Genomic DNA, 55,320 nt, shown 5'->3' with positions numbered 1-55,320 from the left:
TCGCGCTTCAGTGGGCGATGTGGCGCGACCAGGTCGACGACTCGGCCTTCCCGGCTCCGGGGTCCTCGGCGGCGCCGGGCGACGGCGGCGTGGCGGCCGACGGTCCGGGCGGAGGCGGGGAGAACGGGCAGCAGGGCCACAGCGGCATCCGGCGGGTCCTCGCGGAGGCCCGCACCTACATCGACTCGCCGCCGCCGCTGGGCCGGGTCCGGTCGTCGTTCGCGCCGGGTGACGCGCGGACGCTGCGGGCCGACGGTCCTGGCTGGTCGCTCGTGGCCAGGACCGACGACATCGCCTTCGTGCTGCTGGACGAGGAACCCGGCGTGGTCCTGCCGGTGGGCCGGGGGCCGGAGCTGCCGGGTCTCCTCGAGGCCCTCGACAAGATGGCCGTACGGCCGAACTGAGCCGGTGCGGCCTTCGGCCGCGCCGGCCGTCAGCGCGTCAACGGCCCAGTTCCTTGCGGGTGGCGCGGCGCAGCCTGCGCCGCTGCGAGGGGTCCAGCATGAGATACGCGGCGGCCGGGACTCCCAGGATGATCAGGAGCGATGCCCACCAGGGCAGCCAGATCAACAGGATGAGCCCGACTGCCACGCCGCCTGCGGCGATCTTGGCGTTCTTGGACATGATGTCGCCTCCTTCGCGGCCACTGCCGCTCTCTGTCTCGAAAACGGGCCCGCGCTTGCGGCGGTTCCGGACCGCGACCCTGAGACATCCCTGAGGCGCGCCCCCTACGCACCCCTGAGACCTCTATGGTGACCCAGCTCACAGCCAAGTCATACCCAGAGGCGGCAGGAAGTGCTGTACCCTCGGCGACTCCGACTCGCTAGTCAAATTTGAGGAACCAGCCATAGCCGAGCATCCGACTCCCCCGGCACCCTCCTCCGACCTCTTTGAACTGGCCCACTGCTGCGCCGTGTTCCTGCCCGGCGACCCGGCCCGTACGGGCAGCGTCGCCTTCTGGCGGCCGGACGGCGAGACCCCTCCGGCCACGGCGTCGGCGTCCGTCACGGACCTGACCGTCGTCGTGCCCGGCGTCGACGGGGTCGAGCCGCACAGCGTGCCCGCCGTCCTGGTGCCGGTGCGCACCGCCCTGCCGGTCCTCCTGCGCGCGCGTACCGGCGCGCAGGGGCACCGGGCCACCGTGTTCTGGGGCGCGGCGGCCGCGCACGCCCTGCACCTGGTGGCGCGCGGACTGCTGCTGCCGGGGCTGTCCCCGGGCGACCACGACGCCTGGCGCACGGGCCCGCTGCGCGCCCGGGACGTCGAGGCAGTGCGCCACCTGGCCGCCGCCATGCCGCCCGAGGCGCACGCCGTGCCGCTGGCGGGCGCCGGGCCGATGCGGCTGCCCGACCAGGAGCAGCTCCTGCGCGCCTTCCTCGACGCGGTCGCCGACACCCTGCCCCGCTCCCCCGCCGCGCCGCTGGTCACCGGCGGACCCGCCTACGCGTCGCCCGAGCCGGTACGGCTGCCCGAACAGCGCGCGTGGGCCGCCGACGTCGCCGCGGGCCACGACGCGGGGGTGCGGCTGTCGCTGCGGATCGAGGCGGACGGCCTGACGGACGCAGCGGCCGACGACGCGGATGTGACGTTCCGGGCCGTGCTCCAGGTGCACAGCGTGAGCGATCCCGCGCTCGTCGCGGACGCCGCGGACGTCTGGGCCGGTGCCGGGGGCGATGCCTTCGGCCCGCGCGCGCGGATGGACGCCCTGCTCGCCCTGCGTCGCGCGGCCCGGGCCTGGGCCCCGCTCACGCCCCTGCTGTCGGCGACCGTGCCGGACGCGGTCGAGCTCGCCGACGAGGAGGTCACGGAGCTGCTCGGCGCGGGCGCCCGGGCGCTGGCGGCGGCCGGAGTCGACGTGCACTGGCCGAAGGGACTGACCCGCGAGCTCACCACGCGCGCGGAGGTGGGCCCTTCCGACGACGAGCCGGAGTCCGGCAAGGCCTTCGCCGCCATGCCGTCGTTCCTGTCAGCCGACGCGCTGCTCTCCTTCGACTGGTCGTTCACGCTGGGCGACCGGCAGCTGAGCCGCGAAGAACTGGACCGCCTCGCCGAGGCCAAGCGCCCTGTGGTGCGGCTGCGCGACCAGTGGGTCCTGATCGACCCTCAGGAGGTACGCCTGGCCCGCTCCCGGCAGGACCACAAGGTGACGCCGGTGGACGCGCTGGGCACGGCCCTGACGGGCTGGGCGGAGGTGGACGGCCGCCGGATCGAGGTGCGGCCCACCGGGTGGCTGGCGGCCCTGCGGGAGCGGCTCGCGAACCCCGAGGCGCAGCAGCCGGTGGAGCAGCCGGCCGCCCTCGCGGCCACCCTGCGGGACTACCAGCGGCGGGGCCTGAACTGGCTCGCCGGCATGACCTCGCTGGGTCTCGGCTGCTGCCTCGCCGACGACATGGGGCTCGGCAAGACGATCACGCTGATCGCCCTGCACCTGCATCGGCAGACCGACGCCCGGTCCGCCGGACCCACCCTGGTGGTCTGCCCGACGTCCCTGATGGGCAACTGGCAGCGGGAGATCGAGCGGTTCGCACCCGGCACGCCCGTGCGGCGCTTCCACGGCGCGCGGCGCGGCCTCGACGGCCTGGCCGACGGGGAGTTCGTGCTCACCACGTACGGCACGATGCGCCTGGACGCGCCGCGGCTCGCCGAGGTGCCGTGGGGCATGCTCGTGACGGACGAGGCCCAGCACGTGAAGAACCCGCACTCCTCGACCGCGCGGGAACTGCGTTCCATCGGCGCACGCGCGCGCGTGGCGCTCACCGGCACCCCGGTGGAGAACAACCTGTCGGAGCTGTGGGCGATCCTCGACTGGACCACTCCGGGGCTGCTGGGCCGGCTCGGCACCTTCCGCCGACGGTACGCGGAGGCCGTCGAGGGCGGTCAGGATCCGGCCGCCGCGGACCGGCTGGCCCGGCTCTTACGGCCGTTCCTGCTCCGCCGCCGCAAGTCGGATCCGGGGATCGCGCCCGAGCTGCCGCCGAAGACGGAGACCGATCACGCGGTATCGCTCACCCAGGAGCAGGCAGGCCTGTACGAGGCCGTGGTGCGCGAGGCGCTCGCGGAGATCTCCGGCGCCGACAGCATGGCGCGGCGCGGACTGATCGTGAAGCTGCTGACCGGCCTCAAGCAGGTCTGCAACCACCCGGCGCAGTACCTCAAGGAGGAGCGGCCGGTGATCGCCGGGCGCTCGGGGAAGCTGGAGCTGCTGGACGAACTGCTCGACACGATTCTCGCCGAGGAGGCGGGCGTGCTGGTCTTCACGCAGTACGTGCAGATGGCCCGCCTCCTCGAACGGCACCTGGCCGCCCGCGGCACACCCTCGCAGTTCCTGCACGGCGGAACGCCCGTCGCCCAGCGCGAGGCCATGGTGCGGCGCTTCCAGGACGGCGAAGTGCCCGTGTTCCTGCTGTCGTTGAAGGCGGCGGGCACCGGCCTGAACCTCACCCGTGCCGAGCACGTCGTGCACTACGACCGCTGGTGGAACTCGGCCGTCGAGGCCCAGGCGACCGACCGCGCCTACCGCATCGGCCAGACCCGGCCCGTGCAGGTGCACCGGATCGTCGCCGAGGGCACCATCGAGGACCGCATCGCCGAGCTGCTGGCCCGCAAGCGGGAGCTGGCGGACGCGGTCCTGGGATCCGGCGAGGCCGCCCTCACGGAGCTGACGGACGCGGAACTGGCGGATCTGGTCGAGCTGCGAGGAGGCCTGCGATGACTCGGTACGACGGTGACACGGAGCGCACGTTCGCCGCGCTGCCGCCCGCGCGCGGGCGGGGCTTCGCACAGACCTGGTGGGGTCAGGCGTGGCTGAAGGCGCTGGAGGACACGGCACTGGACTCCACGCAGCTCAAGACGGGCCGCCGGCTCGCGCGCACGGGAGCGGTCGGCGCCGTGTCGGTGCGCCCGGGGCGCCTCACGGCTGTCGTGCAGGACCGCGACCGCACGGCGCACCGGGCCGACGTCCTGCTGGAGGAGCTCTCGCCCGGCCAGTGGGACCGCTTCCTGGACATGACCGTGGAGCGGGCCGGTCACGTTGCGGCGCTGCTGGACCGGGAGATGCCGCCGCACCTGGTCGAGGACGCGGCGGCCGCCGGCGTCGAACTGCTGCCGGGCCTGGGCGATCTGGAGCCGCAGTGCGGCTGCGGAGCCTGGGACCACTGCGGGCACACGGCGGCGCTCTGCTACCAGGTGGCGCGACTGCTGGACCAGGACCCGTTCGTCCTGCTCCTGATGCGGGGACGCGACGAAGCCACCCTGCTGAACGACCTCCAGTCGCGCGGCGCCGCGTCCGCCGCGGAGCGTTCCGACCAGGAGGGCGTGGACGCGGCCGAGGCGTACTCGGTCGGTGACATCCTGCCCCCGCTGCCGCCCCTGCCCGAACTGCCCGACGAGCCGGGGGTGCCGCCGTCCCTGGACACCGAGACACCGCCCGCTGCGGGCATCGACCCGGCCGCGCTGGAGTTCCTGGCCGCGCGGACCGCCGTACACGCCCACCGCCTGCTCGCGGAGTCGCTCCGGGAAGTGGACGGACGGCACGCTCCCGGCGCTGATCCGACGGTCTCGGAAGACGCCGTACGGCTGGCCGCGGGCGAGCCCGGGCGGGAGGTGGCAGACCGTCTCGCCGACGGGTCGGGGCGCGGCCGGGAGGGGCTGGCAGCGGCGGTCCGCGCCTGGCGCCACGGCGGTACGGCCGCGCTGAACGTGCTCGACGAGGAGTGGAAGGTGGAGGGCGAGACGCTCGCACGCGCGCGTGCCGCCCTGGAGTCGGCCTGGGACGCGGACGAGCGGCCGGAGCTGCGGGCGCGGGGCAATCGCTGGACGGTCGTCGGCGCACGGGTCCAGCTGCGCCTCGGCCGGGACGGCCGGTGGTGGCCGTACCACAAGGAACGCGGCCGCTGGCTGCCCGCGGGAGGCGCCGCGCAGGATCCGGCGACGGCACTGACGTCGGCGCAGCTCGCCGCCGGAGACGGAGCCGCTCTGGGTTCAGGGCAGTAGCTCGCCGGTGTCCAGGGACGGGAGGAGCGATTCCAGGTCGCTCGGCAGATCGCTCGGCAACTGGCTCGGAAAGCCCGAGGGCAGCCGGGTCGGGAGCTTGCTGGGCAACTCGGTGGGCAGCTCGGTGGGGATGCCGAATGACGGGGCGGGAGTGCGGCTCGTGCTTTCGGCGGGCGGCTCCCGGTCCGGCGAGTCGTCGCTTCCCCTGGCCATCAGCACCACGAGGGACACGGCTGCGACGGCCACGAGCACGGCGAGCAGGATGAGCAGTGGATTCCGGCGGCGGGGAGACCCGGGCGGGTGAGGCGGTACGGGCGGCATGGCCATACCGACCAGAATCGCCGCGCCCCGCTCAACGCGGGAGGGGCGCACTCACGTTGATACGGGCTCATGGCGTGGATCGCATGATTCCGGAGCATTGCGGACCGTGATTCCGGAGCATGACCGACCCTGATTCCGGAGCATTGCGGACCCGTTGGCCGGTCACACACCCCGTGACCGGCCGACGGACCCGCACGCGCGCGTGCGCTCAGCCACGTGCCCCCAGCAGGTGGTCCATCGCCAGCTGGTCCAGACGCTCGAAGGCCATGCCGCGGGCGGCGGCCGCCTCGACGTCGAAGGCCTCGAAGGCCGACCGGTCGGCGAGCAGGGACTGGAGACCGTCCGCGGCGGTGGGCTGGGCCAGCTCGTCCAGGCGGGACGCGCTCAGGGCCTCCTGGACCTCCGGGTCGGCGCGGAAGGCGGCGGCGCGCTCCTTGAGGATGAGGTAGTTGCGCATGCAGCCGGCCGCCGAGGCCCACACCCCGTCGAGATCCTCGGTCCGCGGCGGCTTGAAGTCGAAGTGCCGCGGACCGGTGTAGCCGGCCGACTCCAGCAGGTCGACCAGCCAGAACGCGGCGCGCAGGTCGCCCGCTCCGAAGCGCAGGTCCTGGTCGTACTTGATGCCCGACTGGCCGTTGAGGTCGATGTGGAACAGCTTGCCCGCCCACAGCGCCTGCGCGATGCCGTGCGGGAAGTTCAGCCCGGCCATCTGCTCGTGCCCGACCTCGGGGTTGACGCCGTACAGCTCCGGGCGCTCCAGGCGCTCGATGAACGCCAGGGCGTGGCCGACGGTGGGCAGCAGGATGTCGCCGCGCGGCTCGTTCGGCTTGGGCTCGATCGCGAAGCGCAGGTCGTAGCCCTGGGAGGTGACGTACTCGCCGAGCAGGTCGAAGGCCTCCTTCATCCGGTCCAGGGCCGCGTGGACGTCCTTGGCGCCGCCGGACTCGGCACCCTCACGGCCGCCCCAGGCCACGTACACCTGGGCGCCGAGCTCGACGGCGAGGTCGATGTTGCGGATGGTCTTGCGCAGCGCGTAGCGGCGCACGTCACGGTCGTTGGCGGTGAACGCGCCGTCCTTGAAGACCGGGTGCGTGAAGAGGTTGGTGGTGGCCATCGGGACCTTCATGCCCGTGGCGTCCAGCGCCTGCCGGAAGCGCTTGATGTGGGCCTCGCGCTCGGTGTCGCTCGAGCCGAACGGGATCAGGTCGTCGTCGTGGAAGGTGACGCCGTGGGCGCCGAGCTCGGCCAGTCGCTGCACCGTCTCGACCGGGTCGAGGGCACGCCGCGTGGCGTCGCCGAAGGGATCCCGTCCCTGCCAGCCGACGGTCCACAGTCCGAAGGTGAACCTGTCCTCGGGGGTGGGCTGGTAGCTCATGCCGCGGCTCCTTGCTCGCTGAGGCTATTTCGTCATGCCGATTTACAAATTAGTATGCGAGCACCTTCCTGGGAAGAGACAAGGTGTCTCGGGACGAGAGCAGAGGGAGAAACCCGATGTCAGCAGCCGAGGGTCCGCTCGTCGTCGGCGTGGACTCGTCCACCCAGTCCACCAAGGCGCTGGTCGTCGACGTGTCGACCGGCCGGGTCGTCGCGAGCGGCCAGGCGCCGCACACCGTCTCCTCGGGGGCCGGGCGCGAGAGCGATCCGCGCCAGTGGTGGGACGCGTTGTGCGAGGCCCTGCGCCAGTGCGGCGAGGCGGCGCACGAGGCCGCCGCGGTGTCGGTCGGCGGACAGCAGCACGGCCTGGTCACGCTGGACGACCGGGGCGAGCCGGTGCGGCCCGCCCTGCTGTGGAACGACGTGCGTTCGGCGCCGCAGGCGCGCCGGCTCACCGAGGAACTGGGCGGCGCGAAGTTCTGGGCCGAGCGCACCGGGCTCGTCCCCGCCGCTTCCTTCACGGTCACCAAATGGGCCTGGCTCGCCGAGCACGAGCCGGAGGCGGCGCGCGCCACGAAGGCCGTGCGTCTCCCCCACGACTACCTCACCGAGCGGCTCACCGGGCAGGGCACGACCGACCGCGGCGACGCCTCCGGGACGGGCTGGTGGGCGTCCGGGACGGAGTCGTACGACGACGAGATCCTGGCGCACGTGGGACTGGACCCGGCCCTGCTGCCCCGTGTGGTCCGGCCCGGCGAGGTGGCGGGCACGGTGCGCGACAGCCATGATCTGCCGTTCTCCAAGGGCACCCTGGTCGCCCCCGGCACCGGTGACAACGCCGCCGCGGCGCTGGGCCTCGGGCTGCGTCCCGGCATGCCGGTGATGAGTCTCGGCACCTCGGGCACGGTGTACGCGGTGTCGCAGCGGCGGCCCGCCGACCCGAGCGGCACGGTGGCCGGTTTCGCCGACGCCCGCGGTGACTGGCTGCCACTGGCCTGCACCCTGAACTGCACCCTCGCCGTGGACCGCGTCGCGACGCTGCTGGGCCTGGACCGCGAGGCCGTCGAGCCCGGCACGGCCGTGACGCTGCTGCCCTACCTGGACGGCGAACGCACCCCGAACCTGCCGAACGCCTCCGGTCTGCTGCACGGCCTGCGCCACGACACGACCGCCGGCCAGCTGCTCCAGGCCGCCTACGACGGTGCCGTCCACTCCCTGCTCGGCGCGCTCGACCTGGTCCTGGACCAGGACGCGGACCCGTCGGCGCCCCTGCTGCTGATCGGCGGCGGTGCCCGGGGCGCGGCCTGGCAGCAGACCGTACTACGGCTGTCAGGGCGTCCCGTGCAGGTGCCGGAGGCCAAGGAGCTGGTGGCGCTCGGCGCCGCCGCGCAGGCGGCCGGGGTGCTGACCGGGGAGGACCCGGCGGCGGTCGCCCGGCGCTGGAACACGGCGGCCGGGCCGGTGCTCGACGCCGTCGAGCGGGACGAGGCGACGCTGGCCAGGATCGCCGGGGTACTCTCCGACGCGGCTGCGCTGCTGGAGCGGCCCACGGACACCCACTGAGGACTGGCGTCAGGCATGACCGCACCGCTGCACGAGGCCCGTCCGGCCGGACCGGGGCGCGCCCTGCCGGACACCCAGCAGGGCATGCGCCGCCGCAACCTCGCCCGTGTCCTGCACGCCGTCCGTGCCGAGGGACCGCTGTCCCGGGCCGCCGTCGCCTCGCGGATCGGCCTGACCCGGGCGGCGGTGTCGACGCTCGTAGACGAACTCATCCGCTCGGGGCTACTGGAGGAGCTGGGGCCCGAACGGCCTGGCCGGGTGGGCCGCCCCGGCTCCGCGCTCGCGCTGAGCGGACGCGGCCCGGCGGGGATAGGCGCGGAGGTCGGCGTCGACCATCTCGCGGTCTGTGCCGTGGACCTGCGCGGCACGACCCGGTCGCGGGCGATACGCCAGGGCGCGAACCGCGGCCGCTCCCCCCGGCCCGTGCTCGCCGAGCTGACCGAACTCATCCGCCGGGTCGTCGCCGAGGCGGAGGGCGAGGGCCTGTGGCCGGCCGGTCTCGCCGTGGCCGTGCCCGGTCTGGTGGCGCGCGACGCCCGGACCGTCGTACGCGCCCCGAACCTCGACTGGCACGACACGGACCTCGGTGACCTGCTGCCGGCGGACCTCCCGCTGACCGTGGACAACGAGGCCAACTTCGGCGCCCTCGCAGAACTCTGGCTCGGCGAGGGCACGCCGCGCGACTTCCTGCACGTGTCGGCGGAGATCGGTATCGGCGCGGCGGTCGTGGTGGACGGCGGACTGCTGCGCGGAAGGCGCGGTTTCGCGGGCGAGTTGGGGCACGTGCCGGTCCGGCCGGACGGGCCTAAGTGCGCGTGCGGCGGGCGCGGGTGCCTGGAGCAGTACGCCGGCGAGGAGGCGGTGCTGCGCGCGGCCGGCCTGGAGCCGGATCAGGACCGGGTCGGGCTGCTGGCGGGGCGCGCGGCCGAGGGCGACGAGGACGTACGCCGTGCCCTGCGCGACGCGGGCACCGCGCTCGGAGTCGCCCTGACCGGGGCGGTCAACCTGCTCGACCCGGAGAGCGTGGTGCTGGGCGGGGAACTGTCCGGGCTGGCGCCGTGGCTGCTGCCGTCGTTGCGGGAGGAGTTGGCGCGCCGCACGGCGGGGCCGGCCTGTCCCGTGTCCGTGTCCCGGCTGGGTCCGCAGGGGCCGCTGCTGGGGGCCGCGCATTCGGTCGTGCGGGCGGTGCTGGACGATCCGGCCATCGTTGCCGAGCGGGCCTGAGACGGGCCCTGCCTACAGGCAAAGCCGGCCCACGAAGCCCCTCAATCACCCGACCGGGTGAGCGAGTTATCCACATTTCCGCGCCCTTCCCCCAAAAAGCATCGCGTCCTTCGGACCGACCGGCAGGCGCCGTAACTTGATCCACGCGGGCCGCGACCACAACAGCCGCGGCTCCGAGCAGTTGAGCAAGAGACACCGCCGTCGAGCCCGGAAGGCACACACTCATGGCACGGACAACTCCTTTCCCCAGCAGGCGAGGCCTCCTCATGGGCGCCGCCCTCACCGCCGTCCCGTTCGCTCTGTTCCCCGACGCACGGGCCACCGCCCGGCCCCAGGCCGTCGATCACCCCGGAGCCGCGTGGCATCCGGCGAGCCGCAGCAATTACACGCCGTCGAACCGCCCCCGCGCCCATCCGCTGCACTACGTGGTCATCCACGTCGCGCAGACGACCTACTCCGGCACCCTGTCCGTCTTCCGGAACCCCAGGACGAAGGTGTCCGCGCACTACGTGGTGCGCTCGTCCGACGGGCACGTGGCGCAGTGCGTGCGCGAGTCCGACATCGCGTGGCACGCGGGGAACTGGGACTACAACACCCGCAGCATCGGCATCGAGCACGAGGGATGGGTGGACCAGCCGTCGTTCTTCTCAGACGCGATGTACGAGCGGTCGGCCCGGCTCACCGCGGCGATCTGTGCGAGGTACGGCATCCCCAGGAACCGGGCGCACATCATCGGCCACCACGAGGTACCGGGCAGCGACCACACCGATCCGGGCCGCCACTGGGACTGGAAGCGCTACATGAGACTGGTCGACAACTCCGCCTGAGAACAGCGCATTTCGCCGCCCCTGCCCACGGCACCCGACCTCACGTCCCGGTTACAAAACGCTCAACCTCTGGTTGCGGCACGGTAATCACGCAACGATGGGACCATGAGTCTGGCCCAGCGCGCCCTGGAGCGTCTGCAGGCCTGGCCCGACCTGATGGCGGGCCCGGCGAGTTGCGGTACCGGACGGGCGCTCCGTTCCGTCCGTGACGAGATCGTCCACTTCCACTCGGCACGGGACGTGGACCTCCACCTCACTCGCCGGGCCATCCAGCGCTTCCACTACGACCTCGCCGGTTCGAGCGCGATCCACCTGGTTCCCGGATCGTGCTGGGTGACGGTCCACCTCGACTGCGACGCGGACGTCGACCTGCTGCTGAGCCTGGTGAGCATCGCCCTCAAGGCCCACCAGACCTGGCCGGCCGGCGAGGAGCCGGGGCTCGCCGGGTGCAACTTCCACCGAGTCACGGTCCTTCCGCGCGACGCCGCGGCGGGAGGCTGAGCGTTGGTGACGCGACCTGAGACCGTCAACGCCGAGGCCTGGCGCACGTACGGCGAACACCACCTGCGGCGTGGCACGGTGCTGCCCGAGGTGGCGCGGATCGACTGGGGATTCGAGGGCGCCGGACCGGGGATCGAGGTGCTCGGGGAGCTGGCTGGCAGGCGAGTGCTGGACCTCGGGTGCGGTCCGGCCCGGCACGCCGCCCATCTGGTCCGTGCTCACGGCGCGCTGGTGGACGCCGTCGACTCCTCGGCCGGACAGTACGAACGGGCGCGCGCCCGCTACGGCTCCCTGCCCGGGCTGCGCCTGGTCCTGGCCGACGCGGTGGAGCATCTGCGCTCGGCGGAGCCGTACGACGTCATCTACTCGGTCAACGCCGTGCCGTACATCGACCCGCACCGGCTGCTGCCCGCCCTGGCCGCGGCGATCAAGCCGGGCGGCAGGCTCTGCTTCACCGTGCTGCACACCAACTCGCACGGTGACGGACCGTCGGACGAGGTCATCGCCCGGCCGGAGATCCTGCGGCTGGCCGGCGGCGGGGAGGTCACCGTCCGGATGTGGGTCCTCGAACCGGAGCTCTGGACGGCCCTGCTCGCCGAGCACGGGCTGCGCGTGGAGCAGGTCGACGTCCTCGACACGCCGCAGGACGGCAACCACGCGTCGTACCGGCTCTTCCGGGCGATTCGGCCCGTCCGTGTCTCCTCCCGGCCGCGCACCGCCAAGCCGCCGGTGGCCCACGCCGCGCTCGGGGTCGGCGCCGTCCTGCACGGCCCCCGAGGACTGCTCCTGGGCCGGCACCGGCACGGGACGTGGGAGCTGCCCGGCGGGACGGTGGAGCCCGGGGAGTCGTTGCAGGAGGCGGTCGTGCGCGAACTCGGCGAGGAGACGGGGCTCGACGCCCGGCCGGAGGACGTCCGGCTGCTCGGGACGCTCCTCGACGACGCCGGCGGTGTCGTACGGGTGACGGTGGCCGCCCGGGTCACCGCCTGGCGGGGAGAGCCGTCGGACCAGCCCGGGGAGAGCGTGGGCCGCTGGCGCTGGTTCGCCCTGGACCGGCTTCCGGAGGAGCTGTTCGTGTGCAGCGCGCAGGCCCTCACCGTCTGGCGGCCGGGTCTGGCGATCGACCACGCGCCCGCTCACTTCACGCCGTACGACACCGGAACGGGCGACGGCTGAAGCACCCAGCGGGGTGCGTTTTTCAGCCGTTCCCGCGTAGTCGGCGCTCAGCCACCCTGCCGGCCCTCGTGGTCTGGTGCACTGCCCCTGAGGATCCGGGCAGTTGACGAGGCATCAGGGGGCGCGGTGACAGGTCGTCGCAGGCGACGGGGAGCAGGCAGAGCGGTACTGGCGTTTCTCACGGCGTTCGGCGCGCTGACCGGTGCGGCCCTGGCGGGGGCGGCACCGGCCGGCGCCGTCCAGAAGGGCGGACGGGTCGCGCCGGGAGTCACGTACGAGGAGTTCGACATCAAGGCGGCCAAAGGAGTGACCCATGCGCACGTGCTGAGGGTCGACCTGGGCCATCCGCGGGTACGGGTCGATCTGCTGTATCCCGGGGCGGTGGCCTCGCGCGCGCAGGTCTCGCGGATGGCCGACGCCCAGGGGGCCGTCGCCGGTGTCAACGGCGACTTCTTCAACATCACCGAGACGCAGCACCCGGGCGTCGAGGCGACCGGCGCGAGCGTGGGTCCGGCGATCGCGGCCGGGCGGACGCTCAAGGCGGCCGTGCCGAACGGCCAGCGCTTCGGGCCCGCGCTGCCGCCCGGCACGACCACCGAGGACGTGTTCGGCGTCGGCACCGACGGAGTGGCGCGGCTGGACCGGCTGGCCCTGGACGGCTCGGTCCGAACGGAGGAGGCGCAGGTGCCGCTGGGCGGGCTCAATCAGTACGCGCTGCCGGTGGGTTCGATCGGTGCGTTCACCCCCGAATGGGGCAGCGTCTCCCGCGTGCGCGCGACGTGCGGCACGGACACGGACCGGGCCGCGCCCTGCAGTACGGACACGTACGAGGTGACGGTCCGCGACGGCAAGGTCGTGTCGGCCGCTGACACACCCGGCAGCGGTCCCATCGCCGCGGGCACCACCGTGCTGGTCGGCCGGGAGGCCGGGGCCCAGCGGTTGCGGAAGCTGTCCACCGGCGAAGCGGTCGAGGTCGAGCACCGTCTCGTGGCGGCCACGGACGGCGCCGCCTACCGGCTCGCCCTCGGCGGCTACCCGGTCCTCACGGGCGGGCGGCCGCTGCCGGGTCTGGACGACACGACGTCGGCCGTCCGTACGGCCGTGGGGATCGCCGACGACGGACGGTGCATGCTGCTGCTCGCACTGGACGGCGCCGCCGCCTACCGCAGCGGCCTGACGATCGCCGAAGTGGCCGACACCATGCGGAAGCTGGGCTCGGACGACGCCTTCAGCCTGGACGGCGGCGGGTCGTCGACGCTGGTCGCCCGGAAGGCGGGCGCGAGCACCGTCTCGGTACGCAACCACCCCAGCGGCGGCGCCGAACGCGCCGTTCCGAACGGCATCGGCGTGTTCTCGGGAACGTGACGTCAGGGCCGCAGACCGCTGACGATGTCCGCCGTCGCCGTGAGACCGCTGTGGATGGTGGGAGCGATGCTGGTGCTGGCCAGGTAGAAGCCGAGCAGCAGGCAGACCAGCGCATGCGAGACCTTCAGCCCGCCGTTGCGCAGGAAGATCACCGCCAGGATCGCGAGCAGCAGCACCACAGAGATGGAAATGGCCATCGTCGACTCCTCCGCCACGCCGCCATGTCTGGTTCACGGCGTTCGGCCGTAAGTGTGGCGTAGCGGAGGGTTCGTCCGGGCGGCTGACCTGTCCGCCGAACGTGTGATGTTCTACGTGTCCAACGTGTCGTGCGCGTCCTACGCCGCCCGCCGGGCGTCCAGGAACGCCTCCAGTCCGGCGAGGTCGTCGGTGTTGAGGTAGTCGACGTCCGCGGCGAGCAGTTCGGCCCACAGCGCGTCCCGGGCGGGCCCGGCCAGGTCCGGGGTCGCCCAGAACCGCACCTTCTGCCCCCGCTTGTGGGCGGCCCGGACGATGCCCCGCAGCTTCTCCCGCTCGGCGTCCGGGAACGCGCCCACGCCCCGCCAGGTGAAGTTGAGCGTCCAGTTGTCGCTGATCAGCGGTATGAAGGAGGCTGGCGCCTGGCTGCCGAGGTCGGCGAGCCGGCCGTCGTAGAAGGCACGCCGGAGGGTCTGGGCCTCCATGGGGGCGCGGGCCGCGCGGTCGCCGGAGATGACGGCGGTGACCGGGCCGGGCAGGACGCGGCCGTGGGCGTACGTCGTGAACAGGTGCCGGTAGCGCCTGAGGTGGCGGTCGAGTTCGAGGTACGTCGACGAGCCCTCGGTCTTGATGTCGACGAGCAGTTGCAGCGACCCGCGGTACCCCCGGTACACGCGGCCGCCGTTGGCCCGCACGCGCGCGGCGAGCGGGTCGAGGTAGAGGGACTCCAGTGTGCGGGCCGGGTCGAGGTCCTCCGGGTCGTGGGCGACGAGGAGCTGGTCGCCGACGAGGTGGATGTCGGCTTCGACGCTGCCGAACCGGTGGTCCAGGGCGTCGAACAGGGGGCGCGGGTGCTCGTAGTCGTTGTGGGCGTGGGCGCGCCACAACGGGCGGGGCCCGTGCCGCCGTTCGCCGGCGAGGGCTTGGGTGGCGGGGAGGGCGACCGAGCCCGCGAGGGCGGCGCCGAGGGTGGTGAGGGCTCTGCGACGGGTGGTGAGGTCCATGCTCTGCCTCCCTGGAGGTGCCGTACGGGAACCCTGCGAGTATGGGTCAGGGCAGGGCCAAGGAGCAGGGCCTTGCGGGGAGTTGGCCTCGGTGCCGTCGTGCGTTCACTTCGCCGGAGCAGGGCGCACGGAAAAGCCCGCCCCTGGTGGGACGGGCTTTTCTCCGGCGTCGACGAGGCGTTGAGAGGCGTCAGCCAGGTGTCTGTCAGGGGGCCTGGAGGTCGACCAGTCCGGCAAGTGCCTCCCGGTGGGCGCCGGCCGTGCCGTAGGCGATCGAGTCGGCCTTCGCACGCTTCAGGTACAGGTGCACCGGGTGCTCCCACGTCATGCCGATGCCGCCGTGCAGTTGCAGTGCCTCCTCGGCGGCGTGGACGGCCACGGGCGCCGCGCAGGCCTGGGCGACGGTGACCGCCACGTCGGCGTCCCGGCCGGTCGACAGGGCGTCGGCGGCGTTGCGGGCGGCCGCGCGGAGGCCCGCGACCTCCAGCCACAACTGGGCCAGCCGGTGCTTGAGCGCCTGGAAGCCGCCGACGGGCCGGTTGAACTGCTTGCGGTCCTTGAGGTAGCGGACGGTCTCCGTCAGCGTCCAATCGGCCAGGCCGAGCTGTTCGGAGGCGAGCAGCCCGGCTCCGGCGCGCAGGGCCCGGCGTACGGCGGGTTCGGCGTCGCCCAGCAGCCGCCCCGGCACCCCGTCGAGTGTGACGGTCGCCAGCGGCCGGGTCAGGTCCAGGGAGACCTGGGGTGTGATGGTCGCCGCGGTGGCGTCGACCGCGTACAGGCCGCCGTCGTCGGCGGGCACGAGCAGCACGTCGGCGACGGCCGCGTCCGCGATGCCGGCCAGTTCGCCGTGCAGCAGGCCGTTGTCGTAGGGGACGACCTTGTAGGCGGCGCCCGGTGCGATGTTGAGGGCGACCGCGAGGGCTCCGATCGACGTCCCGGAGGCGAGCTCGGTGAGCAGGTCGTCGGTCCCGCAGGCCAGCAGCGCCTCGGTGGCGACGACCGCACTCGTGAGGTACGGGACGGGCGCGACCGCACGCCCCAGTTCCTCCAGCACCACGGCGGCTTCCCGGTGCGTGGCGCCCTGGCCGTCCAGCTCCTCCGGCACCAGCAGGCCCGCGAGGCCCATGCCGTCGGTGAGGGCCTTCCACAGCGCCAGGTTGTGCGGGGCGTCCGACTCGATGCGGGCGATGACGCCGGGCGCGTCGCAGTGGTCGGCGAGCAGGTCGCGGACGGCGGCGCGCAGCGCCTCTTCCTCCTCCGAGTACAACAGGTCGGGCTGTGTGCTCATCGGGCGAGGTCCTTCCAGGCGACGTCCTTGTCGGTGCGCGGTTCGGCGGGCAGGCCGAGGACGCGCTCGGCGACGATGTTCAGCAGGACCTCGCTGGTCCCGCCCTCGATGCTGTTGCCCTTGGAGCGCAGGTAGCGGTAGCCGGCCTCGCGGCCGGTGAAGTCGACCAGCTCCGGTCGGCGCATGGTCCAGTCGTCGTACAACAGGCCCTCCGCACCGAGGAGTTCCATCTCCAGGCCGCTGATCTCCTGGTTGAGGCGGGCGAAGGCGAGCTTCATGCCGGCGCCTTCGGGGCCGGGCTGGCCGGCCACGAGCTGCTGGCGCAGCCGCTCGCCGGTGAGCCGGGCGACCTCGGCCTCGACCCAGAGCTTCAGCAGGCGCTGGTGCAGGTCGTGGGTGCGCAGCTCCGATCGCTCGCGCCAGGTCCTGGAGACCGGGCCGATCATGCCGCCCTCGCGGGGCAGCCGCATGCCGCCGATGGCGACGCGCTCGTTGTTCAGGGTGGTCTGCGCGACCCGCCAGCCGTCACCGACCTCGCCGAGGCGGCGGGAGTCCGGGATGCGGACGTCGGTGAGGAACACCTCGTTGAACTCGGCCTCACCGGTGATCTGCCGCAGCGGGCGCACCTCGACACCCGGGTCGGTCATGTCGCAGACGAAGTACGTGATGCCCCGGTGCTTGGGCACGTCCGGGTCGGTGCGGGCGATGAGGATCGCCCAGCGGGCCACGTGGGCGCTGGACGTCCAGACCTTCTGCCCGTTGACGACCCAGTCTCCCCCACTCTCGGCTTCGCTCGAGCGGGAGGTGCCCCCATCCTCCCGGACGGCCCGGGTGCCCAGTGCGGCGAGGTCGGATCCGGCACCCGGCTCGCTGAACAGCTGACACCAGACCTCCTCCCCCGTCCACAGGGGCCTGAGGTACCGCCGCTTCTGCTCCTCGGTGCCGTAGCCCAGGATGGTCGGCGCGGCCATCCCGAGGCCGATGCCGATGCGCCGCGGGTCGTTGTCGGGCGCCCCGGCCGCCTCCAACTCGGCGTCCACGACGGCCTGGAGGGAACGGGGAGCGCCGAGTCCGCCGAGGCCCTCCGGGTAGTGCACCCAGGCCAGTCCGGCGTCGAAGCGGGCCCGGAGGAAGTCCAGGCGGTCGGTCGAGGCCGGCGGGTGAGCGGCCAGCAAGTCCTGTGTGCGACGGCGCAGTTCCTCGGCGCTGGTCATGCTGCCTCCTCCATGACGACGGCGACCCGGCCGGTGGTGAGGCCGTCCGCGACCTTCTGCACGGCGGTGGCGGCCCCGCCGAGCGGCACGCGTTCGCTCACCAGCGGCTTGATCGCGCCCCGGGCGGCCAGCTCGGTGAGCTGCTCGTGGCAGTGCCGGACGAGCTTCGGGTTCTTGGTGTTGTACAGGCCCCAGTGCAGGCCGAGGATCGAGTAGTTCTTCACCAGGGCGTGGTTCAGTCCCGGGCTGGGGATCGTGCCGCTGGCGAAGCCGACGACCACGATGCGCCCCTCGAAGGCGACGGCCTTGGCGGACTGGGCGTAGGCCTCGCCGCCGACCGGGTCGTAGATCACGTCGGCGCCCCGGCCGCCGGTGGCCTCCTTGACGGCGGCGACGACGTCCTCGCAGCGCCGGTCGATCACGACGTCGCAGCCCAGCTCGCGGGCGACGGCCGCCTTCCCGGAGCCGCCGACGACACCGATGACGGTGGCGCCGGCGGCCTTCCCGAGCTGCACGGCCGCGCTGCCGACCCCTCCTGCGGCAGCGTGGACGAGCAGGGTCTCGCCGACCTCCAGACCGGCCCGGCGGTGCAGACCGAACCAGCCGGTCTGGTAGCCGATGTGCAGGGCCGCGGCCTCCGCGTCGTCCAGGGCGTCCGGCGCGGGCAGGAGGGCGGCCAGGTCCGCGACGGCGTACTCGGCGAAGCCGCCGTACGGCAGCGCCGGGTTGGCGATCACCCGGCGGCCGTCCTCGGTCTCGCCGCAGATCTCCACGCCCGGGGTGAACGGCAGCGGCGGCCTGACCTGGTACTGGCCGCGGCACAGCAGGGCGTCGGGGAAGTTGATGTTCGCGGCGCGCACCTTCAGCAGGACCTGACCGTCGCCGGGCGCGGGCGCTTCCACGTCCTCCAGCCGCATCACCTCACCCGGCTCGCCGTTCTCGTGCACTTGCCATGCCTGCATGCGGGGCCTCCACGGGCTGCGTCGACTGCGTCGTCCGACCGGGGTCGAGTCGCATACTAAGCGGTCGCTTGCAGATCAGGGAACCGTCTCCGGGTGACGAGTGCCGCCGGGAGGTATCTCGTACGTCACGACCGCCTGGGCCGCGCCCGCACATGCATCCGCTCCCCCTGCGGCCCGAACAGGCTGAGGAACTCCACGGGCCCCTCCCCCGTCGACCCGAACCAGTGCGGCACGCGGGTGTCGAACTCCGCCGCCTCCCCCGCCGTGAGCACCACGTCGTGCTCGCCCAGCACCAGGCGCAGCTTCCCGGACAGCACGTACAGCCACTCGTAGCCCTCGTGCGTGCGCGGGTCCGGCTCCTGTCTGCGCTGGGGTTCCAGCACCTTGTAGGCCTGGAGGCCGCCGGGCTGGCGGGTGAGCGGCCAGTGGGTGCGGCCGAACATCTCGATCGGCTTGGACCGCACCCGCGGGTCTCCGGCCGACGGGGCTCCGACCAGCTCGTCCAGGGCCACCTGGTGGGCCCGGGCGATCGGCAGCAGCAGCTCCAGGCTGGGTTTGCGCAGGCCGGACTCCAGTCGCGACAGGGTGCTGACGGAGATGCCGGTGGTCTCGGAGAGGGCCGCCAGGGTCACCTCCCGCTCCTTGCGCATCTGCCGCAGCCGGGGGCCGACGCCCGCGAGTACCTCGTCCGTAGTCATGGTGGTATTGCAGGTTCGGCAAACACGTTTGTCAATCCCGTGACACCGGGGCGACTCTCGGCGGTGGAGGTGGTCACCATGACCGAGAAGTACGCAGTGGTCGTCATCGGCGGGGGCGCGGCGGGTCTGTCCGCGGCGCTGGTGCTGGGCCGGGCCCGGCACCAGACGCTGGTCGTCGACGCGGGCGAGCCGCGCAACGCGCCCGCCGCGCACATGCAGGGCTATCTGTCGCGCGACGGGATGCCGCCCGCCGAGTTCCTCTCCGTCGGCCGGGAGGAGATCGCGCGGTACGGCGTGGAGCTCGTGCGGGACCGGGTGGTGGAGGTGGAGAAGGGCGAGGACTTCGCCGTGGTGCTGGCCGGCGGGCGACATGTACACGCCCGGCGGCTGGTGATCGCGACCGGGTTGAAGGACGAGCTGCCGACGGTTCCCGGCATCGCCGAGCGGTTCGGCCGGGACGTGCTGCACTGCCCGTTCTGCCACGGCTGGGAGGTGCGCGACCAGCCGTTCGGGGTGCTGGCGTCGAGCCCGGCGAGCGTGCACCAGGCGCTGATCGTGTCCCAGTGGTCGAAGGACGTGCGGTTCTTCCTGCACACGGTCGCCGAGGAGGAACTGTCCGACCAGGATCTGCGCCGGCTGGCCGCGGCCGGGGTGGACGTGGTGCCCGGCGAGGTCGCGGGGCTGGTGGTCGAGGACGACCGGCTCACCGGTGTCCGGCTCACCGACGGCACGACGCACGCCCGCTCCGTACTCTTCGTCGGCCCGCGCCCCGCCCCGCAGACCGGCCTGCTGGAGCGGCTCGGCGCCGAGCTGCGCGAGACGCCCTTCGGCGCGTACCCGGTGGTCGACCCGACCGGGCTGACGACCGTCCCGGGCGTGTGGGCCGCGGGCAACGCGATCGGCTTCGCCGAGCAGGTCGTGCACGCGGCGAGCGGCGGATACCGGGCGGCGTCGGCGATCGTCGGGGATCTGCTGATGACCGACCTCGACGCGGCCGCCCGGGAGTAGAAGTGCCACCTGCGCGAGGCGTCGGCGACCTGACGGCGGACCGCGACCCCGCCATCCGGGTGTAGAGGCGGCTCCTGAGGTGCACCATGGCTGCATGCTGTTGCACCGGCTGGCCCGAGTGTCCCAGGAGGTCGCCGCCACCTCGGCGCGGTCCCGGAAGACGGCCCTGCTCGCGGAGCTCTTCCGGGACGCGGAGGCGGACGACGTGCCGATCGTCATCCCGTACCTGGCGGGCCGGCTGCCGCAGGGCCGGATCGGCGTCGGCTGGAAGGTGCTGAGCCGCCCGGTCGCCCCCGCCGCCGAACCGGGCCTGAGCGTGCGGGACGTGGACGCCCGGCTGTCGGAGCTGGCCCAGGTGTCCGGCTCCGGCTCCCAGGCGGAACGGGCCCGGCTGGTCGGGGAGTTGATGGGCGCGGCCACCGAGGACGAACAGCGGTTCCTGATCGGGCTGCTCACCGGGGAGGTACGGCAGGGCGCGCTGGACGCCGTCGCGGTCGAGGGACTGGCCCAGGCGACCGGGGCGCCCCCGGCGGACGTACGACGGGCCGTGATGCTCGCCGGCTCCCTCCAGACGGTCGCCGAGGCGCTGCTCACGGACGGCCCCGCCGCCCTGGACCGCTTCCGCCTCACCGTCGGCCGCCCGGTCTGGCCGATGCTGGCGCACAGTGCCTCCTCCGTCGCCGAGGCGGTGGACAAGCTCGACGCCTGCGCGGTCGAGGAGAAGCTGGACGGCATCCGCGTCCAGGTGCACCGGGACGGCGACACGGTACGGCTCTACACCCGCACCCTCGACGACATCACCGACCGCCTGCCCGAAGTGACGGCCGCCGCGCTTGAGTTGCGGGGCGAGCGGTTCATCCTGGACGGCGAGGTGATCTCCTTCGACGAGGGCGGCCGCCCCCGCTCGTTCCAGGAGACAGCCGGACGCGTCGGCTCGCGCACGGACGTGGCGACGGCGGCACGCGCGGTGCCGGTCTCCCCCGTCTTCTTCGACGCGCTGTCCGTCGACGGCCACGACCTGCTCGACCTGCCGTTCGCCGAGCGGCACGCCGAGCTGGCCCGGTTGGTCCCCGAGCCGATGCGCGTGCGCCGCACGACCGTGTCCGGCCCGGACGACCTGCACACGGCGGAGGAGTTTCTCGCCGAGACGCTGAAGCGCGGCCACGAGGGCGTCGTCGCCAAGGCGCTGGACGCCCCCTACAGCGCGGGCCGGCGCGGCGCGTCCTGGCTGAAGGTCAAGCCCGTCCACACCCTCGACCTGGTCGTCCTGGCCGCCGAGTGGGGCCACGGCCGCCGCACCGGCAAGCTCTCCAACCTCCACCTCGGCGCCCGCACCGCCGACGGCGGCCTCGCCATGCTCGGCAAGACCTTCAAGGGCATGACCGACGCGATGCTGACCTGGCAGACCGAACGGCTCCGGCAGCTCGCCGCCGACGACGACGGCCACGTCGTGACCGTCCGCCCGGAACTCGTCGTCGAGATCGCCTACGACGGTCTCCAGCGCTCCACCCGCTACCCGGCCGGCGTCACCCTGCGCTTCGCCCGCGTGGTCCGCTACCGGGAGGACAAGCGCCCCGAGGACGCCGACACGGTGGAGACGCTGCTGGCCGCGCACCCGGAGGTGAGCCCGTGAAGCGCAGTGCCGGCCTGCTGCTCTTCCACCACACCGACGACGGCCCCGAAGTACTGCTCGGCCACATGGGCGGCCCCTTCTTCGCCCGGCGCGACGCCGGGGCGTGGACCATCCCCAAGGGCGAGTACGAGCCCGACGAGTCCGCCTGGGCGGCCGCCCGGCGCGAGTTCGAGGAGGAACTGGGTCTGCCCCCGCCCGACGGCGAGGCCCTCGCGCTGGGCGAGATCCGGCAGACAGGCGGCAAGATCGTCACGGCCTGGGCGATCGAGGCGGACCTCGACCCGGCGACGATCGCGCCCGGCACGTTCCGGATGGAGTGGCCGCCGAGGTCGGGGCAGCTCCAGGAGTTCCCCGAGCTGGACCGGGTGGCGTGGTTCGGGCTCGACCGGGCCCGAGCGGTGATCGTCAAGGCGCAGGCGGCGTTTCTGGACCGCCTGGCGGAGCACTCGCCCTGAGGAGACGCTCCCGCGTTGCGGTCCCCTCCGCCACGCGGGAAGGTCGGACTACAGCCCGCACCGAGGGAGGTCAGCCATGCCCATCGCAACGGTGAACCCGGCGAACGGCGAGACGCTCAAGACGTACGAGGCCATGGGCGAGGAGGAGATCGGGCGCCGGCTCCAGCTGGCGGAGGCCACGTTCCGCACGTACCGGACGACGACGTTCGACGAGCGCGCCCGGCTGATGAGGAAGGCCGCCGACCTCCTCGACGAGGACCAGCGGGACATCGCCCGCGTACTGACCACCGAGATGGGCAAGCCGGTCCAGCAGTCCCGCGCCGAGGCGGCGAAGTGCGCCAAGGCGATGCGCTGGTACGCCGACCACGCCGAGGAACTGCTCGCCGCCGAGGAGCCCTCCGACACCGACGTGAAGGACTCCGGCGCCTCGCGGGTACGGGTGCGCTACCGGCCCCTGGGACCGGTGCTGGCGATCATGCCGTGGAACTTCCCGCTGTGGCAGGTGGTCCGCTTCGCGGCGCCCGCCCTGATGGCCGGGAACGTGGGCCTGCTCAAGCACGCCTCGAACGTCCCCCAGACCGCCCTCTACCTGGAGGACCTGTTCCACCGGGCGGGCTTCACCGAGGGCTGCTTCCAGACCCTGCTGATCGGCTCCGCAGCGGTCGACGACATCCTGCGCGACGAGCGGGTCAAGGCGGCCACCCTCACCGGCAGCGAGCCCGCGGGCCGCGCGGTCGCCTCCACCGCCGGGGAGATGGTCAAGAAGACGGTGCTGGAGCTGGGCGGCAGCGACCCCTTCGTCGTCATGCCCTCCGCCGACATCGACCGGGCCGCGCAGGTCGCGGTGACCGCGCGGGTGCAGAACACCGGGCAGTCCTGCATCGCCGCCAAGCGGTTCATCGTGCACACGGATGTCTACGACGCCTTCGCCGAGCGGTTCGCCGAGGGCATGAAGGCACTGCAGGTCGGCGACCCCATGGCCGAGGACACCGAGGTCGGGCCGCTCTCCAGCGAGCAGGGACTGCGCGATCTCGAGGAGCTGGTCGACGACGCGGTGCGCAGCGGGGCGGAGGTGCTGTGCGGTGGCGAACGGCCGGACGGGCCCGGCTGGTACTACGCGCCGACCGTTCTCGCCGGCATCACCCGGGAGATGCGTATCCACCGGGAGGAGGCGTTCGGTCCGGTCGCCACGCTGTACCGGGCGGCCGACCTGGACGAGGCCGTGCTGATCGCGAACGACTCGCCGTTCGGACTGAGCTCGAACGTGTGGACGCGGGACGAGGCCGAGGTGGACCGGTTCGTCCGGGATCTGGAGGCGGGCGGTGTGTACGTCAACGGGATGACGGCCTCCCACCCGGCGTTCCCGTTCGGCGGAGTGAAGCGGTCCGGGTACGGGCGTGAGCTGTCCGGGCACGGAATCCGGGAGTTCTGCAACATCACGACCGTTTGGCACGGTGCGTGAGTGTTGCGGGGCTACGATCCCGTCTGTGAACCGCGAAGTGACTCTGCCTCTGATCGTCGACGACCGCGGGACCTTGCAGGTGGCTGCGGCCGATGTCAGCAAGCTGTTGCGGACGGTGGGGGGTCGATGGGTGCGGCTTGTCGAGACCGGGGAGTCCGGGCTCGACGAGGACACGGTCGCTGCGTTGACGATCGAGCTGGCGAAGCTGGCCGACCGTATTGATGTGGCTTGCATTGCGCACAGCAGTGGGGGTGCGACCTAGCGCCTGCGGGTGCGGGTTGTTCGTGGCTGGTCGCGCCCACGCGGCGGAGCCGCAATTCGACACAGCCCCGCGCCCCTAAGAGGGCAGGTCCCCCAGCGTCGACCAGAACATCGCCTCGTAGGTCTGAAGTAGGCGGCCGTATGCGTGTGCTCGTGCCTTGTCGAGGCGCCCGGCGTCCATGGCCGCCTGCACCGCCGCCGTCGCAAGCCCGTCCAGCTCCGGGGACGGCTGGGCGAAGAAGTCGAAGAAGCCGCACGCCTCGTCCGTGAAGCCGTAATGGATGCGCAGGGCCTCGGCGATCGTCGCACAATAGCCGCCCCACGCGGAGAAGTTCGCGGTCAGGGCCAGGACGACGTCCGCCGGTGAGGCGTTGAGGGCCAGCCAGGCGACGTACGCGGGGTACGCCTGGCAGCCCGGAAGGGGCTCGTACGCGGCCGCCTCCGTCTCGTCCACACCGCACGCCCTCGCGAAGGCGTCCAGCCGGTCGCCCGCCAGTGCCTCGCCCTCCGCGAGGGTGGTGAAGTAGGCCGCCGCCTCCGGGTCGGTCGTCGCGGAGCGTTCCGCCAGATGCAGGAACGCGCGGCGGTCCGCGGGGATCACCCAGGACTGTTCCAGGGCGAGCGCGGCGAGGGTGGGACGGGGGGCCTCGCCACGGGCGATCCGGGGGACCAAGGGGTTGGACCGCGGGTCCGGGGCGAGTTCGGCTGTGGTCGTCGTCAGCAGGTCCCGGGCCGGGTGCGTCATCGCGTCCTCCGTCGTGAGGGTGTCGGGACGAGCCTGGCACGGCGTCCCCGATACGGAAGTGGTCCGGCGCGAGATCGGCGCCACGCTGGAGCTGGCGCGTGAGCGCCACGCCGACCACCCCCAACTGCCGCTGGCCCTCCGGCTCATCGAGGAAACCCTGAAACACCCCGGGTTCGAGGAGCGCGACAAGCTCTACGAGGCCGAGGCGAAGGCGCGGGTGCCGGCGGTCATACAGCGGGCGCTCGACGACGCCGAGCCTGTCCTGCTGGACAAGCGGGTGCCCGCCACGATGGAGCCCCTCGCGCCGGCGCTGAAGGACCTGGCCGGTGACCACGGCTGGGACGGCTCGGCGACCTCAGCACCTTCCTCCAGGTCGACCCGCACGCCTTCCGGTGCAGCCGGGCCACGCTCACCGAGCAGGGCGACATCGTTAGCGCCGTCGTCCTGGACGCGCTGCGCCGGCTGTTCGCTCGTCAGCGGATGGGCGTGCCGGAGAGGGTCCGGGCTATCACCAGTCGCTGGATCTCGCTCGTGCCCTCGAAGATCGTGTAGATGGCGGCGTCCCGGTGCATACGCTCGACGGGGTACTCCCTGGTGTAGCCGTTGCCGCCCAGGATCTGGATCGCCTGGGCCGTGACCTGCTTGGCCGTCTCGCTCGCGAACAGCTTGGACATCGAGCCCTCGGCCGCCGTGAACGGCTTGCCGTTGACCGCCATCCAGGAGGCGCGCCAGACAAGGAGCCGGGCCGCGTCGATGGACGTACGCATGTCCGCGAGCTGGAACGCCACGCCCTGGTTGTCGATGATCGGCCGCCCGAACTGCTCCCGCGTCTTGCCGTAGTCGAGGGCGACCTCGTACGCGGCCCGGGCCGTACCGACCGCCATGGCCCCGACCGCCGGGCGCGACGCCTCGAACGTGGCCATCGCCGCGTTCTTCACTCGCTCCCCGCCCTGCTTGGCCTTCTCCCGCGCCCGGGCGAGCCGCTCGTCGAGCCTCTCCTTGCCGCCGAGCAGGCAGGAGCCCGGAACGCGCACGTTGTCCAGGACGACCTCGGCGGTGTGCGAGGCGCGGATGCCGTGCTTCTTGAACTTCTGGCCCTGGGACAGGCCCTCGGTGCCCGGCGGGATGATGAAGGAGGCGTGGCCCTTGGAGCCGAGCTCCGGGTCCACCACCGCGACCACGACATGGACGTTGGCGATACCGCCGTTGGTCGCCCAGGTCTTGGTGCCGTTGATCACCCACTCGTCCTTGGCCTCGTCGTACACGGCCCGGGTGCGCATGGAGGCCACGTCGGAGCCGGCGTCGGGCTCGGAGGAGCAGAAGGCGGCGACCTTGACATTGCTCGCGTCGCCGTACATCTGGGGGATCCAGGTGCCGATCTGCTCCTCGGTGCCGTTGGCGAGGACGCCGACGGCGGCGAGACCGGTGCCGACGATGGACAGGGCGATGCCCGCGTCGCCCCAGAACAGCTCCTCCATCGCCATGGGGATGCCGAGGCCGGTGGGGTCGAAGTACTGCTGGGCGTAGAAGTCCAGGGAATAGATGCCGACCTTGGCGGCCTCCTGGATGACCGGCCAGGGAGTCTCCTCACGCTCGTCCCATTCGGCGGCCGCGGGGCGGATCACATCGGCGGCGAAGCCGTGCAGCCAGTCGCGGACCTCCTTCTGTTCGTCGTTGAGCTCCATGGTGAACTCGGCCATGTCGTCCCCTCCAGCGGCACACATGCATGTTACTTGCGGTAACAGCAGTCTGTTACCGGTGGGTAGTCCACGTCAACTCCTACCGACCGGTCGGCACCCGGTGTCCGGGGCATGTTTGAGTGTTAGTTTGCGCAGGCGTCATCGAATCAGCACGGGTGGGGAGAGCAGATGGACACCACGCAGCGGACCGACCAGCAACGGTCCGCCGACCGCCGACGGCGTGAGCTGCTGGAAGCCGCCGACCGAGTGGTGCTGCGCGACGGTCCGCAGGCCTCGATGAACGCGATCGCCGCGGAAGCGGGCATCACCAAGCCGATTCTGTACCGGCACTTCGGTGACAAGGGCGGACTTTACGCGGCCCTTGCCAAACGGCACACGGACGCGCTGCTGGATTCGCTGCGGGCGGCGCTGGACGCGCCTGCGGAGAGACGGGAGCGGGTCGAGGCGACGCTGGACACGTATCTCGCGGCGATCGAGGCGCGGCCTCAGGTCTACCGGTTCCTGATGCATCCGGCGGAGGGGGGCCAGCCGGGGGATCCGGGGTTCGATGTCGGCAAGCACAGTGCGCCGTTGCTGCGGCGGATGGGGGAGGAACTCGCGCAGGTCATCGAGGAGCGGCTGGATCTCGGGCCGGGCGGACAGCAGCTGGCGCGGGTGTGGGGGCATGGGATCGTCGGCATGATGCATGCCGCCGGGGACTGGTGGCTGGGGGAACGGCCTTGCTCCCGTGCCGAGTTGGTGCGGAGTCTGGCTGATCTGTTGTGGGGGCGTCTTGCGGCCGCGGGGGATCGGGTGGGGGGTCCGGGGTTCTGACCGTCGTACTTTGCGTGCGGGCCGGTGGGGGCTGGTCGCGCCCACGCGGCGGAGCCGCATACCGAACGCAGCCCCGCGCCCCTGGGTTACTCACCTCACTCGGCGCCATGAAGCCCGAGCCACCTGTCGCATCAGCCTGCGGTGGCGCCAGCCCGTCAGTCGGTCCGCGTAGATGCGGCCCTCCAAGTGGTCGTACTCGTGCTGGAGGCAGCGGGCGAAGAAGCCCGAGCCGTGCACCGTGATCGGCTCTCCGGTCATCGTGAAGCCCTCGACCACCGCGTGGTCGTAACGCTCCGTGGCCGCTTCCAGGCCCGGTAGGGACAGGCAGCCCTCCGGGCCCCGGATCACCACTCCGTCCGCCTCGACCAGGCGCGGGTTGACCACGTGGCCCAGGTGCCGGAGGTCCTCGTCGTCGGGGCAGTCGTAGACGAAGACCCGCAGCGGCTCGCCGATCTGGTTGGCGGCGAGGCCGACGCCCTGGGCGGCGTACATGGTTGCGAACAAGTCCTCGACGAGCCGGGCCAGTTCGGGGCCGAAGTCGGTGGCCTCCGCGCAGGGTGTGTGCAGGAGCGGGTCGCCGTGCAGCGTGAGGGGTCTCACGTGGCCGTGGGCGCCGGGGATGGGGCTGTTTCGCATGGCGGCAAGAGTAAGGTCCCTGTCATTCCGCGCCTCCCACACGAGTTCACCACAGTGCCGCGGTTCGGGAGTGCTAATGGATCTCGATAGGCTGAGGTCCACACCACGTGGCCGTCAGGCTTCAAGGCGCGGCGCGTACGCAAGGAGGATCGAGAACTGATGGCAGGCAACTCGGACCCGCTCTCGCCGCGGGCCAAGCTGGCCGTGACCGCGGGCAAGGCGGTCGCGGCGGCATCCCGCGCCGCAGGGCGCGGCAGCGGTTCGGTGATCGGCGGCCGGGTGGCGCTCAAGCTCGACCCCGACCTCCTCGCCCGGCTCGCGCAGAACCTGGACGTGATCCTGGTCTCGGCGACGAACGGCAAGACCACGACCACCCGGCTCATCGCCGAGGCCCTGCGCGCGGCGGGACCGGTCGTCTCCAACGCGCTCGGCGCCAACATGCCGGCCGGCATCACCTCGGCGCTCGCGGGCAACTCGGAGGCCCGGTACGGCGTGATCGAGGTCGACGAGAAGTACCTCGCCGGCGTCGCCCGGGACACCGCGCCCAAGTGCATCGCACTGCTCAACCTCTCCCGCGACCAGCTCGACCGCGCCGCCGAGACCCGCATGCTCGCCGAGAACTGGCGGGAGGGACTCGCCGGTTCCAAGGCCGTGGTCGTGGCCAACTGCGACGACCCGCTGGTGGTGTGGGCGGCGTCCTCCTCCCCCAATGTGATCTGGGTCGCCGCCGGGCAGATGTGGAAGGACGACGCCTGGTCCTGCCCGTCCTGCGGTGGCGTGATGCAGCGCCCGGGCGACGACTGGTACTGCGGTGAGTGCGGCTTCCGCCGCCCGACGCCGAGCTGGGCACTGTCCGGCGACCACGTGCTGGACCCGCACGGCTCCGCCTGGCCGATCCACCTCCAGCTGCCCGGCCGCGCCAACAAGGCCAACGCCGCCTCCTCGGCCGCCGTCGCCGCCGTGTTCGGCGTGCCGCCGCAGGTCGCGCTGGAGCGCATGTACCAGGTGCAGGCGGTCGCCGGGCGGTACGACGTCGTCCAGTTCCAGGGCCGTGACCTCAGACTCCTGCTCGCGAAGAACCCGGCCGGCTGGCTGGAGACGTTCTCCCTCATCGACCCGCCGCCCGCCCCGGTCATCCTGTCCGTGAACGCGCGCTCCGCCGACGGCACCGACACCTCCTGGCTGTGGGACGTCGACTACACGCGCCTGACCGGCCACCCGATCTGCGTCGTCGGCGACCGGCGGCTGGACCTCGCGGTACGCCTGGAGGTCGCCGACCAGCACTTCCAGGTCTACGAGAACCTCGACCAGGCCGTGCAGGCGTGCCCGCCGGGCCGGATCGAGGTCATCGCCAACTACACGGCGTTCCAGGACCTGCGCCGCCGGGTCGGCAACTGAGCACGAGACGTCAGGGGACTTTTGTGAGCGACAACCAACTGCGGGTCGTCTGGATCTATCCCGACCTGCTCAGCACCTACGGCGACCAGGGCAACGTCCTCGTCGTGGAGCGCCGGGCCCGGCAGCGCGGCCTGGACGTGGCGCGGCTGGACGTGCGCAGCGACCAGGCGATCCCGACCTCCGGCGACATCTACCTGATCGGCGGCGGCGAGGACCGGCCCCAGCGGCTCGCGGCCGAGCGACTGCGCCGGGACGGCGGACTGACCCGGGCCGTGGAGAACGGCGCCATCGTGTTCTCCGTGTGCGCCGGCTACCAGATCCTCGGCCACGAGTTCATCAACGACCTCGGGCAGCGCGAGCCCGGCCTCGGCCTGCTGGACGTGGTGTCCGTGCGCGGCGAGGGCGAGCGGTGCGTCGGTGACGTGCTGGGCGACATCGACCCGCGCCTCGGCCTGCCCCCGCTGACCGGTTTCGAGAACCACCAGGGCGTCACCCACCTCGGCCCCACCGCCCGCCCGCTCGCCCGGGTGCAATTCGGCAACGGCAACGGCACGGGCGACGGCACGGAGGGCGCGTTCAACGACACCGTCTTCGGCACGTACATGCACGGCCCGGTGCTCGCGCGCAACCCGCTGATCGCGGACCTGCTGCTGAAGCTGGCCCTCGACGTCAACGCGCTGCCGCCGACGGACGACCGCTGGTACGAGGCACTGCGCAACGAGCGCATCGCGGCTGCGCAGCAGCCCGCGTAAGCGCGGTTGCGCAGCAGTCTGCGGCGTAGGCACAGTTGCGCGGCACCTGCGTGAACGCTGCGCGTCAGCGTGCGTGAAGGACGCGTCAACCTGCTGGTCAACAGCCCGTATGACGGCACATCCGCACAGGTGAGCGGGGTCGTCCAGCAGGCGGACGCGTGCTTCGGTCCGGCCCCTCGATGCCGCTAGGGTGGCGGGATTCGAGCCGGACAACGTGGTCCGGTCCCGGCCCACGTTGAGAAGGTTTTCGGGCTATGCGCATTGGTGTCCTCACGTCCGGCGGCGACTGCCCCGGCCTGAACGCCGTCATCCGGTCCGTCGTGCACCGCGCCGTCGTCGACCACGGCGACGAGGTCATCGGCTTCCGGGACGGCTGGAAGGGCCTTCTGGAGTGCGACTACCTCAAGCTCGACCTCGACGCGGTGGGTGGCATCCTCGCCCGCGGCGGCACGATCCTCGGCTCCTCCCGGGTCCGTCCCGAGCACCTGCGGGACGGCGTGGAGCGGGCCAAGGGACACGTCGAGGAGCTCGGGCTCGACGCGATCATCCCCATCGGCGGCGAGGGCACGCTCAAGGCGGCCCGGCTGCTGTCCGACAACGGCCTGCCGATCGTCGGCGTGCCGAAGACCATCGACAACGACATCGCCGTCACGGACGTCACCTTCGGCTTCGACACGGCCGTGGGGGTGGCGACCGAGGCACTCGACCGGCTGAAGACCACCGCCGAGTCCCACCAGCGCGTGCTGATCGTGGAGGTCATGGGCCGGCACACCGGCTGGATCGCGCTGCACTCCGGCATGGCGGCCGGCGCGCACGCCATCGTCGTCCCCGAGCGGCCCTTCGACGTCGACGAGTTGACCCGCAAGGTCGGTGAGCGGTTCGAGGCGGGCAAGCGCTTCGCGATCGTCGTCGCGGCGGAGGGGGCCAAGCCGAAGCCCGGGACCATGGAGTTCGACGAGGGCGGCAAGGACATCTACGGGCACGAGCGGTTCGCCGGGATCGCCCGTCAGCTGTCGGTGGAGCTGGAGGAGCGGCTGGGGAAGGAAGCCCGGCCGGTGATTCTCGGGCATGTGCAGCGGGGTGGGACGCCGACCGCCTATGACCGGGTGCTTGCCACGCGGTTCGGGTGGCATGCGGTGGAGGCCGTGCACCGGGGGGAGTTCGGGCGGATGACCGCGCTGCGGGGGACCGGCATAGTGATGGTGTCGTTGGCCGAGGCCGTTCAGACGCTGAAGACCGTTCCGCAGGAGCGGTACGCCGAGGCGGAGTGTGTCCTGTGAGTTCCCGGCGCCCCTGAGCACGTCTTACCGCCCCCGGTCACTTGTGTGACCGGGGGCGGTTCTACTCTTGGGGCGGACAGATTGCTGCACACCCCCACGAAACAGGAGCCGGCGGTATGGATCACAGCGGGCACGGCATGACCATGGATCTGCCGCCGTTCACGCTGGGACGAGGGCTGGAGTGGTCGGCCGACCCGTTCTTCCTCATCGCCTGCCTGGCCGGGCTGGCACTGTACGGGTGGGGTGTCGTGCGGCTGGTGCGGCGCGGTGACAAGTGGCCGGCGGGGCGGACGGTCGCCTTCGCCATCGGCGTGCTGAGCATCGTGCTCATGATGTGCACCCAGCTGAACGACTACGGCATGGTCATGTTCAGCGTGCACATGGTGCAGCACATGGTGATCAGCATGGTCTCGCCGATCCTGATCCTGCTCGGGGCGCCGATCACGCTGGCGCTGCGCGCGCTGCCGACGGCGGGGCGGGGCCGCAAGGGCCCCCGTGAGCTGCTGCTGATGTTCCTGCACAGCCGCTACATGCGGATCGTCACCCACCCGGCGTTCACGATCCCGCTGTTCATCGCGAGCCTGTACGGGCTGTACTTCACGCCGCTGTTCGACTTCCTCATGGGCTCCAAGACGGGGCACATCGCGATGATGGTGCACTTCCTCGCGGTCGGCCTGGTGTTCTTCTGGCCGATCATGGGCGTGGATCCGGGCCCGCACCGGCCGGGCTATCTGATGCGGATGCTGGAGCTGTTCGCGGGCATGCCGTTCCACGCGTTCTTCGGGATCGCGCTGATGATGGCGTCCGAACCGATGGTCGAGACGTTCAAGAACCCGCCCGCCTCACTCGGCATCGAGGCGCTGTCCGACCAGAACGCGGCGGGCGGCATCGCCTGGGCGTTCAGCGAGATCCCGTCCGTGCTGGTGCTGGTCGCGCTGCTGTTCCAGTGGTACGCCTCGGACCAGCGGCAGGCCAGGCGGGGGGACCGGGCCGCCGACCGCGACGGGGACAAGGAACTCGAGGCGTACAACGCCTATTTGAGCTCGCTGCACGCACGTGGTAACTGACTTTTCCCACGCCCCAAGGCGCCCGTTCCTCCTCGCTCTGCTCTTTCTCCACAACGCGGCTGAATAGCCTTTTCCTTCAGTAGCATGAAACGCGTCGGGGGAACCGCAGGGGGGAGCGGTGATGCGGAGGATCGCTGTCCTGTTCGCTTTTCTGCTGGCTCTCGGGGGGTGCGATTCGGGCGGGTCGTTGTTCGAGGTGAAGGCGGTCGCCGCGGGAGTTCCGTCCCTGGCGCCCTTCTTCGCCGAGGACAGCGGGCTCGGCCGGGACGCCCAGGTGCGGTCGCGCGCGGTGCCGGGCAACCTGCAGCAGGGGGACACGCCGGGGCTGTACGGAGGGACGAAGCAGCCGGGGATCTGTGATGTCGAGCGGCTGAAGCGGTTCCTCACCGCGCCGCGCAACGATCGCAAGGCACGGGCGTGGGCGGCCGCCCTCGATCTGCGTACGGACGCGATTCCGGGATATCTCGACCGGCTCACACCGGTTCTCCTGCGTCACGACACCCTCGCGCTGAACCACGACTACAAAAAGGGAAATGCTGTTCCCTTCCGCGCCTTGCTCCAGACGGGAATCGCGATTCTCGTCGACGAGCAGGGGCTTCCGTCGGTCAAATGTTCATGCGGAAATCCGCTGCGGCCCTTCGAGGGCGACACGAGCCGGATATCCGTCACGTTCGCCGGCGGCAACGAGAAGTGGAAGGGATACGACCCTGCCGAGGTGGTGGTCGTACGGCCCGCTCCCCGGAAACTGGAGCGCATCACCCTCGTCGACGTCCAGGACTCCGGCCGGGGCATCCAGCGGCCCGCCGGCACGACGGGTGAGGCCGACGCCGACTTCGACGCGACCGAGCGGCGGGCCGTGCCGCGTCTCGCCGGGACGACGTTCGGGGAGGCGAGCCGGCGGCTGGCCGATGCGGGGCTGGCGGTCGCGTTCCGGGGGGAGGAGCCGCCCCCGGACCGTGCGCGGGTCGTCGCGTCCGACCCGGGCGCGGGGGCCGAGCTGCGGTTCGGTGCCCATGTGACGCTGAGCGTGGCTGCGGAGTCGGGGACGGAGAGGCCTACGGCGACACCGTCGCCCTCGGCGTCCTCCACTCCCCCTGCCGGTTCCAGGCCGCCGACGAGTACCGGGCCCGCGCCTTCCCGTCAGCCCTCGTCGTCGCAGGCGCCGCCCAGCTCCGTGCCGCCTGCGTCGAGCCGCGCGCCCAGGAGCAGTGCGCCGCCGACGGCGACCAGCTCACCGCCGCGGGTCACCAGCTCGCCTCCCCTGACCACCAGCTCGCCTCCCACCGGTGAACCGGTCACGAGCAGCGCGCCGCCGCCGGTGAGCAGCACGCCCGCGTCCAGCGCCCCCGCCTCCAGCACCCCCGCGACGACCATGCCTGCGACGACCGCCCCCGTGTCCACCGCTCCGGCGACCGCCCCGCCCACCCCGAGCACGACCGCCTAACACCGCGCCCCCGCCGAACCCGGGAGTCACCGGATGTCCTCAGGATCACCGACGTCGGGAGTGGGCCGGATCGTCGCCGGCCGTTATCTGCTGCTGCGCCGGCTCGGCAGCGGCGGCATGGGGCACGTCTGGCTCGCCCACGACCAGAGACTCGCCTGCGAGGTCGCGCTGAAGGAGATCGTGTTCCGGGACCCGGCCGAGGCGGGAAACGAGCGGGAGGCGCGGGTCGCGCGGGCCCGTGCGGAGGCCCGGAACGCGGCCGGACTGCGCGGACACCCGCACGTGGTGACGGTGCACGACGTGCTGGAGCACGAGGGGCTGCCGTGGATCGTCATGGAGTACGTGACCGGCGCCGTGGACCTGCGGGAGCTGGTGACCCGGCGCGGGCCGCTCGCCCCGGCCGAGTGCGCCCGCGTCGGTCTCGCCGTGCTGGACGCGCTGACCGCGGGGCACGAGCGGGGGGTGATGCACCGGGACGTGAAGCCGGCCAACATCCTGCTCGCGCCGGACCGCGCGGGCTCGCCGTACGGGCGGGTGCTGCTCACCGACTACGGCATCTCCGTGCAGCCGGACGCCGGTGAGACGCGGTACACGATGGCGTCCGTGCTGGTCGGCACGGCGGGGTATCTGGCGCCGGAGCGGGCGTCCGGCGGTACGCCGACGCCGGCCGCGGACCTGTTCTCGCTGGGCTGCACGCTGTACTTCGGCGTCGAGGGCCGCGGCCCCTTCGAGCGGGAGTCGCACCTGGCGGCACTCACCGCCGTGGTCACGGAGGACCCGCTGCCACCGGTAGGGGCCGGGGCTCTGGAGCCCGTACTGCGCGGGCTGCTCGCCAAGGATCCGCAGCTGCGGATGACCGCGTGGGAGGCGGAGGCCGGGCTGTCGGCGCTCGTCACGCCCCAGTCGGACGCGTACGAGCGGACCCGGACCGACCCCGGGTCGCCGTCCCCGTGGGAGACCCCGCCCGTGCCGCCGACCGGGCCGGACGGTCTCGGGCGGCCCGTGGTCGCCGTGCCCGGCGCTCGGCGACGGCGGCGCTCCCCCGCCCTCCGGGCCGTCGCCGCCTGCGGGCTCGGGCTGGTCCTCGCGCTCGGCGGCGTCTGGTACGCGCTGGCCGACCGGGCGGGCGGCGGGACGGCGGCGCCGTACGGAGAGGCCGTCGGGCTGGAGAAGCCGCTCGCGGACGGGGACTGTGTGCTCACCGACTGGCCGGGCGGGACACGGTTCGCCGGCACGCCCCGGCTCTCCCTGGACCCGACCTGCCGGGACCAGGCGCCCGACGGGCAGGTGGTGTCGTTCGTCGAGGCGGCCTCGGCGGACGAGGCGCGGAAGCTGGGTCCGGCCCGGTGCGAGGAGCGGACCCGGGAGCTGCGGGACCGGCTCGCCGATGTCCGCAGCCACGCCGTCGTGCCGAGCGGCACCGGGTTCGAGGCGGCGGGGCGGCGCACCGCCTGCCTGGTGCTCGGCGCGCACGGGCCGCTGTACGGGCCGCTCGGGGAGCGACGTATGTTCGGTACGGCGTTCGCCGACACCGCGACCATGCAGAAGCGTGACTGCTTGGCCGTCCGTTCGAACCGGGAGGCGCGGCTGGTGCCGTGCGGCGGACGGTACGACCAGCAGGTGCTCGGGTTCACCCGACTGGGCGCCGATGTGACCCTCGCCGAGGCCCGGACCTCGTCGGACGCGGCGTGCGCCCGGGACGTGGCGCCGCGCGACTACGGCTTCGATCCGTCCGTCTACGAAGCCGGTTCGTGGACCAGCGACGGACCCTGGAAATCCGGTACTCGTGTCGTCGTCTGCACCGTCAGGAGGCAGAACGGGGGCACCATGGGGGGAACAGAACCATGAGGAGGGTGTTGCGATGCCCGGTTCCACGAACGGTTCGAACGCGACGAAGACCATGGGAGCCCTCACCGTCGGCGGCCTCGTCCTGGTGACGGCCTACACGGTGGCGCTCGGCAGCAACGGCTGGCTGTGGTTCGGCTGGGTCGTCCTGGGCTTGATCACCCTCGGGATGGTGGTCACCTCGAAGAGCACGTGAAGAGCACCTGAGGACTCACTCCCGGGTCAGCCGTCCGGCCGAATGCACGCCCGGCTGGTACTTGGGAAGCCGGACGGTGATCTTCATGCCCGCGCCCGTGGCGGTCTCGATGACGAGGCCGTGGTCGTCGCCGTAGACCTGGCGGAGCCGGTCGTCGACGTTGGAGAGCCCTATGCCGCCCGAGGGGCTGACCTCGCGGGCGAGGATACGGCGGAGCAGGCCGGGGTCCATGCCGGCGCCGTCGTCCTCGATGACGACCAGGGCCTCGGCGCCCGCGTCCTGGGCCGTGATCTGGATGTGGCACTTGTCGGCCTTGCCCTCCAGGCCGTGCTTGACGGCGTTCTCGACGAGCGGCTGGAGGCACAGGAAGGGCAGGGTGACGGGCAGCACCTCCGGGGCGATCTGGAGGGTTACGGAGAGGCGGTCGCCGAAGCGTGCCCGTACGAGCGCCAGGTAGTGGTCGATGGCGTGCAGTTCGTCGGCGAGGGTGGTGAAGTCGCCGTGCCGACGGAACGAGTAGCGGGTGAAGTCGGCGAATTCCAGGAGCAGTTCACGGGCGCGCTCGGGGTCGGTGCGGACGAACGAGGCGATCACCGCGAGCGAGTTGAAGATGAAGTGCGGGGATATCTGGGCCCGCAGCGCCTTGATCTCGGCCTCGATGAGGCGGGTGCGGGACTGGTCCAGGTCCGCCAGCTCCAGCTGCACGGACACCCAGCGGGCCACCTCGCCGGCCGCCCGGACGAGGACCGCCGACTCGCGGGGCGCGCACGCGACGAGGGCGCCGTGCACGCGGTCGTCGACGGTGAACGGGGCGACGACCGCCCAGCGCACCGGGCAGTCGAGGAGGTCGCAGGTCAGCTGGAAGGCCTCGCCCCGGCCGGTCTCCAGAGGGCCGGCGAGGCGTTGCATGATCTCGGTGCGGTGGTGGCCGCCGTCGCCGTCCCAGACCAGGACCTGTTTGCGGTCGGTCAGGCAGAGGGCGTCCGTGCCGAGCAGGGAGCGCAGTTTGCGGGCGGACTTGCGGGCGGTCTCCTCCGTCAGCCCGGCCCGTAGCGGGGGTGCGGCGAGGGAGGCGGTGTGCAGGGTCTCGAAGGTGGCGTGCTCGACGGGGGTGCCCAGGCCGCCGAGGCTCTGGGGGCGTGCCGTGCGCCGGCCGAGCCACACCCCCAGGGCCAGCACCGGCAGCACGGCGACGCACAGGCCCGCCAGGAATCCGCTCATGCCGTCACCTCCGTGCGCAGCTCCTCGGGCAGATGGAACCGGGCCAGGACCGCCGCCGTCCCCGGCGGCACCCGGCCGGGGGTGGCCAGGGACACCAGGATCATGGTGAGGAAGCTCAGCGGCACCGACCAGAGCGCGGGCCAGGCGAGCAGGGCGTGCAGCGCGCCCTCGCCCGGGTAGCCCGCCATGGTCGCGGCGACGGCGAGCAGGGCCGAGCCGCCGCCGACCAGCATGCCGGCGGCCGCGCCGGGCGGGGTCAGCCGCCGCCACCAGATGCCGAGGACGAGCAGCGGGCAGAACGAGGACGCGGACACGGCGAAGGCGAGCCCCACCGCGTCGGCGACCGGGAGCCCGCCGACCAGGACGCTCGCCGCGAGGGGCATGGACATCGCGAGAACGGTCCCGAGCCGGAAGTGCCGTACGCCCCGCGCGGGCAGGACGTCCTGGGTGAGCACGCCCGCGACGGCCATGGTGAGCCCCGAGGCGGTGGACAGGAACGCGGCGAAGGCGCCGCCCGCCACCAGCGCGCCCAGCAGATCGCCGCCCACTCCCCCGATGATGCGGTCGGGCAGGAGGAGGACGGCGGCGTCCGTGTCGCCGGTGAGGGTGAGTTCGGGGGCGTAGAGGCGGCCGAGGGCGCCGTAGACGGGCGGCAGGAGGTAGAAGGCGCCGATCAGGCCGAGGACCACGACGGTGGTGCGGCGGGCCGCGACGCCGTGCGGGCTGGTGTAGAAGCGGACCACGACGTGCGGCAGGCCCATGGTGCCGAAGAACGTGGCGAGGATCAGCCCGTACGTGGCGTACAGCGGGCGTTCCTCACGGCTCTCGGCCGGTGCGGGCGACAGGTCGCCGCCGCCGCTGCGCTGCGCCTCGGGGACGGTCGCTCCCTCGGCGAAGGTGAGCCGGGTGCCGCGTTCGACGTGGTGGGTGCCGGCGGGCAGGTCGAGGCGGGTGCCGGTGTGCTCACGGCCGTCCACGGTGCCGGTCACCGTGACGGTGAGGGGCCGGTCCAGTTTCAGGTCGATGCTGTCGCCGACGCGGACCACGCGCTGCTCGCGGAAGGTGGCCGGTTCGTCGAAGGCGTGGCCGGGGGCGCCGTCGTTCTGCCAGGCGAGGACGAGGAACAGGGCGGGGACGAGCAGGGCGGTGAGTTTCAGCCAGTACTGGAAGGCCTGGACGAAGGTGATGCTGCGCATGCCGCCGGCGGCGACGGTGGCGGTCACGACGAGGGCGACGATCACTCCGCCGAGCCAGTCGGGCGCCCCGGTCAGCACTGTCAGCGTCAGTCCCGCGCCCTGGAGCTGGGGCAGCAGGTACAGCCAGCCGACGCCGACGACGAAGGCACCGGCCAGCCGCCGTACGGCCTGAGAGGCGAGGCGGGCCTCGGCGAAGTCGGGGAGCGTGTAGGCGCCGGAGCGGCGCAGGGGGGCGGCGACGAAGAGGAGCAGGACCAGGTAGCCGGCGGTGTAGCCGACCGGGTACCAGAGCATGTCGGGGCCCTGGACCAGGACCAGGCCCGCTATGCCCAGGAAGGAGGCGGCGGAGAGGTACTCGCCGCTGATGGCGGCGGCGTTGAGGCGGGGCCCGACGGTGCGGGAGGCGACGTAGAAGTCGGAGGTGGTGCGGGAGATGCGCAGGCCGAAGGCACCTACCAGGACCGTCGCGATGACGACCAGGGCGACGGCGGGGACGGCGTAGCTGGAGTTCATAGGCGTGGGATTCAGCGATCTTCGACGAGGCGTACGAAGTCGCGCTCGTTGCGTTCGGCGCGGCGGACGTACCAGCGGGCCAGCAGGACCAGCGGAGCGTAGAGGCCGAAGCCGAGGACGGCCCACTCCAGGTGGCGGGCGTCGGGCATCGCCGCGAACAGCAGCGGCAGCGGGCCGACGAGCAGACCGAGGACCGCGAAGACGGTGAGGGCGGCGCGCAGCTGCGTGCGCATCAGGGAGCGGACGTAGGTGTGGCCGAGGGTGGTCTGTTCGTCGATCTCGGTGCGGGGGCGGTAGTAGCCGGAGGCGTGGGGGTACCGCCCGCGCGAGCGAAGCCGAGCGTGGGGGAGGGTCTGCCGGGGCGGGCCGGTGACGACGACGCGGCGCTCGGTGTGGTCCTGGGGCACTGTCACGGCCTCCTCATGAGCAGGTCGCGCAGTTCGCGCGTGTGGCGCCGGCTGACCTGGAGCTCTTCGGAGCCGACGAGGACGCTGACGGTGCCCGCGTCGAGGCGGAGCTCGCCGATGTGGCGCAGGGCGACGAGGTGGCGGCGGTGGATGCGGACGAAGCCGCGGGAGCGCCAGCGCTCCTCCAGGGTGGACAGCGGGATGCGGACCAGGTGGCTGCCCTTGTCGGTGTGCAGGCGGGCGTAGTCGCCCTGGGCCTCGACGTGGGTGATGTCGTCGACGGCCACGAAGCGGGTCACGCCGCCGAGCTCTACGGGTATGTGGTCGGGGTCGGGCTCGCTCACGGGTATGCGGGGCGCCGCACCGCGCAGCTCGGCGGCCCGGCGGACGGCCTCGGCGAGGCGCTCCTTGCGCACGGGTTTGAGGACGTAGTCGACGGCCTTGAGGTCGAAGGCCTGCACGGCGAAGTCCTCGTGGGCGGTGACGAACACGACGAGCGGCGGCCAGGCGAATCCGGTGAGCAGCCGGGCCAGGTCGAGCCCGTCGAGGCCGGGCATCTGGATGTCGAGGAAGACGACGTCGATCGCCTCGGGCCCGCCCGGACCGGACTCCAGGGCGCGGTTGATGCGGCGCAGTGCCTCGGTCGCGTCGCCGGCGCCCTCCGCACTGCCGACGCGGGGGTCCGCTTGCAGCAGGTAGAGCAGCTCCTCCAGCGAGGGGCGTTCGTCGTCGACAGCCAGGGCGCGCAGCATGAATCCGGAGTGTAGGGGCGATCCGTACATCTGGACATGTGCCGGGGGTGGACGTTCCCGCTGGACGAGGTGCCCGCGTCGGGCCGGGCGCGGGCCGGGGTGGCGGTGGATACAGTGCCCGCATGAACAGCAGGTCCACGCCGTTCGACGAACTCGACCGGAAGATCATCACCGCGTTGATGGCGAACGCCCGGACGTCGTTCGCGGAGATCGGCACGGCGATCGGGCTGTCGGCCACGGCGGTCAAGCGGCGGGTCGACCGGCTGCGGGAGACCGGCGTGATCACCGGGTTCACGGCCACGGTGAAGCCGTCGGCGCTCGGCTGGCGCACCGAGGCCTATGTCGAGGTGTACTGCGAGGGCGCGGCCCCGCCGCGGCGGCTGGCGGAGGTCGTGCGCGACTACTCGGAGATCACCGCGGCGATGACCGTGACGGGCGGTGCGGACGCGCTGCTGCACGTGCGGGCGCGGGACGTGGAGCACTTCGAGGAGGTGCTGGAGCGGATCCGCCAGGAGCCCTTCATCCGGAAGACGATCAGCGTGATGGTGCTGTCCCATCTGCTTCCGGAGAGCCCGGAGGCGGGGGCCAGCCATCCCGCGCCGGAGGAGTTCCCGGGCGGCGCAGCAGGCGTGCGCTGACCGGCCTCAAGACGCAGCGTTCCTGCGCCCACGCGCAACTGATGTTGCTTGTCGGCCGCCTCCGCCAGTTCCTACCTTGATGTCAACACCCAGTCACACACCGTGAGGAAGCGGAGGGACCCCTCTGTGCCCGACTCCCGTGTGCCGCGCCGGCGGCGCTACCTCGTCTGCGAACCCAGACACTTCGCCGTGCAGTACGCGATCAACCCGTGGATGCGTCCCGGCGAACCCGTCGACGTCATCCGCGCGCTGGACCAGTGGCAGGCGCTGGTCGACGCCTACCGTGCCCACGGCCATACCGTGGACACTGTGAAACCCGTTCCCGGTCTGCCCGACATGGTCTTCGCCGCGAACGCGGCGGTCGTCGTCGACGGCCGCGTCTTCGGCTCCCTCTTCCACGCGCCCGAGCGCCGTCCCGAGTCCGTGCCGTACGAGGCGTGGTTCAAGTCGGAGGGCTACGAGGTCTACCACCCCGAGTCGGTGTGCGAGGGCGAGGGCGACCTGGTGCCGGCCGGCCGCTGGATCCTGGCCGGGACGGGCTTTCGTACGACCCGCGAGGCCCACAGCGAGGTGCAGGAGTATTTCGGGGTGCCGGTGATCAGCCTGAAGCTGGTGAACCCGTACTTCTACCACCTGGACACGGCGCTCTTCGTCCTCGACGACGACAACATCTCCTACTACCCCGAGGCGTTCTCGCCGGGCAGCCGCGAGGTGCTGGCCCGGCTGTACCCGGACGCGGTGCTCGCCACCCGCGAGGACGCGATGGCGTTCGGGCTGAACTCCGTCTCCGACGGGCGGCATGTGTTCATCTCACCGGGGGCGACGGGCCTGGCCGGCCGGCTCGCCGGCCGTGGCTACGTCCCCGTCCCCGTCGACCTGTCCGAGTTCCACAAGGCCGGTGGCGGCATCAAGTGCTGCACCCAGGAGATCCGGGAGATCCGCTCATGACCGCACCCGTCCGTACCCGTGGCTCTCAGGAGCTCATCCGCGCGGAGGAGCCGGTCCTCGCGCACAACTACCATCCGCTGCCCGTGGTCGTCGCCCGTGCCGAGGGCTCCTGGGTGGAGGACGTGGAGGGGCGGCGCTACCTCGACATGCTGGCCGGCTACTCGGCGCTCAACTTCGGGCACCGGCACCCGGCGCTGGTCGAGGCCGCCCACCGCCAGCTCGACCGGCTGACCCTGACCTCCCGCGCCTTCCACAACGACCGGCTCGCCGAGTTCGCCGAGCGGCTGGCGGCGCTGACCGGGATGGACATGGTGCTGCCCATGAACACCGGCGCGGAGGCGGTGGAGAGCGGGGTGAAGGTGGCCCGCAAGTGGGCCTACGACCTCAAGGGCGTCCCGGCCGACCGGGCCACGATCGTGGTCGCGGCGGACAACTTCCACGGCCGTACGACGACGATCGTCAGCTTCTCCACGGACGAGACCGCACGGCAGGGGTTCGGCCCCTTCACGCCGGGCTTCCGGATCGTGCCGTACAACGACCTGGCCGCGCTGGAGGCGGCGGTCGACGAGACGACGGCTGCGGTGCTGATCGAGCCGGTCCAAGGCGAGGCGGGGGTGATCATTCCGGACGACGGATACCTGGCCGGCGTGCGCGAGCTGACCCGCCGCAAGGGGTGTCTGTTCGTCGCGGACGAGATCCAGTCCGGGCTCGGCCGTACGGGCAGCACGCTGGCGGTCGAGCACGAGTCGGTCGTGCCGGACGTGGTGCTGCTGGGCAAGGCGCTGGGCGGCGGCATCGTGCCGGTGTCCGCGGTGGTCGCCCGGCGGGAGGTGCTCGGGGTGCTGCACCCCGGGGAGCACGGGTCGACGTTCGGCGGCAACCCGCTGGCGGCCGCGGTCGGCACGGCGGTGGTCGAGCTGCTGGAGACGGGCGAGTTCCAGCGCCGCGCGACCGAGCTGGGCGCAGTCCTGCGGGACGGCCTGACCGGGCTGGTCGGCAAGGGGGTCGTCGGCTTCCGCTCGCGGGGCCTGTGGGCGGGCGTCGACATCGACCCCGCGCTCGGCACCGGCCGCGAGATCAGCGAACGCCTCATGCGCGAGGGAATCCTGGTCAAGGACACCCACGGCTCCACGATCCGCCTGGCCCCACCGCTCACCATCACGGGCGAGGAACTCGAGGGGGCGCTCGGGTCGCTGGAGAAGGTGCTGCGGTAAGGGCCGCAGGGGCTGCGGCGGAGGCCACCTGGCAAGGGGGGGGACAGCGAGGGCCGCGTGGCGGGGCGTCGAGGTCGGCGGGCGGCTGATAGAGCCGCCTGGCAGGGGGGCGAGGTCGGAGACCGCCTGGCAGGGGATCGAGGTCGGAAGCCGCTAGGCAGAGGGTCCGGTTGTCGGAGACTGCTGGGCAATGGGAGCGACGTCGGAGACCATCAGGCAAAGCGCCGGCGTCACGGACCGCCAGCCAAAGGGGCGCTGGCGAAACCCCCTGACCAAGCGTCGCTGCCGGGAGGCCGCCAGGCAACGGGCCGACATCGGAGACCACCAGACAAAAGGGCGCCGACGAAGCCCCCTGACCAAGCGCCGCTGCCGGAGGCCGCCAGGCAAAGCGCCGACGTCGCAGACCACCAGGCAGAAGGTCGACGTCGGAAGCCGCCAGGCAAAGGAGCGCTGGCGCGGCCGCCCGGCAGAGCGTCGACGTCGCAGACCGCCAGGCAGCCGGTTGCTGGCGAGGGCCACCCCGGCAGGCGGTTGCAGACGGAGGCCGCCCTGGCGGAAGGCGCCCGGCGGAGGCAGCCCCGGCAGCGGGGTGGCCTCCGCCGGGCCGATCGCGCCACGAGCGGCCCCGACCCAGCGCGTCACGCCCCGCCCCGACCTGACACGCCACACCCCGCCCTCAACCAGCACGCCACTCCCCGCCCCCACCCAGCACGCCCCACCCCACCCCACACACCCCAACCCGCCCCGACCGGCCCCGCACAAGCCGCCCCCGCATGCCAGAAGGGTGAAGATTGATGCAAGAGGTGGTAGACCACTCTCAGCGACAGAGAGGTCGGCCGTGGGCGCACACGAGGAGTACGGCGTTGCCCGTCAGCGGTTCGACGTGGCCGACGCCGCGCCCCTGTTGCTCGATCCGCAGGGCGTGGTGACGGGCTGGACCGGCGAGGCCCGGCGACTGCTGGCGTACCCGGCTGCCGAGGCGGTCGGCAGGAAGCTGGCGGATCTGCTGACGGCCGAGGACGCGCAGCGCGTGCCGGACCTGGTCGAGCGGTGCCGCAGGGACGGCGGCTGGACGGGGCTGCTGACGGCCCGCCGCAGGGACGGGCAGCCGGTGAGGGTCGCGGCCCGGGTCACCTCCGCCGAGGAGGCGCACGGCGGCGAGCGCTGGCTGGTGCTGCTGTCGGAGCTGGCCGACGCGCCCGGCTGGGACATGAGCCGTACGGTGCTGGAGCGGATGGTGGCCGACTCCCCGGTCGGTATCGCGATCGTGGACACGGACCTGCGTTTCGTGTGGTCGAACGCCGCCCTGGCACAGTTCGGCGGCGGACCGCCACGCCGGCGGCTCGGTCTGCGCTTCGCGGACGTCCAGCCGGGCCTGGACGCCCAGGCGGTCGAGGCGCAGATGCGGTACGTGCTGGAGACCGGCGAGGCCGTGGTCGGGTACGAGCACGTGGGCCATGTGCTGTCGGCGCCGCTGCGCGAGACGGCGCACATGCTGTCGTTCACTCGGCTCGACGACGACCAGGGCCGCCCAATGGGCGTGTACTACACGGTCGTCGACATGACCGAGCGGCACCGCGCCCGGCAGCGGCTGGCCCTCCTCGACCGCGCCAACCAGAACATCGGCCGCAGTCTGGACCTCACGCGCACCGCGCAGGAACTGGCCGACGTGGCCGTGCCGGGACTGGCCGACCTCGTCACCGTGGACCTGCTGGAGACGGTGCTGCGGGGCGCGGAGCTGACGCCCGGGCCGCTCGCGGACACCGATCCGGTGGCGCTGCGCCGGGCGGGCCACCGGTCCACTCAGGAGGGCGTCCCGGAGGCAGTCGTCGGGGTCGGCGAGGTGGCGACGTACCCGGCCGGGTCGCCCCCGATCCGCTGCCTGACCACGGGACGGCCCTGGCACGCCGAGCGGCTCGATCCACTGGCCCGGGTGTGGGTCACGGACGACCCGGGCGGCCGGCGGTCCACGTTCTCGGAGCTGGGCCTGCACAGCGTGATGATCGTGCCGGTCCGGGCACGCGGCACCACCCTGGGCATCACCACCTTCTTCCGGCGCCAGGGCCGGGAGCCCTTCGACGAGGAGGACCTGCGTCTGGCCGAGGACCTCGTCTCCCGCGCGGCCGTCTGCGTGGACAACGCCCGGCGCTACACGCGCGAGCGCGACGCCGCGCTCGTCCTCCAGCGCAGTCTGCTCCCCCACCGGCTCCCCGAGCAGGACGCGGTCGAGGTGGCCGCCTGCTACCGGCCGGCCGACGAGCTGACCGGCCTGGGCGGCGACTGGTACGACCTCATCCCGCTGTCCGGGGCGCGCGTCGCGCTCGTCGTGGGCGAGGTGCCCGGGCATGGCATCGACGCGGCCGCGGCCATGGGGCAGTTGCGGACGGCCGTACGAACGCTGGCCGCTCAGGATCTGCCGCCCGAGGAGGTGCTGGCGCACCTCGACGACCTGGTGGCGCAGTCGGCCCGGGAAGAGGGTGCCGAACCGGGCACGGCGGGTTCCGCGGGCACGCAGTGCGTGGGCTCCGGGTGTGTGTACGTCGTCTACGACCCGGTCGACGGCGGGTGCGCGATGGCCGCCGCGGGGCATCCGGCACCGGCCGTGGTCCTGCCCGACGGCTCGGTCACGTTCGTCGATCTGCCGCAGGGGCCGCCGCTCGGCGTGGGTGGTCCGCCCTTCGAGGCGGTCGAGCTGTCCCTGGTGGAGGGCAGCACCCTCGCCCTGCACACCGACGGGCTGCTGGCCCGGGGAGAGACCTGGGCCGTCGACACCGGCCGGGAACGGCTGCGCCGGGCATTGAAAGGTGCGGGCCCGCTGGAGGCGCACTGCCGGGCCGTGGTCGACGCGCTGGTCCCGGCGCGCCCGTACGACGACGTGGCCCTGCTGATGGCCCGGACCAAACGCCTCGGCACCGAGCAGGTCGCGGCCTGGGACCTGGAGCCCGACCCGGCCCTCGTCGCCGATGCCCGCCGCACGGCCACCCGGCAGCTGGCCCACTGGGGGCTGGACGAGCTGGCGTTCACCACGGAACTGGTGGTGAGCGAGCTGGTCACCAACGCCATCCGGCACGCCACCGGGCCCATCCGGCTCCGCCTGATCCGGGAGCGCGCCCTGGTCTGCGAGGTGTTCGACAGCGGCGCGACCGCACCCCATCTGCGCCATCCCCGTACGACGGACGAGGGCGGGCGCGGTCTGCTGCTGGTCTCCCAGCTGACCCAGCGGTGGGGCACGCGGTTCGTCCCCGACGGGAAGGTCATCTGGGCGGAGCAGTCCCTGACGGAGCTCGCCGAGCTGCCCGTGGCGGCGCTCCTGGAATGAAGCCGGGGCCGGATTCCCTCATACCGTGGGAAACTGGTCTGATCCCGGCGGTGGTGAGGCGGCGGCCATGACGGATTCGGCGATCGACTACATGGCGGTGTTCCGGGCCCTGCCCGGCATGGTGGCGCTGCTGACGCCCGAGCTGGTGTACGCGGATGTCAACGAGGAGTTCGTCCGGGTGTCCGGCCGCTCCCGTGATCAGCTGGTCGGGCACTACCTGTTCGACGTCTTCCCCGACAATCCCAACGACCCCGCCTCGACGGGCATGCACAACCTGGAGGCCTCGCTGTACCGGATCCTGGCGACCGGGGAGCGCGACGCCATGGCCCTCCAGCGCTACGACATCGAGGATCCCGAGCGGCCCGGTGAATGGCAGGAGCGCTACTGGAGTCCGGTGAACGCGCCGCTGCTGGGCCCCGACGGCAAGGTGGTGCTGATCCTGCACCGCGTCGAGGAGGTCACGGAGCTGATCCGGGCCCGAGGCCGCTCGGAAGGAGGGCGGGGCGGCCGGTCCCGGGTCCTGGAAGCCGAGCTGTACACCCGCGCCCGCGAGCTCCAGGAGCTCAACGAGCGGCTGCGTCAGGCGCACTCCCGGGAGCGGGAGGTGGCGCTGGCCCTCCAGCAGGCGATGCTGCCCGACCGCCGTCAGGTCAGCCACCACCACCGGGCCGCCGTGCGGTACCGGCCCGCCGTGGGCGCGCTCAACGTGTGCGGGGACTGGTACGACCTGGTCGACCTGGTCGGCGGCCACCGGGTCGGCGTGTCCGTGGGTGACGTGGTCGGGCACGGGCTGGGGGCCGCCGGTGTCATGGGCCAGCTGCGCAGCGCGCTCAGCGCGGCCTCCCGGGTTGCCGAGGGCCCGGCCCAGGCCCTGGACGTGCTGGGGCGCTATGCCCACGTGGTCGACGGCGCCGAGTCGGCGACCGCGGTGACGACCTTCATCGACTTCGACCGGCACACGATCACCTACAGCAGCGCCGGCCATCTCCCGCCCGTACTGGTCCACCCCGGCGGCCGCGCCGAGTTCCTCGACGGGGCCACCGACACGCCGCTCGACGCCCGCCCCGACCCGATCCCGAGACCTCAGGCCGAGACGTCCTTCACGCCGGGCGCCACTCTGGTGCTCTACACCGACGGTCTGGTCGAGCGGCGCGGCGAGGACATCGACACCGGCCTGGCCCGCCTCTCCAACGCGCTGTACCGGAACCGGGACCAGGATCCCGAGACCCTCGCCGACACGGTCCTGCTGGAACTGCTGCCGCCCGGCGGCGCCACCGACGACACCGCGCTGATCATCGTGCGGCTGTGACCTACCGGGTGTTGCCGCGGTCGAGCAGCCTGACGCGGTCCACGTTCTGCCGGTCCTCGGCGTCCGTGCTGGGCTCGCCGGCGAACCACGCGTCGAGGATCTCCTTCAGCAGCGGCTCGGAGGTGAGCCGCAGGCTGAGTGCGAGGACGTTGGCGTCGTTCCAGCGGCGTGCCCCGTCGGCCGTGTAGGCGTCCGTGCACAGGGCGGCCCGGACGCCCGGCACCTTGTTCGCGGCGATCGAGGCGCCCGTGCCGGTCCAGCAGCAGACCACGGCCTGGTCGGCCGTCCCGTCGGCGACCTCGCGGGCCGCGGCCTGCGAGCACACCGCCCACTGGGGGTCGTCCCCGGGACGCAGCGCGCCGTGCGGGCGCACCTCGTGCCCTCGGGCCTGCAGCGCGGCCACGAGGGAGCGGGCGACGGGCTCGTCCATGTCCGAGGAAACAGAGATCCGCATACTTCGCAGACTACTCGGCGGGGCCGCAAGAACCAGCGGCTGGCCAGGCACCCCTCGTATCCCGCCACGCCACCCGTTCGGCTTGCCGGTCACCCGCGTGGAGCAGCACGCTGGTCCCGCGCTACTCCCCAGCCGTATGAGCACCACCGGAGACACCACTCTGACTGACCATCAGTCAATCGGCAAAGGATCGGCACGGTCCGGTCGCCGAGGTGCCCAGCGGCCACGCCTGCACCTACACTGGCACCCCACGACATGCCGGTTGACCTGCTGGAACGCGGCGGTTGAGTCCACCGCAAGAGTCGAGGAGCGCCCGCTTTGTTCTACTACCTGCTGAAATACGTGCTGCTGGGACCGCTGCTTCGACTGGTCTTCCGGCCTCGAATAGAGGGCCTGGAACACGTCCCGACGGAGGGCGCCGCCATCATCGCCGGCAATCACCTGTCGTTCTCGGACCACTTCCTGATGCCCGCGGTCCTCAAGCGGCGCATCACCTTCCTCGCGAAGGCCGAGTACTTCACGGGTCCCGGCATCAAGGGCCGCCTGACGGCGTCGTTCTTCCGCAGCGCCGGGCAGATCCCCGTCGACCGCTCCGGCAAGGACGCCGGGCAGGCCGCGATCCGCGAGGGCCTCGGCGTGCTGAGCAAGGACGAGCTGCTCGGCATCTACCCGGAGGGCACGCGCTCGCACGACGGCCGGCTCTACAAGGGCAAGGTGGGCGTCGCGGTCATGGCCCTCAAGGCCGGCGTCCCGGTCATCCCCTGCGCGATGATCGGTACCTTCGAGGCCCAGCCGCCCGGCAAGGTCATCCCCAACATCCACCCCGTCGTGATCCGCTTCGGCAAGCCCCTCGACTTCTCGCGCTACGAGGGCATGGAGAACGAGAAGGCCATCCTGCGCGCCGTCACCGACGAGATCATGTACGCGATCCTCTCCCTGTCCGGGCAGGAGTACGTCGATCAGTACGCGGCCGTCGTGAAGGCCGAGGAGGCCGCCGCGGCAGCGAAGGAGCGGAAGTTCCCGCGCCTGCCGCTCACTTGAGGCGTCTGCTGTCGGCAGAAGCCGTCTCCCCGGCCGCCTCGACCGTCTACGGTCGCGGCATGAGACGTGCTGTGGTGATCGGGGCCGGCGGGCAGATAGGACGGCCGGCGGTGGAGGCGCTGGCGCGGGACGGCTGGCAGGTGACCGCCGCGTCGCGCGGCGGTGCCCGGGACGAGAGCTGGCCCGGCGAGGTACGGACGCTACGACTGGACCGCGAGGACGACACGGCACTGGGCGCGCTGATCGGCGACGGCTGCGACCTCGTGGTCGACATCGTCGCCTACGGGGCCGGGCACGCACGGCAGTTGACCGGGCTGGCCGACCGCATCGGCTCGGCCGTGGTCGTGTCGACGGCGTCGGTGTACCAGGACGGCACGGGCCGCGGCTTCGACACGATGAGCCAGCCGGGCGGTTTCCCGCGGTACCCCGTGCCCGTACGCGAGGACCAGCCGACGGTCCCGCCCGCAGACGCCACGTACAGCACCGGCAAGGCCGCCTTGGAGAGCGAACTCGTCGCGGCGGGCGACCGGTTGCCCACGACCCTGCTGCGCCCGGCCGCGATCCACGGTCCTCACAGCCCGCTCCCCCGCGAGCTGTACTTCGTGAAACGGAACCTCGACGGCCGGCCCAGGCGGGTGCTCGCCTTCCGGGGCGAGAGCCGCTTCCACACGTCGGCCGCCCGCAACGTCGCCGAACTGATCCGGCTGGCGGCCGCCCGGCCCGGCTCGCGAGTGCTCAACGCCTGTGATCCGCAGCCGCCGACGGTGGCCGAGATCGGGTCGGCGGTGGACGCGGTCATGGGCGTGGAGACGGAGACCTTCCTGCTGGACGGGGCCGCGCCCTCGCCGTCCGTGGGCAGCTCGCCCTGGTCGGTGGAGCTGCCGGTGGTCTTCGACATGTCCGCGGCGGAACGGGAGTTGGGCTACCGGCCGGTCGTGTCCTACCCCGAGAGCCTGCCGGAGACGGTCGACTGGCTCACCCGTCGGCTGTCCGGGCAGGACTGGCAGGAGGCGTTCCCGACGCTCGCGAGGGTCTACCCGGACCTGTTCGACTACGCGGCGGAGGACGCCTGGTTCGGGGTGTGAGCGGAGGTCTACGTTCGCACGAGAGACGCCAGTGCCTCGTCGAGCAGCCGTCGCAGCCGCAGCGCGTCCGGCGCCACGGCGGTGACCAGGGCGGCGGGACCGGCGAGCGGGACGACCGAGGCCCCTTCTCCGAGCGCCCGGGCCGGCACCGGATCGGCGGCGAACTCCGGTCTCACGACGATCAGTTGCCCGACCGCCCGGCGACCCCCGAGTACCGCGGGGCCGTCCCAGCCGCCCGGCGCGCCGGGCCCGCAGGCCAGTTCCTGGTCGAGCACGACCTGCCCGGCGACCCGCACGGTCAGCCGGCTCGTCAGCCGCCCGGGTTCCTCACCAGTGCGCCCGAGCACCTGCTCCTCGCGCAGCACGAGCCGGGCCGTGGCGGCGAGCTCGACGCGGGTCGTGACGTACAGGTCGCTACCCTGGGCGGAGATCAACTGTTCGGGCAGCCAGTGCAGTTCGGCCCGGTCGGCGACGTCGAGCCGGACGTCGTAACGAGCCTCTCCCTTGGTCTGCCCCGGCAGGGCGATGGTCGCGGCGGCCGACCCGACGGACAGCCGCGCTCCCTCCTCCGCCCGGGCCCGCACGGTGAAGTGGTCGCCGCCGAGCGGCCCGCTCATCGCTCCCACCAGCATGACCCGCGCCTCGGCACCACTCCCCCGGGTGCGCCGAAGCGCCAGCGGCCCGTCGCTCTCCAGCACGGGCAGGGCCGTCCCGCCCCGGCCGTCGTCCCGGGCGACGATCCTCGCGACGGACCGCACCCCGGCGCTGTTCACGCGCGTGCCGCCCACGCGGCGAGCTGCGCACGCACCCAGGCGGCGACATCCGTCACCCCGGGCTCGCTGCGCAACGACTGGAAGACGACCGGCAGTTCGGCCCGCTGCGCCTTGGCGTCGGCCGCCATCCGCGCGAGGTCGGAGCCGACGTACGGCGCGAGGTCGGTCTTGTTGACGACGAGCAGGTCGGCGGTGGTCACGCCCGGCCCGCCCTTGCGCGGGATGTCGTCGCCGCCGGCCACGTCGATCACGAAGATCTGCGCGTCGACGAGCCCCTTGGAGAAGGTCGCGGTGAGGTTGTCCCCACCGGACTCCACGAGGACCAGGTCCAGCGGCCCGACGGCGTCCTCCAGGTCCTCCACCGCTTCCAGGTTGGCGGAGATGTCGTCCCGGATCGCGGTGTGCGGGCAGGCTCCCGTCTCGACCGCGGTGATCCGCTCGGGCGGCAGCACGGCCTCCCGGAGCAGGAACTCGGCGTCCTCGCGGGTGTAGATGTCGTTGGTGACGACCGCGAGGGACAACTCGTCCCGCAACGCGCGGCACAGCGCGGCGACGGTGGCGGTCTTCCCGGAGCCGACGGGCCCGCCGAGCCCGATCCGCAGGGCACGGCGGCTGCCGTCGGGCCGCAGGGCGTCGGCGCTCACGGCGCCGGGGCCGTCGTGGGTGTGGTCGTGGTCCAGGTGCATGGGGCGGCTCCTACGTTCTTGTCCGACTGGTTCGAGTGGTTGGGGGAAGGGGTTGATCGGCTTGATCGACCGCCTATGAGGCGAACAGCCGCACGGGCCAGGCCGCGTGTACCTCCGCCCCGATCTCCAGCAACGGCGCCGACCCCGCGGGCAACGCGTCGACCCCCTCGTCGACCACCCTGCGCGCCGCCTCCACCGCCCGGTCCACGACGCGGTCCGTCTCCGGCGCCAGCCGGGCCAGCACCCCCGTCGCGTCGAAGGGATCCAGGCTCAGCAACCGCACCGTCGCCGTGGCCGGCCCGCTCACGCTCTCGTACGCCGCGCAGTACGCCGCGTCGACCGGTCCAAGCCCGGCCGCCCGCGCCGCCAGCCCGAGCACCACCGGCTGATGGGCCCCTTTGGGGAACTCCCGTGCCAACGCGTCCAGTTCGGCGGACGGCCAGGTCGCCCGGGCGGCCCGCATCAGCTGCCGTCCCAGTTTGCGCGCGGCGACGCGCAGCGCGGGCGAGGGCGTACGGGCATCCGCGGCACGGTCCAGCGCGATGGGGTCGATCCCCAGCGCGGCAGCCGCCGAGAGGGCCGCCGCCACGGAGCCGGCCGTGTGCAGCCGCCCCCGGCAGAAGTCCGCCAGGCTCGCCGCTCCCCTGATCCGCCCGGCCTTGACCGCCGCCTCCGCCCCGCCGGAGTGGGCGTGGCCGCCGGCGGGAAAGCGGCCGTCGGCCAGGACGAGGAGTGCCGCACGTGACATCAGGACGCCCTCAGAACAGGAAGTAGCGCTGGGCCATGGGCAGTTCGGCCGCCGGCGCCGCCTCGACCAGCTCCCCGTCGATGTGCACGGCGAAGCTGTCGGGATCGACCCGGACCTCGGGCCGGGCGTCGTTCTCCCGCATGTCGGCCTTGGTGACCCCGCGCGTCGACTCGATCGCCACGAACGGCTTCCCGAGGCCGAGCCGCTCCGGCAGCCCGTCCTCGACGGCCAGGGGCGCGACGAAGTTCACGGAGTTGGCGGCCGGGGCCCGCCCGATCGCCCCGAACATCGGGCGCGGCAGGACCGGCTGCGGCGTGGGGATCGAGGCGTTGGCGTCGCCCATCTGCGCGTAGGCGATCTGCCCGCCCTTGATGACGAGCTGCGGCTTGACGCCGAAGAACGCCGGCTCCCACAGCACCAGGTCGGCCAGCTTGCCGCTCTCGACGGAGCCGATCTCCCGGGCCAGGCCCTGGGCGAGCGCCGGGTTGATCGTGTACTTGGCGACGTACCGACGCACCCGGCGGTTGTCGGCGCGGCCGTCGCCGGGCAGCGCACCCCGGCGCCGCTTCATCACGTGGGCGGTCTGCCAGGTCCGCATGACGACCTCGCCCACGCGTCCCATGGCCTGCGAGTCGGAGGAGATGATCGAGATCGCGCCCAGGTCGTGCAGCACGTCCTCGGCGCCGATCGTGGAGGGCCGGATCCGGGACTCGGCGAAGGCCAGGTCCTCCGGCACGGCCGGGTTGAGGTGGTGGCACACCATCAGCATGTCGAGGTGTTCCTCGGCGGTGTTGACGGTGAACGGCCGGGTCGGATTCGTGGAGCTCGGCAGCACGTGCGGCTCGGAGACCACGGTCATGATGTCCGGCGCGTGCCCGCCGCCCGCGCCCTCGGTGTGGTACGCGTGGATGCCCCGCCCGGCGATCGCGGCGAGCGTGTCGCCGACGAAGCCGGCCTCGTTGAGCGTGTCCGTGTGGATGGCGACCTGGATGCCGGTCTGCCCGGCGACGGTCAGCGAGGCGTCGATGACGGCCGGGGTCGAGCCCCAGTCCTCGTGCAGCTTCAGGCCGAGCGCGCCGCCCCGGATCTGCGACAGCATCGCCTCGTGGGAGACGGTGTTGCCCTTGCCGAGCAGGCCGATGTTGAGCGGGTAGGCCTCCATGGCCTCCAGCATCCGCGCGAGATGCCAGGGCCCGGGGGTCACGGTGGTGGCCTTGGAGCCCTCGGCCGGGCCGGTACCGCCGCCGACGAGGGTCGTGATGCCCGACGACAGCGCTTCGTCGGCGATCTGCGGGCAGATGAAGTGCACGTGGGCGTCGATCGCGCCGGCCGTGAGGATCCGCCCGTTGCCGGCGATGACCTCGGTCTCCGGGCCGATGACCAGGTCCGGGTGGACGCCGTCCATGGTGTCGGGGTTGCCGGCCTTGCCGATCCCGGTGATCCGCCCGTCGCGGATGCCGACGTCGGCCTTGACGATGCCCCAGTGGTCGATGATCACCGCGCCGGTGATGACGGTGTCCGGCGTGCCCTGCGCGCGCGTGGCACGCGCCTGGCCCATGGACTCGCGGATGACCTTGCCGCCGCCGAACACGGCCTCGTCACCGGCGAGCCCGGGACCGCCGGAACGATCCTCCTCGATCTCGACCAGCAGATCGGTGTCGGCGAGCCGGATCCGGTCGCCGGTCGTCGGGCCGAACAGGTCGGCGTACGCGGCACGCGAGATCTCAGGCATCGAGGGCACCTCCGGTCTCCCCGCGCAGACCGGGCACGACACGGGCGCCGGTCAGCGGAACGAGTTCGACATCGACGGGGATCCCGGGTTCGAAGCGCACGGCCGTGCCGGCGGCGACGTTCAGCCGCCTGCCGCGCGCGGCGGCGCGGTCGAACTCCAGACCGGGGTTTGCCTCGGCGAAGTGGTAGTGGGAGCCGACCTGGACGGGCCGGTCGGCGGCGTTGAGGACGGTGAGCCGCGTGACCTCGCGGCCCTCGTTGTAGGCAATCGGGTCGTCGGCGAAGAGGATCTCTCCGGGAATCATCGAGACCTCTCTCAGACGATGGGCTCGTGGACGGTGACGAGCTTGGTGCCGTCCGGGAAGGTGGCCTCGACCTGGACGTCGTGGATCATCTCGGGGACGCCTTCCATGACGTCGTCCCGAGTGAGCAGTTGGCGTCCGGAGGACATGAGTTCGGCGACGGTACGGCCGTCACGGGCACCTTCGAGGATGTGCGACGTGATGAGGGCGACCGCCTCGGGGTGGTTGAGCCTGAGCCCACGGGCCCGGCGCTTCTCGGCCACGTCGGCCGCCACGTGGATCAGCAGCCTCTCTTGCTCGTGCGGGGTCAGTTGCACGTCCCACCTCACAGTCCTCGCTCCGGACCGTGCGGGGTCCGGTTGCCGCAGCCCCGGGGGAAAAGCCCTGGTGGCGTGGCGGCAGGCTAGTTGGACCGGGTTTCAGACACGTTAACCGAGCTGTGATCCTTCAGGCCGCCGACCGGGGGTCCCGCATGCTCACGATCGCCCGCAGTCCGTCCCTGAAGATCTCCGGGGGCACCTCCCCGAACACGGCCATCTGGGCCGCGAAGCCCTGCACGAGGGCGATCATCACCCGCGCCATGGCGTCGGGGTCGGTGTCCTCGGAGATCAGGCCGGCGTCCTTGTAGCCCTCCACGACCTTCACCCATGCGGCGCGGACTCTGGCGTAGCCGGTGTGGACCATGACGGACAGGTCCTCGTTGCGCAGGGTCTCGGTCCAGACCTGGAGCATGAGGCGGGGGAAGATCCACTCGCCGTCGTGCAGCACTCCGGGCCTGGCTTCCTTCAGGGTCGCGAGGAGCCTGGGGATCATCTCGTCGGGCAGCGGCGGCGGACTCTGTTCGGCCGCCCTCTCGAAAACGCCGCCCACCTCTTCGAGCACCTCGCCGACGATCGCCCCGATCAGCTCCTCCTTGCCGCTGAAGTAGCGGTAGACGGCACCGGCCGAGAGGCCGACCTCCTTCAGCACGTCCTGCATGGACGTGGCGTGGAAGCCGTTGCGGGCGAAGCAGAGCGCGGCGCCGTCGAGGATCTGCCGACGGCGGGCATCGAGGTGTTCCTGGGACACGCGGGCCATGGTCCACAACGTAAAACGAATATTCATTCTTGACAAGCGAGGACGGGCGACGCACGGTGATGAAAGGAAAAACGAACGATCCTTCTTTTTAATCGCCCGGCACCGCTGTCTGCCGCCCGCAGGAGTCTCAATGACCAAGTCAAGCCGCTTGCGTGACCGGCGGGGCGGAGGTGAGTGCCCGGTTGTCACGCAGGAGTGCCCACAGGACGCTGGCTCGTCGGCGAGCCAGGGCGATGACGGCCTGGATGTGTTTGCAGCCCTCGGCGCGCTTCTTCAGATAGAAGTCGCGGTTCGGCCCGTCGCGGAGGATGCTCGTCTGCGCGGACATGTAGAACACCCTGCGCAGGCGGCGGCTGTAGCGCTTGGGCCGGTGCAGGTTGCCGGTCCTGCGGCCGGAGTCACGTGGGACGGGCACGAGTCCGGCAGCGGACGCCAGGTGGCCTGCATCCGTATAGGCCGCCAGGTCGCCGGCGGCGACGATGAACTCGGCGCCGAGTATCGGGCCCA

54 protein-coding genes and 1 pseudogene (1 of these 55 only partly in view) are annotated in these 55,320 nt (G+C 72.4%); 30 read left to right on the top strand and 25 right to left on the bottom strand.

Going from position 1 to position 55,320, the window contains the following annotated elements; translation table 11 throughout:
* Positions 1-404: the 3' end of a hypothetical protein gene (locus ACIBNA_RS30275; protein WP_399168359.1), read on the top strand. The gene continues 454 nt to the left of window position 1, outside the view; 404 of the gene's 858 nt are visible here — the last part of the coding sequence; the start codon falls outside the window, past its left edge; it ends in the stop codon at positions 402-404.
* Positions 405-441: 37 nt separating this feature from the next.
* Here the strand turns inward: ACIBNA_RS30275 and ACIBNA_RS30270 are convergent, their stop codons facing one another.
* On the bottom strand, positions 442-624 hold the full coding sequence (locus tag ACIBNA_RS30270; RefSeq protein WP_189724357.1) for a hypothetical protein: 183 nt from the start codon (positions 622-624) through the stop codon (positions 442-444).
* 295 nt (positions 625-919) lie between these two features.
* Here ACIBNA_RS30270 and ACIBNA_RS30265 point away from each other — a divergent pair, with 295 nt between their 5' ends.
* Positions 920-3,712 (top strand): DEAD/DEAH box helicase, encoded by a 2,793-nt coding sequence (locus ACIBNA_RS30265; protein WP_399168408.1) that lies wholly within the window; start codon positions 920-922, stop codon positions 3,710-3,712.
* A complete protein-coding gene (locus ACIBNA_RS30260) occupies positions 3,709-4,992 on the top strand; it encodes an SWF or SNF family helicase (protein ID WP_399168358.1) in 1,284 nt (427 codons plus the stop codon). Before ACIBNA_RS30265 ends, ACIBNA_RS30260 begins: the two co-directional genes overlap by 4 nt.
* Here the strand turns inward: ACIBNA_RS30260 and ACIBNA_RS30255 are convergent.
* Positions 4,981-5,319: a hypothetical protein gene (locus ACIBNA_RS30255; protein WP_399168357.1), complete on the bottom strand. Its 339-nt coding sequence runs from the start codon at positions 5,317-5,319 to the stop codon at positions 4,981-4,983. The two genes, ACIBNA_RS30260 and ACIBNA_RS30255, sit on opposite strands and share 12 nt — an antisense overlap.
* A gap of 202 nt (positions 5,320-5,521) precedes the next feature.
* Complete coding sequence (xylA, locus tag ACIBNA_RS30250; protein WP_399168356.1) at positions 5,522-6,688, bottom strand: xylose isomerase; 1,167 nt, start codon at positions 6,686-6,688, stop codon at positions 5,522-5,524.
* A gap of 116 nt (positions 6,689-6,804) precedes the next feature.
* On the opposite strand from xylA, the gene xylB reads away from it, so the two are divergent.
* The 6 genes from xylB (at position 6,805) to ACIBNA_RS30220 (ending at position 13,343) form a co-directional block, all read left to right on the top strand.
* Positions 6,805-8,250, top strand: coding sequence for a xylulokinase (gene xylB, locus ACIBNA_RS30245; RefSeq protein ID WP_399168355.1), 1,446 nt, complete (start codon positions 6,805-6,807; stop codon positions 8,248-8,250).
* A 15-nt stretch (positions 8,251-8,265) separates the two neighbouring features.
* On the top strand, positions 8,266-9,474 hold the full coding sequence (locus ACIBNA_RS30240) for an ROK family protein (RefSeq protein WP_399168354.1): 1,209 nt from the start codon (positions 8,266-8,268) through the stop codon (positions 9,472-9,474).
* 224 nt (positions 9,475-9,698) lie between these two features.
* Positions 9,699-10,301: an N-acetylmuramoyl-L-alanine amidase gene (locus tag ACIBNA_RS30235; RefSeq protein ID WP_399168353.1), complete on the top strand. Its 603-nt coding sequence runs from the start codon at positions 9,699-9,701 to the stop codon at positions 10,299-10,301.
* A 105-nt stretch (positions 10,302-10,406) separates the two neighbouring features.
* The gene (locus ACIBNA_RS30230) at positions 10,407-10,802 is read left to right on the top strand and encodes a luciferase family protein (RefSeq protein WP_399168352.1); all 396 of its coding nucleotides are present in this window, start codon (positions 10,407-10,409) and stop codon (positions 10,800-10,802) included.
* Between the two features lie 3 nt (positions 10,803-10,805).
* Positions 10,806-11,978: a bifunctional class I SAM-dependent methyltransferase/NUDIX hydrolase gene (locus tag ACIBNA_RS30225; protein WP_399168351.1), complete on the top strand. Its 1,173-nt coding sequence runs from the start codon at positions 10,806-10,808 to the stop codon at positions 11,976-11,978.
* Between the two features lie 126 nt (positions 11,979-12,104).
* Positions 12,105-13,343: a phosphodiester glycosidase family protein gene (locus ACIBNA_RS30220; protein WP_399168350.1), complete on the top strand. Its 1,239-nt coding sequence runs from the start codon at positions 12,105-12,107 to the stop codon at positions 13,341-13,343.
* 2 nt (positions 13,344-13,345) lie between these two features.
* Here ACIBNA_RS30220 and ACIBNA_RS30215 read toward each other — a convergent pair whose 3' ends face one another.
* From ACIBNA_RS30215 to ACIBNA_RS30190, 6 genes are all read right to left on the bottom strand, one after another.
* The gene (locus ACIBNA_RS30215; protein WP_274814636.1) at positions 13,346-13,540 is read right to left on the bottom strand and encodes a hypothetical protein; all 195 of its coding nucleotides are present in this window, start codon (positions 13,538-13,540) and stop codon (positions 13,346-13,348) included.
* Between the two features lie 138 nt (positions 13,541-13,678).
* Positions 13,679-14,542, bottom strand: coding sequence for a phosphatidylinositol-specific phospholipase C/glycerophosphodiester phosphodiesterase family protein (locus ACIBNA_RS30210; RefSeq protein WP_399168349.1), 864 nt, complete (start codon positions 14,540-14,542; stop codon positions 13,679-13,681).
* A 205-nt stretch (positions 14,543-14,747) separates the two neighbouring features.
* Positions 14,748-15,830 (bottom strand): acyl-CoA dehydrogenase family protein, encoded by a 1,083-nt coding sequence (locus ACIBNA_RS30205; RefSeq protein ID WP_399168348.1) that lies wholly within the window; start codon positions 15,828-15,830, stop codon positions 14,748-14,750.
* Entirely contained in the window at positions 15,827-17,044 is a 1,218-nt protein-coding gene (locus tag ACIBNA_RS30200; RefSeq protein WP_399168347.1) for an acyl-CoA dehydrogenase family protein, read from the bottom strand. Before ACIBNA_RS30200 ends, ACIBNA_RS30205 begins: the two co-directional genes overlap by 4 nt.
* Positions 17,041-18,006, bottom strand: a complete 966-nt coding sequence (locus ACIBNA_RS30195) for an NADPH:quinone oxidoreductase family protein (RefSeq protein WP_399168346.1) — start codon at positions 18,004-18,006, stop codon at positions 17,041-17,043. The genes ACIBNA_RS30200 and ACIBNA_RS30195 overlap by 4 nt, the downstream gene beginning before the upstream one ends.
* 125 nt (positions 18,007-18,131) lie before the next feature.
* Positions 18,132-18,704 carry a helix-turn-helix domain-containing protein gene (locus ACIBNA_RS30190; protein WP_399168345.1) on the bottom strand — a complete coding sequence of 191 codons (573 nt, stop codon included), beginning with the start codon at positions 18,702-18,704 and terminating at the stop codon, positions 18,132-18,134.
* A 78-nt stretch (positions 18,705-18,782) separates the two neighbouring features.
* On the opposite strand from ACIBNA_RS30190, the gene ACIBNA_RS30185 reads away from it, so the two are divergent.
* The 5 genes from ACIBNA_RS30185 to ACIBNA_RS30165 all read left to right on the top strand — a co-directional run bounded on the left by ACIBNA_RS30185 (position 18,783) and on the right by ACIBNA_RS30165 (position 23,524).
* Positions 18,783-19,712, top strand: coding sequence for an NAD(P)/FAD-dependent oxidoreductase (locus tag ACIBNA_RS30185; RefSeq protein ID WP_399168344.1), 930 nt, complete (start codon positions 18,783-18,785; stop codon positions 19,710-19,712).
* A gap of 94 nt (positions 19,713-19,806) precedes the next feature.
* Positions 19,807-21,345 (top strand): ATP-dependent DNA ligase, encoded by a 1,539-nt coding sequence (locus tag ACIBNA_RS30180; RefSeq protein ID WP_399168343.1) that lies wholly within the window; start codon positions 19,807-19,809, stop codon positions 21,343-21,345.
* Positions 21,342-21,800 (top strand): NUDIX domain-containing protein, encoded by a 459-nt coding sequence (locus tag ACIBNA_RS30175; protein ID WP_399168342.1) that lies wholly within the window; start codon positions 21,342-21,344, stop codon positions 21,798-21,800. Before ACIBNA_RS30180 ends, ACIBNA_RS30175 begins: the two co-directional genes overlap by 4 nt.
* A 76-nt stretch (positions 21,801-21,876) precedes the next feature.
* The gene (locus ACIBNA_RS30170; protein ID WP_399168341.1) at positions 21,877-23,262 is read left to right on the top strand and encodes an NADP-dependent succinic semialdehyde dehydrogenase; all 1,386 of its coding nucleotides are present in this window, start codon (positions 21,877-21,879) and stop codon (positions 23,260-23,262) included.
* Between the two features lie 25 nt (positions 23,263-23,287).
* A complete protein-coding gene (locus ACIBNA_RS30165; RefSeq protein ID WP_274814644.1) occupies positions 23,288-23,524 on the top strand; it encodes a DUF6213 family protein in 237 nt (78 codons plus the stop codon).
* A 75-nt stretch (positions 23,525-23,599) separates the two neighbouring features.
* On the opposite strand, the gene ACIBNA_RS30160 is transcribed toward ACIBNA_RS30165, so the two are convergent.
* Positions 23,600-24,268 (bottom strand): transcriptional regulator, encoded by a 669-nt coding sequence (locus tag ACIBNA_RS30160; protein ID WP_399168340.1) that lies wholly within the window; start codon positions 24,266-24,268, stop codon positions 23,600-23,602.
* 73 nt (positions 24,269-24,341) lie between these two features.
* Here ACIBNA_RS30160 and ACIBNA_RS30155 point away from each other — a divergent pair.
* Positions 24,342-24,820 (top strand): annotated as a pseudogene (locus ACIBNA_RS30155) (hypothetical protein).
* On the opposite strand, the gene ACIBNA_RS30150 reads toward ACIBNA_RS30155, so the two are convergent.
* Positions 24,742-25,968, bottom strand: coding sequence for an acyl-CoA dehydrogenase family protein (locus ACIBNA_RS30150; protein WP_399168339.1), 1,227 nt, complete (start codon positions 25,966-25,968; stop codon positions 24,742-24,744). The pseudogene ACIBNA_RS30155 and the gene ACIBNA_RS30150 overlap by 79 nt on opposite strands.
* 168 nt (positions 25,969-26,136) lie before the next feature.
* Here ACIBNA_RS30150 and ACIBNA_RS30145 point away from each other — a divergent pair, with 168 nt between their 5' ends.
* On the top strand, positions 26,137-26,781 hold the full coding sequence (locus ACIBNA_RS30145) for a TetR family transcriptional regulator (RefSeq protein WP_351417313.1): 645 nt from the start codon (positions 26,137-26,139) through the stop codon (positions 26,779-26,781).
* 90 nt (positions 26,782-26,871) lie between these two features.
* Here the strand turns inward: ACIBNA_RS30145 and def are convergent, their stop codons facing one another.
* On the bottom strand, positions 26,872-27,417 hold the full coding sequence (gene def, locus ACIBNA_RS30140) for a peptide deformylase (protein WP_399168338.1): 546 nt from the start codon (positions 27,415-27,417) through the stop codon (positions 26,872-26,874).
* Between the two features lie 159 nt (positions 27,418-27,576).
* Here def and ACIBNA_RS30135 point away from each other — a divergent pair, with 159 nt between their 5' ends.
* From ACIBNA_RS30135 to ACIBNA_RS30105, 7 genes are all read left to right on the top strand, one after another.
* Positions 27,577-28,815, top strand: a complete 1,239-nt coding sequence (locus tag ACIBNA_RS30135) for a MurT ligase domain-containing protein (protein WP_399168337.1) — start codon at positions 27,577-27,579, stop codon at positions 28,813-28,815.
* A 23-nt stretch (positions 28,816-28,838) separates the two neighbouring features.
* Entirely contained in the window at positions 28,839-29,567 is a 729-nt protein-coding gene (locus ACIBNA_RS30130) for a type 1 glutamine amidotransferase (protein WP_399168336.1), read from the top strand.
* A 254-nt stretch (positions 29,568-29,821) separates the two neighbouring features.
* Positions 29,822-30,847 (top strand): 6-phosphofructokinase, encoded by a 1,026-nt coding sequence (locus ACIBNA_RS30125; protein ID WP_399168335.1) that lies wholly within the window; start codon positions 29,822-29,824, stop codon positions 30,845-30,847.
* A 116-nt stretch (positions 30,848-30,963) separates the two neighbouring features.
* Positions 30,964-31,914, top strand: a complete 951-nt coding sequence (locus ACIBNA_RS30120) for a cytochrome c oxidase assembly protein (RefSeq protein ID WP_399168334.1) — start codon at positions 30,964-30,966, stop codon at positions 31,912-31,914.
* A gap of 121 nt (positions 31,915-32,035) precedes the next feature.
* Positions 32,036-33,358, top strand: a complete 1,323-nt coding sequence (locus tag ACIBNA_RS30115; RefSeq protein WP_399168333.1) for a DUF6777 domain-containing protein — start codon at positions 32,036-32,038, stop codon at positions 33,356-33,358.
* A gap of 33 nt (positions 33,359-33,391) precedes the next feature.
* Complete coding sequence (locus ACIBNA_RS30110) at positions 33,392-35,206, top strand: protein kinase (protein WP_399168332.1); 1,815 nt, start codon at positions 33,392-33,394, stop codon at positions 35,204-35,206.
* Between the two features lie 13 nt (positions 35,207-35,219).
* Positions 35,220-35,399, top strand: a complete 180-nt coding sequence (locus ACIBNA_RS30105) for a hypothetical protein (protein WP_274814655.1) — start codon at positions 35,220-35,222, stop codon at positions 35,397-35,399.
* A gap of 15 nt (positions 35,400-35,414) precedes the next feature.
* Here ACIBNA_RS30105 and ACIBNA_RS30100 read toward each other — a convergent pair whose 3' ends face one another.
* From ACIBNA_RS30100 to ACIBNA_RS30085, 4 genes are read right to left on the bottom strand one after another with little or no spacing between them, the layout of a single operon-like run.
* A complete protein-coding gene (locus ACIBNA_RS30100; RefSeq protein WP_399168331.1) occupies positions 35,415-36,620 on the bottom strand; it encodes a sensor histidine kinase in 1,206 nt (401 codons plus the stop codon).
* Positions 36,617-38,329, bottom strand: coding sequence for a cation acetate symporter (locus tag ACIBNA_RS30095; protein ID WP_399168330.1), 1,713 nt, complete (start codon positions 38,327-38,329; stop codon positions 36,617-36,619). The genes ACIBNA_RS30100 and ACIBNA_RS30095 overlap by 4 nt, the downstream gene beginning before the upstream one ends.
* 11 nt (positions 38,330-38,340) lie before the next feature.
* A complete protein-coding gene (locus ACIBNA_RS30090; RefSeq protein ID WP_399168407.1) occupies positions 38,341-38,736 on the bottom strand; it encodes a hypothetical protein in 396 nt (131 codons plus the stop codon).
* Positions 38,737-38,738: 2 nt separating this feature from the next.
* Positions 38,739-39,488 (bottom strand): LytR/AlgR family response regulator transcription factor, encoded by a 750-nt coding sequence (locus ACIBNA_RS30085; protein WP_399168328.1) that lies wholly within the window; start codon positions 39,486-39,488, stop codon positions 38,739-38,741.
* Positions 39,489-39,610: 122 nt separating this feature from the next.
* On the opposite strand from ACIBNA_RS30085, the gene ACIBNA_RS30080 reads away from it, so the two are divergent.
* The 5 genes from ACIBNA_RS30080 (at position 39,611) to ACIBNA_RS30060 (ending at position 46,916) form a co-directional block, all read left to right on the top strand.
* Complete coding sequence (locus ACIBNA_RS30080) at positions 39,611-40,126, top strand: Lrp/AsnC family transcriptional regulator (protein WP_399168327.1); 516 nt, start codon at positions 39,611-39,613, stop codon at positions 40,124-40,126.
* A gap of 126 nt (positions 40,127-40,252) precedes the next feature.
* The gene (gene ddaH / locus ACIBNA_RS30075) at positions 40,253-41,074 is read left to right on the top strand and encodes a dimethylargininase (protein WP_399168326.1); all 822 of its coding nucleotides are present in this window, start codon (positions 40,253-40,255) and stop codon (positions 41,072-41,074) included.
* Positions 41,071-42,288: an ornithine--oxo-acid transaminase gene (rocD, locus tag ACIBNA_RS30070; RefSeq protein WP_399168325.1), complete on the top strand. Its 1,218-nt coding sequence runs from the start codon at positions 41,071-41,073 to the stop codon at positions 42,286-42,288. The genes ddaH and rocD overlap by 4 nt, the downstream gene beginning before the upstream one ends.
* A gap of 838 nt (positions 42,289-43,126) precedes the next feature.
* Positions 43,127-45,607: a SpoIIE family protein phosphatase gene (locus ACIBNA_RS30065; protein ID WP_399168324.1), complete on the top strand. Its 2,481-nt coding sequence runs from the start codon at positions 43,127-43,129 to the stop codon at positions 45,605-45,607.
* A gap of 67 nt (positions 45,608-45,674) precedes the next feature.
* On the top strand, positions 45,675-46,916 hold the full coding sequence (locus tag ACIBNA_RS30060; protein WP_399168323.1) for a PP2C family protein-serine/threonine phosphatase: 1,242 nt from the start codon (positions 45,675-45,677) through the stop codon (positions 46,914-46,916).
* Between the two features lies 1 nt (position 46,917).
* On the opposite strand, the gene ACIBNA_RS30055 is transcribed toward ACIBNA_RS30060, so the two are convergent.
* The gene (locus tag ACIBNA_RS30055; RefSeq protein ID WP_399168321.1) at positions 46,918-47,370 is read right to left on the bottom strand and encodes an RpiB/LacA/LacB family sugar-phosphate isomerase; all 453 of its coding nucleotides are present in this window, start codon (positions 47,368-47,370) and stop codon (positions 46,918-46,920) included.
* A gap of 318 nt (positions 47,371-47,688) precedes the next feature.
* Between ACIBNA_RS30055 and ACIBNA_RS30050 the strand changes: the two genes are divergently transcribed.
* Entirely contained in the window at positions 47,689-48,411 is a 723-nt protein-coding gene (locus tag ACIBNA_RS30050; RefSeq protein ID WP_399168320.1) for a lysophospholipid acyltransferase family protein, read from the top strand.
* 59 nt (positions 48,412-48,470) lie between these two features.
* On the top strand, positions 48,471-49,496 hold the full coding sequence (locus ACIBNA_RS30045; protein ID WP_399168319.1) for an NAD-dependent epimerase/dehydratase family protein: 1,026 nt from the start codon (positions 48,471-48,473) through the stop codon (positions 49,494-49,496).
* Positions 49,497-49,504: 8 nt separating this feature from the next.
* Here the strand turns inward: ACIBNA_RS30045 and ACIBNA_RS30040 are convergent, their stop codons facing one another.
* The 8 genes from ACIBNA_RS30040 to ACIBNA_RS30005 form a co-directional block, all read right to left on the bottom strand.
* On the bottom strand, positions 49,505-50,284 hold the full coding sequence (locus tag ACIBNA_RS30040) for an urease accessory protein UreD (RefSeq protein WP_399168318.1): 780 nt from the start codon (positions 50,282-50,284) through the stop codon (positions 49,505-49,507).
* Positions 50,266-50,955: an urease accessory protein UreG gene (gene ureG / locus ACIBNA_RS30035; protein WP_274814668.1), complete on the bottom strand. Its 690-nt coding sequence runs from the start codon at positions 50,953-50,955 to the stop codon at positions 50,266-50,268. Before ureG ends, ACIBNA_RS30040 begins: the two co-directional genes overlap by 19 nt.
* A 73-nt stretch (positions 50,956-51,028) precedes the next feature.
* Positions 51,029-51,703 (bottom strand): urease accessory protein UreF, encoded by a 675-nt coding sequence (locus tag ACIBNA_RS30030; RefSeq protein ID WP_399168317.1) that lies wholly within the window; start codon positions 51,701-51,703, stop codon positions 51,029-51,031.
* Positions 51,704-51,713: 10 nt separating this feature from the next.
* Positions 51,714-53,435 carry an urease subunit alpha gene (locus tag ACIBNA_RS30025; protein ID WP_399168316.1) on the bottom strand — a complete coding sequence of 574 codons (1,722 nt, stop codon included), beginning with the start codon at positions 53,433-53,435 and terminating at the stop codon, positions 51,714-51,716.
* The gene (locus ACIBNA_RS30020) at positions 53,428-53,739 is read right to left on the bottom strand and encodes an urease subunit beta (RefSeq protein WP_184599241.1); all 312 of its coding nucleotides are present in this window, start codon (positions 53,737-53,739) and stop codon (positions 53,428-53,430) included. Before ACIBNA_RS30020 ends, ACIBNA_RS30025 begins: the two co-directional genes overlap by 8 nt.
* Before the next feature lie 11 nt (positions 53,740-53,750).
* A complete protein-coding gene (locus ACIBNA_RS30015) occupies positions 53,751-54,053 on the bottom strand; it encodes an urease subunit gamma (protein WP_399168314.1) in 303 nt (100 codons plus the stop codon).
* 130 nt (positions 54,054-54,183) lie between these two features.
* Positions 54,184-54,813 (bottom strand): TetR/AcrR family transcriptional regulator, encoded by a 630-nt coding sequence (locus ACIBNA_RS30010; RefSeq protein ID WP_399168313.1) that lies wholly within the window; start codon positions 54,811-54,813, stop codon positions 54,184-54,186.
* Positions 54,814-54,952: 139 nt separating this feature from the next.
* The coding region (locus ACIBNA_RS30005; protein WP_399168312.1) for a transposase at positions 54,953-55,320 on the bottom strand (368 nt) is incomplete at its 5' end.

This window comes from Streptomyces sp. NPDC050164, assembly GCF_044459945.1.
Lineage (GTDB): Bacteria > Actinomycetota > Actinomycetes > Streptomycetales > Streptomycetaceae > Streptomyces > Streptomyces coeruleorubidus_A.
This window is presented reverse-complemented; position numbering and strand designations above follow the sequence as displayed.

Excerpts from the sequence above, each read along its gene's own strand:
- ACIBNA_RS30270 (WP_189724357.1), bottom strand. The coding sequence starts at position 624 with ATGTCCAAGAACGCCAAGATCGCCGCAGGCGGCGTGGCAGTCGGGCTC.
- ACIBNA_RS30260 (WP_399168358.1), top strand. The coding sequence starts at position 3,709 with ATGACTCGGTACGACGGTGACACGGAGCGCACGTTCGCCGCGCTGCCG.
- ACIBNA_RS30255 (WP_399168357.1), bottom strand. The coding sequence starts at position 5,319 with ATGGCCATGCCGCCCGTACCGCCTCACCCGCCCGGGTCTCCCCGCCGC.
- xylA (WP_399168356.1), bottom strand. The coding sequence starts at position 6,688 with ATGAGCTACCAGCCCACCCCCGAGGACAGGTTCACCTTCGGACTGTGG.
- xylB (WP_399168355.1), top strand. The coding sequence starts at position 6,805 with ATGTCAGCAGCCGAGGGTCCGCTCGTCGTCGGCGTGGACTCGTCCACC.
- ACIBNA_RS30240 (WP_399168354.1), top strand. The coding sequence starts at position 8,266 with ATGACCGCACCGCTGCACGAGGCCCGTCCGGCCGGACCGGGGCGCGCC.
- ACIBNA_RS30235 (WP_399168353.1), top strand. The coding sequence starts at position 9,699 with ATGGCACGGACAACTCCTTTCCCCAGCAGGCGAGGCCTCCTCATGGGC.
- ACIBNA_RS30230 (WP_399168352.1), top strand. The coding sequence starts at position 10,407 with ATGAGTCTGGCCCAGCGCGCCCTGGAGCGTCTGCAGGCCTGGCCCGAC.
- ACIBNA_RS30215 (WP_274814636.1), bottom strand. The coding sequence starts at position 13,540 with ATGGCCATTTCCATCTCTGTGGTGCTGCTGCTCGCGATCCTGGCGGTG.
- ACIBNA_RS30210 (WP_399168349.1), bottom strand. The coding sequence starts at position 14,542 with ATGGACCTCACCACCCGTCGCAGAGCCCTCACCACCCTCGGCGCCGCC.
- ACIBNA_RS30205 (WP_399168348.1), bottom strand. The coding sequence starts at position 15,830 with ATGAGCACACAGCCCGACCTGTTGTACTCGGAGGAGGAAGAGGCGCTG.
- ACIBNA_RS30200 (WP_399168347.1), bottom strand. The coding sequence starts at position 17,044 with ATGACCAGCGCCGAGGAACTGCGCCGTCGCACACAGGACTTGCTGGCC.
- ACIBNA_RS30195 (WP_399168346.1), bottom strand. The coding sequence starts at position 18,006 with ATGCAGGCATGGCAAGTGCACGAGAACGGCGAGCCGGGTGAGGTGATG.
- ACIBNA_RS30190 (WP_399168345.1), bottom strand. The coding sequence starts at position 18,704 with ATGACTACGGACGAGGTACTCGCGGGCGTCGGCCCCCGGCTGCGGCAG.
- ACIBNA_RS30185 (WP_399168344.1), top strand. The coding sequence starts at position 18,783 with ATGACCGAGAAGTACGCAGTGGTCGTCATCGGCGGGGGCGCGGCGGGT.
- ACIBNA_RS30180 (WP_399168343.1), top strand. The coding sequence starts at position 19,807 with ATGCTGTTGCACCGGCTGGCCCGAGTGTCCCAGGAGGTCGCCGCCACC.
- ACIBNA_RS30170 (WP_399168341.1), top strand. The coding sequence starts at position 21,877 with ATGCCCATCGCAACGGTGAACCCGGCGAACGGCGAGACGCTCAAGACG.
- ACIBNA_RS30160 (WP_399168340.1), bottom strand. The coding sequence starts at position 24,268 with ATGACGCACCCGGCCCGGGACCTGCTGACGACGACCACAGCCGAACTC.
- ACIBNA_RS30150 (WP_399168339.1), bottom strand. The coding sequence starts at position 25,968 with ATGGCCGAGTTCACCATGGAGCTCAACGACGAACAGAAGGAGGTCCGC.
- ACIBNA_RS30145 (WP_351417313.1), top strand. The coding sequence starts at position 26,137 with ATGGACACCACGCAGCGGACCGACCAGCAACGGTCCGCCGACCGCCGA.
- def (WP_399168338.1), bottom strand. The coding sequence starts at position 27,417 with ATGCGAAACAGCCCCATCCCCGGCGCCCACGGCCACGTGAGACCCCTC.
- ACIBNA_RS30135 (WP_399168337.1), top strand. The coding sequence starts at position 27,577 with ATGGCAGGCAACTCGGACCCGCTCTCGCCGCGGGCCAAGCTGGCCGTG.
- ACIBNA_RS30125 (WP_399168335.1), top strand. The coding sequence starts at position 29,822 with ATGCGCATTGGTGTCCTCACGTCCGGCGGCGACTGCCCCGGCCTGAAC.
- ACIBNA_RS30120 (WP_399168334.1), top strand. The coding sequence starts at position 30,964 with ATGGATCACAGCGGGCACGGCATGACCATGGATCTGCCGCCGTTCACG.
- ACIBNA_RS30115 (WP_399168333.1), top strand. The coding sequence starts at position 32,036 with ATGCGGAGGATCGCTGTCCTGTTCGCTTTTCTGCTGGCTCTCGGGGGG.
- ACIBNA_RS30110 (WP_399168332.1), top strand. The coding sequence starts at position 33,392 with ATGTCCTCAGGATCACCGACGTCGGGAGTGGGCCGGATCGTCGCCGGC.
- ACIBNA_RS30105 (WP_274814655.1), top strand. The coding sequence starts at position 35,220 with ATGCCCGGTTCCACGAACGGTTCGAACGCGACGAAGACCATGGGAGCC.
- ACIBNA_RS30100 (WP_399168331.1), bottom strand. The coding sequence starts at position 36,620 with ATGAGCGGATTCCTGGCGGGCCTGTGCGTCGCCGTGCTGCCGGTGCTG.
- ACIBNA_RS30095 (WP_399168330.1), bottom strand. The coding sequence starts at position 38,329 with ATGAACTCCAGCTACGCCGTCCCCGCCGTCGCCCTGGTCGTCATCGCG.
- ACIBNA_RS30085 (WP_399168328.1), bottom strand. The coding sequence starts at position 39,488 with ATGCTGCGCGCCCTGGCTGTCGACGACGAACGCCCCTCGCTGGAGGAG.
- ACIBNA_RS30080 (WP_399168327.1), top strand. The coding sequence starts at position 39,611 with ATGAACAGCAGGTCCACGCCGTTCGACGAACTCGACCGGAAGATCATC.
- rocD (WP_399168325.1), top strand. The coding sequence starts at position 41,071 with ATGACCGCACCCGTCCGTACCCGTGGCTCTCAGGAGCTCATCCGCGCG.
- ACIBNA_RS30060 (WP_399168323.1), top strand. The coding sequence starts at position 45,675 with ATGACGGATTCGGCGATCGACTACATGGCGGTGTTCCGGGCCCTGCCC.
- ACIBNA_RS30055 (WP_399168321.1), bottom strand. The coding sequence starts at position 47,370 with ATGCGGATCTCTGTTTCCTCGGACATGGACGAGCCCGTCGCCCGCTCC.
- ACIBNA_RS30045 (WP_399168319.1), top strand. The coding sequence starts at position 48,471 with ATGAGACGTGCTGTGGTGATCGGGGCCGGCGGGCAGATAGGACGGCCG.
- ureG (WP_274814668.1), bottom strand. The coding sequence starts at position 50,955 with ATGCACCTGGACCACGACCACACCCACGACGGCCCCGGCGCCGTGAGC.
- ACIBNA_RS30030 (WP_399168317.1), bottom strand. The coding sequence starts at position 51,703 with ATGTCACGTGCGGCACTCCTCGTCCTGGCCGACGGCCGCTTTCCCGCC.
- ACIBNA_RS30025 (WP_399168316.1), bottom strand. The coding sequence starts at position 53,435 with ATGCCTGAGATCTCGCGTGCCGCGTACGCCGACCTGTTCGGCCCGACG.
- ACIBNA_RS30020 (WP_184599241.1), bottom strand. The coding sequence starts at position 53,739 with ATGATTCCCGGAGAGATCCTCTTCGCCGACGACCCGATTGCCTACAAC.
- ACIBNA_RS30010 (WP_399168313.1), bottom strand. The coding sequence starts at position 54,813 with ATGGCCCGCGTGTCCCAGGAACACCTCGATGCCCGCCGTCGGCAGATC.